This is a genomic window from Alteromonas sp. (assembly GCF_984505615.1).
This window is the reverse complement of the sequence record NZ_CFHOXV010000006.1, coordinates 1-57,671: the sequence shown is the minus strand read 5'-3', so window position 1 is coordinate 57,671 and position 57,671 is coordinate 1. Positions and strand designations below refer to the sequence as shown.

General features: G+C 49.4%; 44 protein-coding genes (1 of these 44 running past the window's edge). 10 read left to right on the top strand and 34 right to left on the bottom strand.

Annotation, left to right across the window (positions count from 1 at the left end; all coding sequences use genetic code 11):
• A protein-coding gene (locus tag AC4PME_RS06010) for a carbon-nitrogen hydrolase family protein (RefSeq protein WP_491046423.1) crosses the window boundary here: on the top strand, positions 1-575 show its 3' portion. It extends 352 nt beyond the left edge of the window; the window shows 575 of its 927 coding nt (coding positions 353-927); the start codon falls outside the window, past its left edge; it ends in the stop codon at positions 573-575.
• A gap of 95 nt (positions 576-670) precedes the next feature.
• On the opposite strand, the gene AC4PME_RS06005 is transcribed toward AC4PME_RS06010, so the two are convergent.
• The 11 genes from AC4PME_RS06005 to AC4PME_RS05955 all read right to left on the bottom strand — a co-directional run bounded on the left by AC4PME_RS06005 (position 671) and on the right by AC4PME_RS05955 (position 13,925).
• Positions 671-1,630, bottom strand: coding sequence for a sugar-binding transcriptional regulator (locus tag AC4PME_RS06005; RefSeq protein ID WP_491046452.1), 960 nt, complete (start codon positions 1,628-1,630; stop codon positions 671-673).
• Complete coding sequence (locus AC4PME_RS06000; RefSeq protein WP_491046424.1) at positions 1,630-2,349, bottom strand: HAD family hydrolase; 720 nt, start codon at positions 2,347-2,349, stop codon at positions 1,630-1,632. Before AC4PME_RS06000 ends, AC4PME_RS06005 begins: the two co-directional genes overlap by 1 nt.
• Positions 2,350-2,446: 97 nt before the next feature.
• Complete coding sequence (locus AC4PME_RS05995; protein WP_491046425.1) at positions 2,447-3,925, bottom strand: mannitol dehydrogenase family protein; 1,479 nt, start codon at positions 3,923-3,925, stop codon at positions 2,447-2,449.
• A 46-nt stretch (positions 3,926-3,971) separates the two neighbouring features.
• Positions 3,972-5,024, bottom strand: coding sequence for an ABC transporter ATP-binding protein (locus AC4PME_RS05990; RefSeq protein WP_491046426.1), 1,053 nt, complete (start codon positions 5,022-5,024; stop codon positions 3,972-3,974).
• A gap of 11 nt (positions 5,025-5,035) precedes the next feature.
• Positions 5,036-5,866, bottom strand: a complete 831-nt coding sequence (locus tag AC4PME_RS05985; RefSeq protein ID WP_491046427.1) for a carbohydrate ABC transporter permease — start codon at positions 5,864-5,866, stop codon at positions 5,036-5,038.
• 3 nt (positions 5,867-5,869) lie between these two features.
• Positions 5,870-6,742, bottom strand: coding sequence for a carbohydrate ABC transporter permease (locus AC4PME_RS05980; protein ID WP_491046428.1), 873 nt, complete (start codon positions 6,740-6,742; stop codon positions 5,870-5,872).
• A 71-nt stretch (positions 6,743-6,813) separates the two neighbouring features.
• Complete coding sequence (locus tag AC4PME_RS05975) at positions 6,814-8,124, bottom strand: ABC transporter substrate-binding protein (RefSeq protein WP_491046429.1); 1,311 nt, start codon at positions 8,122-8,124, stop codon at positions 6,814-6,816.
• A gap of 82 nt (positions 8,125-8,206) precedes the next feature.
• Positions 8,207-9,559: a carbohydrate porin gene (locus tag AC4PME_RS05970; protein ID WP_491046430.1), complete on the bottom strand. Its 1,353-nt coding sequence runs from the start codon at positions 9,557-9,559 to the stop codon at positions 8,207-8,209.
• 633 nt (positions 9,560-10,192) lie between these two features.
• Entirely contained in the window at positions 10,193-12,025 is a 1,833-nt protein-coding gene (gene glmS, locus AC4PME_RS05965) for a glutamine--fructose-6-phosphate transaminase (isomerizing) (RefSeq protein ID WP_491046431.1), read from the bottom strand.
• A gap of 2 nt (positions 12,026-12,027) precedes the next feature.
• Complete coding sequence (locus AC4PME_RS05960; protein WP_491046432.1) at positions 12,028-12,813, bottom strand: DeoR/GlpR family DNA-binding transcription regulator; 786 nt, start codon at positions 12,811-12,813, stop codon at positions 12,028-12,030.
• A gap of 65 nt (positions 12,814-12,878) precedes the next feature.
• Positions 12,879-13,925 carry a Gfo/Idh/MocA family oxidoreductase gene (locus tag AC4PME_RS05955; protein ID WP_491046433.1) on the bottom strand — a complete coding sequence of 349 codons (1,047 nt, stop codon included), beginning with the start codon at positions 13,923-13,925 and terminating at the stop codon, positions 12,879-12,881.
• A gap of 223 nt (positions 13,926-14,148) precedes the next feature.
• Between AC4PME_RS05955 and AC4PME_RS05950 the strand changes: the two genes are divergently transcribed.
• Positions 14,149-14,631 (top strand): acyl-CoA thioesterase, encoded by a 483-nt coding sequence (locus tag AC4PME_RS05950; RefSeq protein ID WP_119503009.1) that lies wholly within the window; start codon positions 14,149-14,151, stop codon positions 14,629-14,631.
• A 68-nt stretch (positions 14,632-14,699) separates the two neighbouring features.
• On the opposite strand, the gene glmU is transcribed toward AC4PME_RS05950, so the two are convergent.
• Positions 14,700-16,058, bottom strand: coding sequence for a bifunctional UDP-N-acetylglucosamine diphosphorylase/glucosamine-1-phosphate N-acetyltransferase GlmU (glmU, locus tag AC4PME_RS05945; RefSeq protein WP_491046434.1), 1,359 nt, complete (start codon positions 16,056-16,058; stop codon positions 14,700-14,702).
• A 235-nt stretch (positions 16,059-16,293) separates the two neighbouring features.
• Between glmU and AC4PME_RS05940 the strand changes: the two genes are divergently transcribed.
• Positions 16,294-17,715, top strand: coding sequence for a sensor domain-containing diguanylate cyclase (locus tag AC4PME_RS05940; RefSeq protein ID WP_119503011.1), 1,422 nt, complete (start codon positions 16,294-16,296; stop codon positions 17,713-17,715).
• 16 nt (positions 17,716-17,731) lie between these two features.
• On the opposite strand, the gene AC4PME_RS05935 is transcribed toward AC4PME_RS05940, so the two are convergent.
• The 7 genes from AC4PME_RS05935 to AC4PME_RS05905 all read right to left on the bottom strand — a co-directional run bounded on the left by AC4PME_RS05935 (position 17,732) and on the right by AC4PME_RS05905 (position 24,855).
• Positions 17,732-18,634 (bottom strand): DMT family transporter, encoded by a 903-nt coding sequence (locus AC4PME_RS05935; protein WP_491046435.1) that lies wholly within the window; start codon positions 18,632-18,634, stop codon positions 17,732-17,734.
• Between the two features lie 3 nt (positions 18,635-18,637).
• Entirely contained in the window at positions 18,638-19,108 is a 471-nt protein-coding gene (locus AC4PME_RS05930; protein WP_491046436.1) for a methylated-DNA--[protein]-cysteine S-methyltransferase, read from the bottom strand.
• On the bottom strand, positions 19,101-20,528 hold the full coding sequence (locus tag AC4PME_RS05925) for an Ada metal-binding domain-containing protein (protein ID WP_491046437.1): 1,428 nt from the start codon (positions 20,526-20,528) through the stop codon (positions 19,101-19,103). Before AC4PME_RS05925 ends, AC4PME_RS05930 begins: the two co-directional genes overlap by 8 nt.
• A 112-nt stretch (positions 20,529-20,640) precedes the next feature.
• Positions 20,641-21,057: a group I truncated hemoglobin gene (locus tag AC4PME_RS05920; protein ID WP_491046438.1), complete on the bottom strand. Its 417-nt coding sequence runs from the start codon at positions 21,055-21,057 to the stop codon at positions 20,641-20,643.
• Positions 21,051-21,887, bottom strand: coding sequence for a DUF3034 family protein (locus AC4PME_RS05915; RefSeq protein ID WP_491046439.1), 837 nt, complete (start codon positions 21,885-21,887; stop codon positions 21,051-21,053). The genes AC4PME_RS05920 and AC4PME_RS05915 overlap by 7 nt, the downstream gene beginning before the upstream one ends.
• Positions 21,884-24,217, bottom strand: coding sequence for a putative bifunctional diguanylate cyclase/phosphodiesterase (locus AC4PME_RS05910; RefSeq protein ID WP_491046440.1), 2,334 nt, complete (start codon positions 24,215-24,217; stop codon positions 21,884-21,886). Before AC4PME_RS05910 ends, AC4PME_RS05915 begins: the two co-directional genes overlap by 4 nt.
• Positions 24,217-24,855 (bottom strand): methylamine utilization protein, encoded by a 639-nt coding sequence (locus AC4PME_RS05905; protein ID WP_491046441.1) that lies wholly within the window; start codon positions 24,853-24,855, stop codon positions 24,217-24,219. Before AC4PME_RS05905 ends, AC4PME_RS05910 begins: the two co-directional genes overlap by 1 nt.
• A gap of 224 nt (positions 24,856-25,079) precedes the next feature.
• On the opposite strand from AC4PME_RS05905, the gene AC4PME_RS05900 reads away from it, so the two are divergent.
• Complete coding sequence (locus tag AC4PME_RS05900; RefSeq protein WP_303572587.1) at positions 25,080-26,228, top strand: serine hydrolase domain-containing protein; 1,149 nt, start codon at positions 25,080-25,082, stop codon at positions 26,226-26,228.
• 81 nt (positions 26,229-26,309) lie between these two features.
• Here AC4PME_RS05900 and speA read toward each other — a convergent pair whose 3' ends face one another.
• Positions 26,310-28,226: a biosynthetic arginine decarboxylase gene (gene speA, locus AC4PME_RS05895; RefSeq protein WP_119503043.1), complete on the bottom strand. Its 1,917-nt coding sequence runs from the start codon at positions 28,224-28,226 to the stop codon at positions 26,310-26,312.
• A gap of 342 nt (positions 28,227-28,568) precedes the next feature.
• Here speA and glpK point away from each other — a divergent pair, with 342 nt between their 5' ends.
• The 3 genes from glpK (at position 28,569) to AC4PME_RS05880 (ending at position 34,581) form a co-directional block, all read left to right on the top strand.
• Positions 28,569-30,095 (top strand): glycerol kinase GlpK, encoded by a 1,527-nt coding sequence (gene glpK, locus AC4PME_RS05890; RefSeq protein WP_491046442.1) that lies wholly within the window; start codon positions 28,569-28,571, stop codon positions 30,093-30,095.
• A gap of 108 nt (positions 30,096-30,203) precedes the next feature.
• Positions 30,204-31,802: a M28 family metallopeptidase gene (locus tag AC4PME_RS05885; RefSeq protein WP_491046443.1), complete on the top strand. Its 1,599-nt coding sequence runs from the start codon at positions 30,204-30,206 to the stop codon at positions 31,800-31,802.
• Between the two features lie 379 nt (positions 31,803-32,181).
• Positions 32,182-34,581 carry a TonB-dependent receptor domain-containing protein gene (locus AC4PME_RS05880; RefSeq protein WP_491046444.1) on the top strand — a complete coding sequence of 800 codons (2,400 nt, stop codon included), beginning with the start codon at positions 32,182-32,184 and terminating at the stop codon, positions 34,579-34,581.
• A 61-nt stretch (positions 34,582-34,642) separates the two neighbouring features.
• Here AC4PME_RS05880 and AC4PME_RS05875 read toward each other — a convergent pair whose 3' ends face one another.
• From AC4PME_RS05875 to ppiC, 7 genes are all read right to left on the bottom strand, one after another.
• Complete coding sequence (locus AC4PME_RS05875; RefSeq protein WP_161599193.1) at positions 34,643-35,275, bottom strand: nitroreductase family protein; 633 nt, start codon at positions 35,273-35,275, stop codon at positions 34,643-34,645.
• Between the two features lie 169 nt (positions 35,276-35,444).
• Positions 35,445-36,563, bottom strand: coding sequence for an FAD-dependent oxidoreductase (locus AC4PME_RS05870; protein WP_491226068.1), 1,119 nt, complete (start codon positions 36,561-36,563; stop codon positions 35,445-35,447).
• 298 nt (positions 36,564-36,861) lie between these two features.
• On the bottom strand, positions 36,862-37,548 hold the full coding sequence (locus AC4PME_RS05865) for a hypothetical protein (RefSeq protein ID WP_491046446.1): 687 nt from the start codon (positions 37,546-37,548) through the stop codon (positions 36,862-36,864).
• 502 nt (positions 37,549-38,050) lie between these two features.
• Entirely contained in the window at positions 38,051-39,439 is a 1,389-nt protein-coding gene (locus AC4PME_RS05860) for an NAD(P)(+) transhydrogenase (Re/Si-specific) subunit beta (protein WP_119503052.1), read from the bottom strand.
• Positions 39,440-39,451: 12 nt separating this feature from the next.
• Positions 39,452-39,736 (bottom strand): NAD(P) transhydrogenase subunit alpha part 2, encoded by a 285-nt coding sequence (locus AC4PME_RS05855; protein WP_119503053.1) that lies wholly within the window; start codon positions 39,734-39,736, stop codon positions 39,452-39,454.
• 2 nt (positions 39,737-39,738) lie between these two features.
• Entirely contained in the window at positions 39,739-40,890 is a 1,152-nt protein-coding gene (locus AC4PME_RS05850; RefSeq protein ID WP_491046447.1) for an NAD(P) transhydrogenase subunit alpha, read from the bottom strand.
• 579 nt (positions 40,891-41,469) lie between these two features.
• Positions 41,470-41,748, bottom strand: coding sequence for a peptidylprolyl isomerase PpiC (gene ppiC / locus AC4PME_RS05845; protein WP_070123477.1), 279 nt, complete (start codon positions 41,746-41,748; stop codon positions 41,470-41,472).
• A 164-nt stretch (positions 41,749-41,912) separates the two neighbouring features.
• On the opposite strand from ppiC, the gene AC4PME_RS05840 reads away from it, so the two are divergent.
• Positions 41,913-42,737 (top strand): phosphate/phosphite/phosphonate ABC transporter substrate-binding protein, encoded by an 825-nt coding sequence (locus tag AC4PME_RS05840; protein ID WP_491046448.1) that lies wholly within the window; start codon positions 41,913-41,915, stop codon positions 42,735-42,737.
• A 5-nt stretch (positions 42,738-42,742) separates the two neighbouring features.
• The gene (locus AC4PME_RS05835) at positions 42,743-44,389 is read left to right on the top strand and encodes a sensor histidine kinase (RefSeq protein WP_491046449.1); all 1,647 of its coding nucleotides are present in this window, start codon (positions 42,743-42,745) and stop codon (positions 44,387-44,389) included.
• 117 nt (positions 44,390-44,506) lie between these two features.
• On the opposite strand, the gene AC4PME_RS05830 is transcribed toward AC4PME_RS05835, so the two are convergent.
• The 5 genes from AC4PME_RS05830 to AC4PME_RS05810 form a co-directional block, all read right to left on the bottom strand.
• A complete protein-coding gene (locus AC4PME_RS05830) occupies positions 44,507-48,079 on the bottom strand; it encodes an FG-GAP-like repeat-containing protein (protein ID WP_491046450.1) in 3,573 nt (1,190 codons plus the stop codon).
• A 184-nt stretch (positions 48,080-48,263) separates the two neighbouring features.
• Complete coding sequence (locus AC4PME_RS05825; protein WP_119503057.1) at positions 48,264-48,851, bottom strand: Uma2 family endonuclease; 588 nt, start codon at positions 48,849-48,851, stop codon at positions 48,264-48,266.
• Between the two features lie 285 nt (positions 48,852-49,136).
• Entirely contained in the window at positions 49,137-50,780 is a 1,644-nt protein-coding gene (gene groL, locus AC4PME_RS05820; RefSeq protein WP_491223617.1) for a chaperonin GroEL, read from the bottom strand.
• Between the two features lie 41 nt (positions 50,781-50,821).
• Positions 50,822-51,112, bottom strand: coding sequence for a co-chaperone GroES (locus AC4PME_RS05815; protein ID WP_349590566.1), 291 nt, complete (start codon positions 51,110-51,112; stop codon positions 50,822-50,824).
• A gap of 262 nt (positions 51,113-51,374) precedes the next feature.
• Positions 51,375-51,890 (bottom strand): FxsA family protein, encoded by a 516-nt coding sequence (locus AC4PME_RS05810; protein ID WP_491046899.1) that lies wholly within the window; start codon positions 51,888-51,890, stop codon positions 51,375-51,377.
• A gap of 296 nt (positions 51,891-52,186) precedes the next feature.
• Here AC4PME_RS05810 and AC4PME_RS05805 point away from each other — a divergent pair, with 296 nt between their 5' ends.
• Positions 52,187-54,004: a protein-disulfide reductase DsbD gene (locus AC4PME_RS05805; RefSeq protein WP_491046900.1), complete on the top strand. Its 1,818-nt coding sequence runs from the start codon at positions 52,187-52,189 to the stop codon at positions 54,002-54,004.
• A 76-nt stretch (positions 54,005-54,080) separates the two neighbouring features.
• Here AC4PME_RS05805 and AC4PME_RS05800 read toward each other — a convergent pair whose 3' ends face one another.
• Both AC4PME_RS05800 and AC4PME_RS05795 read right to left on the bottom strand, forming a co-directional pair.
• Positions 54,081-57,098 carry a TonB-dependent receptor gene (locus AC4PME_RS05800; protein ID WP_119503062.1) on the bottom strand — a complete coding sequence of 1,006 codons (3,018 nt, stop codon included), beginning with the start codon at positions 57,096-57,098 and terminating at the stop codon, positions 54,081-54,083.
• 282 nt (positions 57,099-57,380) lie between these two features.
• Positions 57,381-57,641, bottom strand: a complete 261-nt coding sequence (locus tag AC4PME_RS05795; RefSeq protein WP_491226069.1) for a hypothetical protein — start codon at positions 57,639-57,641, stop codon at positions 57,381-57,383.
• Positions 57,642-57,671: the final 30 nt, after the last annotated feature.

Genomic DNA, 57,671 nt, shown 5'->3' with positions numbered 1-57,671 from the left:
TCACGCCGGAAGATGGCCTGGCGGCAAAGCACCGCAAACTCATGCCCACCGGTACTGAACGCCTGATTTGGGGCCAGGGAGACGGCTCCACCCTGCCCGCCATCAATACCTCAGCCGGGCGGATATCCGGCGCTATCTGCTGGGAAAATCACATGCCCCTGCTTCGTATGGCACTTTATGGCAAAGGTGTCGATATCTGGTGTGCGCCCACCGTGGACGAGCGGGAGATCTGGCAATGTTCCATGCGCCATATCGCTCACGAAGGCAGAATGTTTCTGGTCAGTGCCTGTCAGGTGCAACCGTCTCCGGACGCCTTGGGTATTGAAGTAGAAAACTGGGAGTCACAACGCCCGTTAATTGCCGGCGGCAGTGTTATTGTCAGCCCCATGGGCGATATTCTTGCAGGGCCACTTAAAAACGAAGAAGGCCTTATCACCGCAGACATTGACCTTGAAGATTTAAAACGCGCCCGCTACGACTTCGACGTAAACGGCCATTACGCCAGACCGGATGTCTTCAGCCTGCAGGTTGATGAGTCTGAAAAGAGGTCGGTGGTATATTCAAAGATAAGGTAGTCAGGGAGCCGGCTAATACTCCGGCCCCGGCTTATACTCCTTACAAAATTTCGATGAGTGCGCAACGAAGGAGCCATAGCACCGGAATAACGAAATTAATCACTACTAAGGATTAATTCCGCTGTGTATTCGTTCGTAATGAGCTTATTTATCAGTCCGCTACGCATCGCGCCCATGATGGCGTCTACTTTGATAGCACCCGCGGCAATAGCAACTACCGGGTTAGCAGGATTTTTCACGAGTTTCATGCTGGATACACGCCGGTTCAGCTCGCAGTCGATGATTTCACCTTGCCGGTTAAACACCCAACTTAGCATCTCGCCTACACCACCCATAGTGAAGAGTGACTCCACTTCTTTTTCGCTTACGAAGCCATCTAAAAAGAGTGGAGAGGCTGTACCTAAGTTGCCAATGCCCACAAATGTTGCATCAGCTTTACTGCCTTTTTCAAATATTGGCTTAATATGCGGCTGCTCAAGCAGAAGTGTTTTGTTCTCTGCAGATGGACAGAAAACTGGCAGAGGCATGGGGTAATACTTCGCTTTTACCCTATCAGCCACCCGTACCACCACGTCGTAGGCTGAAGCCGCACCATCATCCATGATATTACCAATCAACGACACAATACTGTGCTGCTGGCAGTTCATAGGCGGCAATTCATCAGCACAAGCGCGTAAAGCACGCCCTGTTCCCATCGCAATAGTTTGCGGTTCCGGAAGTTTGAGATAACGTTCAAGCTCTGCCGCGCCGGCTTGCGCTAAACCGATAATAGCAGAAGGATCCGCGGGATCACTGGGCACAACTTCACAGTTATGAAGCTCAAAGCGATCTTTAATGCGGTGACTAAGCTCCATACAACGGGCAATGGGATGGTCTAGACGCACTTTTATAAGGCCGGCACTAACCGCGAGGGCAACCAGCCGCTGTACCGACTGGCGCGATACTCCGAGCTTGCGTGCAATTTCATCCTGCGTATTGCCGGCGACATGATATAACCAACCCGCCCGGGCCGCATCATCGAGTCTTCTGGCATCGTTTATTGGAGGCGTATTCATCATGACGGGGATTTAATCCTTAATTCAGGGTGCGCGGTAAAAAACTGCGACCAGTGACTTATTACGCGGCTAATGCCGGCAGGTATTGAAATACTGCCAATGGATGCGGGCATATGCGAGCCTCCCTGGAAGTGCCACACTTGCATTCCTGCGGCCACGCCAGCTTGCAATCCCGATAAACTATCTTCAATCACCAGGCAGTTTTTGGGTTCTACCTTTTGCTGCTCTGCAGCGAATAAAAACAGGTCGGGCGCAGGTTTACCATTTTGTACTTGCGAGGCAGTATAAATAGCGTCATCAAAGTAAGACAACAGGCCAGTCGCAGACAGCGCTCTGTTGGTTCTTCCGCGATGGCTTGAAGTCGCCACACAAAAAGGAATATTCAGTTGCGCAACCAGCGACTCAATGCCGTCAACCGGCTGAAGGTGACTGTCAAACCGTTCGAGTAATGCAGATAAATATTGTTGCTCAAACTCTTCACGCAGCAACACGCCAAAATCGCGTTTTACTGTTTCTTTAACACATAGAAAGCTACGTCCGAGAAACTCACGGGTAAAGTACGTCTCGTCAATCACAACACCATAAGTTTCAAGCAATTCCCGAATAACCATGAGACTTATCACTTCACTGTCGATCAACACGCCGTCACAGTCGAAAATGACCAGTTCTACTGGCTCGCCGCCGGGGCCAGAATCGTACATGCTATCGCGATTGTACACAGTCGAAACCTCCCATTCTTATATGCGCAATACAGTTTCCCGCCGCAGCGTCCGGACTCCGGCGGGATGGTACTTTAACGCATTCTTTCAGAGCGGACTACTCAGACTTTCCGGCAATGTAAGCCTCGAGGCACGCCTTCGTGCCTTCCGTCCAGAGCTTGTTCAGCCAGTGACTGAATGCTGCTACAAAGCGTGGATGCTTACCCAGTGGTCCAAACACATCGTCCATACCTAAAAAGGCTTCAGGCATGTTTTTCGCTTCCAGGGCGAGTTTTTGCAGACGCGAAGCCTGCTCGTCGTTCAGCACTGTGTTATTGGCTGCATCCGCTGTATATGCGCAGTAACGACACCATAAAGCAATAACTAGTGACGTCCCTGTTATTGAGCCCTCGCTGTCAACATTCGCCTGGGTGATGGGCAGAATAAACTTAGGTAAACGATTTGAAGGATCTGTACATAAACGCGCAACAGTGTCACCAATTTCCGGATTTGCAAAGCGAGATTCAATGAGGTCCAGATAGTCATTAAAATCAGTCCCCGGCACCGGATTCAAAGTGGGAATGGCTTCATCAATAACCATTTTGCGAACATAATCACGCACTAAAGGATGTAGCATACCTTCATGTACGAATTCCAGACCAAGTAACGCCGAAGGAAATGCCAGTGCGGCATGGCCGCCGTTCAGGATCCGCAGTTTCATGAATTCATGGGCAGTCACATCGTCAACAAATTCAACACCCACCTCTTCTAACGCGGGACGACCTTGCGGGAAATTGTCTTCGATGACCCACTGGCGGAACGGTTCGCAGAACACCGGCGAGGCATCTTCAACACCAAACTCTTTTACCAGGCGCTCAATTTCACGTGCCGTTGTTGCCGGGGTGATACAATCCACCATAGAGTTAGGAAAAGCCACTGACGAACTAATCCATGCTGCAATGTCCTCATCTATGAGCTTTGCCAGGCCCGTTAGCGTTTGACGGGTAACATCGCCATTGTGAGGTACATTATCGCATGTCATGATGGTAAACGGCTCAAGACCCGCAGCACGACGCTGCTTTAAGCCTTCCAGTAATATACCGAATACTGTCTTTGGTGACTGAGGGTTTGCGATATCTGCCTGAATGTCAGGGTGTTCGTGGTGGAAACCTCCGGTTTTCGCATCAATAAAGTAACCACCTTCGGTAATTGTCAGCGATACAATTCGGATTTCAGGTCGACACAAAGCTGCGATAACCTCATTAGCGTCGATATTTAAAAAATCAATCATCGAGCCACACACACGGGCGCTCAATGCATCTTCATCCAGTTCTACAACGGTAGTCAGCCAATCTTGCTTCGCCAGTTTATCGCGCATTGCGGCATCGAAGGACTTCACACCACAACCGACTAATGCCCAATCGTGATCTTTTCCCTGCTCAAATAACTTGTCTAAATAGATTGCCTGGTGTGACCTGTGAAAATTGCCAATGCCGATGTGTAAAATACCAGCTGACAGCTTAGCTCTGTCATATCCCGGCACACTGACATTATCTGGCATTGACGCCAAATTAGATTGATTAAGTTGTATTGTCACAATATTGCTCCTGAAAAAACGAAAACCTTTATTTCGCCCGCAAAACTCATTGAGAAATGGCAGTCACTGTTGCTGACGGGTTGCCGGCAGACTCCTTGCGTATCGCTTTGCCTGAGGCATCGAAATAGTGCTCCTGCCCGGAAACGGGAGAAACAAACACATCATCACCATAGTTGTAAGGGCAGTTACCGTCGGCTCGTACAGTAAGATTCGCCACACCCGGCACATTCACATGCAAGAAAGTGTCAGAGCCGAGATGCTCTGCAACACCAACTTTTCCTTTCCAGGTGCCACTTGTTGATGAGAGCACCAGATGCTCCGGCCGCACGCCCAGGCAGGTCACGGGTTGGCCATTGACTGTGTCATCTACATCAATGAAGTTCATTTTGGGAGATCCGATGAAACCAGCCACAAATTTGTTTACCGGATGACGATACAGTGCCATCGGAGAGCCAACTTGCTCGATATTGCCTGCGTTAAATACCACGATTTTGTCAGCCATCGTCATAGCCTCCACCTGATCGTGGGTAACGTAAATCATGGTGGTTTGAAGATCTTTATGTAGTTGCGAGATTTCCAGACGCATATTCACCCGAAGCGCCGCATCAAGATTCGATAATGGTTCATCAAACAAAAATGCAGCCGGCTCGCGAACGATGGCGCGTCCGATAGCCACACGCTGACGCTGCCCGCCAGATAGCTGACCGGGTCGACGCTCTAAATACGGGGTCAGATTAAGTGTTTGCGCCACCTTCTCTACTTTTTCTTTAATTAAGGCGTCGTCCATTTTGGCGCGCTTTAAGGGAAACGCGATATTGCTGCGCACGCTCATGTGCGGATACAGCGCGTAAGACTGAAACACCATTGCCAACCCTCGCCTGGCGGGCGGGGTTTCGGTGGCGTCCTGACCATCAATTTCGATGGTGCCGCTACTGACATCTTCAAGCCCGGCAATCATGCGCAGCATAGTGGATTTGCCACAACCCGACGGGCCGACGAACACCACGAACTCACCGCTATCGATGGAGAGATCCAGCGGCTTGATAACTTCATGGCCATCAAAATTTTTAGTCACTTGTTTTAAAGTAATATTTCCCATAACGAAATTCCTTATTTCACCGCACCAAACGTTAAGCCACGCACTAATTGCTTCTGACTAAACCAACCGATGATTAAAATTGGGGCAATTGCCAACGTGGACGCGGCAGAAAGTTTTGCGTAGAACAGCCCTTCGGGACTTGAGTAACTGGCAATAAAAGCGGTTAACGGCGCCGCTTTGGCTGCCGTCAGGATCAATGTCCAGAATGCCTCGTTCCACGCCAGAATAATGTTGAGTAGTAAGGTTGAAGCAATGCCGGGCAATGCAATTGGTAAGAGCACGTGCACAATTTCTGAACCAATTGTGGCGCCGTCCATACGGGCTGCTTCCAGGACTTCTGACGGTATCTCGCGGAAGTAGGTATACAACATCCAAATCATGATAGGCAGGTTGATGAGCGTCATCACGATAACCAGGCCTAGTTTGGTATCCAGTAAGTCAAAATCACGGAACAACAGGTAAATGGGCACTAACACACCCACCGGTGGCAACATCTTGGTTGAGAGCATCCACATCAGTACATCTTTAGTACGTTTGTTTGGCACGAAGGCCATTGCCCAGGCTGCAGGAATGGCAATTAACAGTCCAACCAAACTCGACCCTAACGAGATAACCACTGAATTCCAGAAGTGCGCAAAGTAACGGCTTTCTTCTAAAATGGTGGCGTAGTTTTCCAGCGTCCAGTCGAAGAGCAAGAACGACGGCTCAGCGGCCACTGCCTCAATTTCGGTTTTAAAACTGGTTAATACCGTCCATAAAATAGGAAAAAAAATCGCAATACCCACAACCCAGGCGAGAATGGAATACACAATTTTTTGTCTGACTAGTTGTGAATGTCTCATGGGTTACTTCTCCAGGTTTTTGCCAATCATGCGCATCAGGAAAATTGCAACGATGTTTGCAAGGATCACCGCCACAATACCGCCTGCGGATCCTGCGCCCACATCAAAGTCGAGCAACGACTGCGAATAAATCAAATAAGTGATATTGGTCGACGCATAACCCGGTCCGCCGTTGGTTGTGACGAGGATTTCGGCAAACACTGATAACAGGAAAATAGTCTCAATCAGCACAACGGCCGTTATAGCGCGGGAAAGGTGTGGCACCACAATGTAATAAAAGCGAGCAACAGGACCGGCACCATCAAGCTCTGCCGCTTCGAGTTGCTCCTGGTCTAACGATTGAATCGCCGTTAGCAAAATGAGCGCCGCAAAGGGTAACCACTGCCATGACACGATTAAGATGATAGAGGCCATCGGGGCCTGAGAAAGAAAATCATAAGGTTCGAAACCCAGAGACGTGAACAAATGTGCAAAAATGCCGTTCACCGGGTTCATGAACATATTCTTCCACACCAGCGCAGATACGGTAGGCATGACAAAGAACGGGGCTAACACCAATATACGCACAATGTTACGACCCACAATGGCCTGATCAAGTAACACGGCGATGGCGGTACCACCCACGATAGTGATAAACAATACACCGCAAACAAGCTGCAATGTATTAAAAAACGATTCCATGAATGCAGGATCAGTAAGGAAAAACTCGTAGTTCATCCAACCGATAAATTCCTGCATGCCGGGCATGAGTAAATTGTAGTTTTGAAATGAAAAGTAGATGGTCATCGCTAGCGGCACGATCATCCAGATAAACAGCAGTGCCACTGCCGGACTGATCATGACGCGGCTGAGGAACCGGGAACTGGTTGTTGCCATAGAAATGCTCCTGTCAATACCTGTTACAAAAGTACTGCCAGCCGCTAAGGGAAGGCGGCCGGCAGCCTTTATTAATCTTTCGGGTAGCCCGCTTTGCGCATGCTTCTTTCTGCCAGGCGCTGGGCGGTTTTCAGTGCCTGCTCTGGCGTGATATTACCCGCGACTGCGGCAGAGAATTGCTGACCTACAGCGGTTCCCAGGCCCTGAAACTCAGGAATTGCCACAAACTGAACACCCACATAAGGGACAGGCTTCACTGTCGGATTATTCGGGTCTGCCAAATTGATAGATTCCAGGGTCATTTGGGCAAACGGCGCAGCGTTGAGGTAATCCTGATTGGCATAAAGTGATGCGCGCGTTCCCGGTGGCACGTTCGCAATCCCTTTCTCTTCCGCCACCAGGTTTAAGTAACCTTTAGATGTCGCCCACGCGACGAATTTTTCAGCTGCTTTTTTACTGTCTGAGCTACTTGGAATGGCGAGGTTCCACGCCCACAACCAGTTAGCACGCTTGCCCATACCAGCGTCAGGTGCCAACGCAAAACCAACATGATCTGAAACTGAAGACTCAGCCTCATTGGTAACGAAAGAGCCCGCTACAGTAGCGTCAATCCACATACCGCACTTGCCTGTTTGAAACAGCGCCAGGTTTTCATTAAAACCATTAGAAGATGCGCCCGGAGGGCCGTAGTTATGCATCAACTCAGTGTATACATCGAGGGTTTTCTTCCACTCCGGCGTGTTAAACTGTGGCTTCCAGTTTTCGTCGAACCAACGTGCACCAAACGAATTGGCCATTGCAGTCAGCAGTGCAATGTTTTCGCCCCAGCCCGCTTTGCCACGCAGGCAGATACCGTAAACACCGCCGTCTTTATCTGTCATTGCTTCTGCAGCTTTTTGCACGAAATCCCAGGTTGGCTTTTCTGGCATCGTCAGACCGGCTTTTTCCATCAGATCAGTGCGATACATGATCATAGAGCTCTCGGCATAAAACGGCACAGCATACAACGCATCTTCGTACGACAAACCACCACGGATAGAAGGCAGGATATCGTCCACGTCGTAGTCTGCGCCTAAGTTGTTCAGCGGCTCTAACCACCCTTGCTTCGCCCAGATAGGTACCTCATAAGTACCAATGGTGACGACATCGTACTGACCACTACCGGTAGCAATATCAGTAGTAACGCGTTGACGCAGAATGTTTTCTTCTAATGTCACCCACTCCAGTTGAATATCCGGATTTTCGTCGGTGAATGCTTTACTTAAACTTTTCATTGTCACCATATCGCCATTGTTTACTGTGGCGATAGTGACGGTTTCTGCTGCCGCAGGCATGCTTAAAAGCAGGGCAGAACAGATGCTCGTTGCAAGTCGTTTCATCATTTTTCTTTTCCTTCTTTTTTATCTGGCTTCTAATGTTGTCTGGCTGTTTAAAGAGCGGTGCATTGTCTTCACTGCGTCGCGTTTAGAAATTCAAGTCCACCTGGAGGCCCCAAATAACTGCGTTTTCGGCGTCTTCATCACCGTTTGGATTAATGACGTACTGAACACTCGGCATAACAGCAATCGCTGGTGTAATCACATAGTTGTAATTCAACTCAATCGGATACTCATGCTCACGCACTGCCATACTATCGCCAACCATTTCCGCGTTGTATAGACGTTGTGCATTGGTTAATTCACTGCTCACGCTGTTCCGGCCAATAGCCAGACCAACGCGGTCACCGGGGCGCCCGGGAAATGGTGCGTTGATAAATCCACCAAATGCCAACACTTCACCAACACTGGCAATGTCGTTATCCGACCGAATCATGCTGGCGAATAAACGCAAACCGCCACCTGCTGCGTTACGGGTAATTTGCTGTTCAAGGTTGATATAAAAAGCATTGTCTGTGTCCTGTATAACCACTGCATCACCGGTGCTGCCAGCAGGGTAACCTGCTTCATTCACCAGTTTTGTGCGATCCAGACTGCTTCGGACTATTCCCACACGATAATCGCCATCGAGACCGTTTCCATAATCCACTTTGTATTCAATCTCGCCCACCGCGGTAGTACCACTTACGTTTCCTGATGTACCCAATTTCAGTCCCTGGTTCAGGGACATGGTCTCTGGATTTGCGTCGTATGAGCCTGCTTTGATTAACAAGTTATCTGTTAGCTTGTAGGTTACCTGTACACCAAGTGCGCTTAACGGGTCGCCGTACCATGCGCTGCTGATATAGTTTGATGACCCGCCACTACAGAACGTTAAATGCTGAAAAGCACAACTCATGGCAAAAAAATCAGCGCTTGGATAAATACGACCCGCTTTGATGCTTAACTGGCCGTCGAAGAGATGCTGAGTTAACGAGAATTGAGTAAGACGAGTGACGTTCCCGCGTCCAAAAATTTGTTGAGATTGAAGCAGAAAAGGCATGTTCGCCTTGTTGTTAATTAAATCACCATTCCGGTTGGTGACTTCTACTTTAAACTCTGCGCCTGACCAACCCAGTAAAGTGTCTAAATCAAAGTAGCCACCCAGGAAAAACTGATCAGCGTAGGCAACTTCTGAGCTTTCTCCACCTTCCATATTGTATGCCGTTTGGCTGAAGTGACCGAGACGAACATTTACGCCCTTATCAGCTAAATCAGCACGCGCACCACCCCAGTCACCCGTGATGTAACGGTCGGCATTAAAGTCGCCAAAGGCCTGACTACTGAACGAGGGGATAAGCATTAGTGCTGCGGCAGACCCCAGGAAGCGTCGCTTCACAGACTGCTTAGACTGGCACTCAAATGTTGTGTTATTTCCTGCATGTTGTTGGGGGTTTAGCATTAAATGTGTCCTTTGCGTTTAGGCGTAATTTTTATTAACGCGTTGTCGAAGCGTATTTGCTCTTACCACACATCAAATCAGAGCTTTTCACTTCCATTTATTAAATTTGCCACCAAGTGGGCATATGACCAACACGTGAGCATATTCCCTCATTCGTTAAATATTTGTCAACAGGGATAATTGTCATTTTGTTAAAAATTACGGCAAAAAAACTTCACAAAATCAGAAAAAGACATTTAGAATCAACAAGTAAAATAAGATAAAATTTGTTTTAAATTCGTTACAATTTGCGCTAAGTGGCAAATTTACATGTTGAATAGATGTGAGAAATACGGGGCAAAGTAGATATCAGAATGCACACCGCCCCCAAAAGGGAGCAGTGAAGGCCTCTGAATTGTGATGGGTTGATTGCCGGGGTAATAACTAATTGAAAAGCCCGGGCGGCTTTGCGGCTCCGACACTTACCGAATAACGGTGTTTTGGCCTGATGGGACAGTGTACCAGGGCGGAACTCAGCCGGGCTTGCAGGTATAGAGTCGACTTGGCAAACAATTCGGAATTACTCAGAAGAAGTACATTTGATAGCCAAAGTAGAGCTTTAGCTATCAAAGTTATAACTCAATTTCCTGTCACTTACTCCACCGTCACCGACTTCGCCAGGTTACGGGGCTGATCCACATCAGTGCCTTTGATCAGCGCTACGTAGTATGACAGCAACTGCAGCGGCAGAGTGTAAACGATGGGTGCAATGGGGGCTTCGCAGTGCGGCACGTTGATTACCCGCATGGTTTCGTCGCTGGCAAAGTGTGCATCTTTATCTGCGAATACATACATGATACCGCCGCGCGCACGTACTTCTTCTACGTTGGATTTCAGTTTTTCCAGCAGCTCGTTGTTGGGTGCTACCACGATGACAGGCATTTCCTCGTCAATCAGTGCCAGCGGGCCGTGTTTCAGTTCACCTGAGGCGTAAGCTTCTGCGTGAATATAGGAAATCTCTTTCAGCTTCAACGCGCCTTCCATTGCGATAGGATACTGATCGCCACGGCCCAGGAATAATGAATGGTTCTTGTCGGCAAACTCTTCTGCTAAGTCTTCAATACCTTTGGTGATCGCCAGGGTTTCTTCCAGCTTGGCTGGCAAACTGTGAAGAGCACTGACGATGCTGCCATGATCTTTGTCTGACATGCCGTTGTGCTTACCCAGTGCCAGCGTGAGCATGAGGAAAGCGGTTAGCTGAGTCGTGAAAGCCTTAGTCGAGGCAACGCCAATTTCTGCACCGGCGCGGGTCATAAAGGCAAGATCGGATTCCCGTACCAACGATGAGCCGGGTACGTTACAAATGGTCAGGCTGGCCATATAGCCCAGATCTTTCGCCAGACGCAGAGCGGCCAGCGTGTCGGCTGTTTCACCGGACTGGGAAATAGTCACCAGCAGGCTGTTTTCATGTACTACCGATTTGCGGTAACGGAATTCAGAAGCGATTTCGATACCACAGGATACATTCGCGTACTGTTCCAGCCAGTAGCGGGCCGTCATACCGGCATGATAACTGGTACCACAGGCGATGATCTGAACGTGTTTAACCTTTGAGAAAATCTCATCGGCACCGTTGCCGAAAATGTCCGGTAACAGTCCTTTTTCGTCCACCCGCTGTTGCAGCGTGTTACGCACAACCGTTGGCTGCTCATGGATCTCTTTGAGCATGTAATGACGGTAACCCGCTTTATCACCTGCATCGTGTTCGATATTAGATTCAATGACTTCACGCTCAACCGGGTTTCCATTAACGTCAAAAATGCTGACTTCCCGACGGGTAATTTCAGCGACATCACCTTCCTCAAGGAAGATAAAGCGACGCGTCACCGGCAGTAGCGCCATCTGGTCTGAAGCAATGAAATTTTCCCCCAGGCCAAGACCAATTACCAGGGGGCTACCCGAGCGTGCCACGACTACCCGTGACGGGTCTTCACTGTCCATGATGACCGTACCGTAAGCACCGTGGAACTGCTTCACACTGTTTTGTACTGCTTCAAGCAGGCTCACGCCTTTTTGCATTTCAGCATGTACCGTGTGTGCAATGGTTTCCGTGTCGGTGTCACTGGTGAAGGTATAACCTTGAACTTTCAGTGATTCACGCAAGGCTTCGTAGTTTTCAATGATGCCGTTGTGTACAACGGAGATACGCTCACCGGAGCAATGGGGGTGCGCGTTACGTTCAGTTACGCCGCCATGGGTTGCCCAGCGGGTATGCGCGATACCGGTAGAACCCAGCGCTTCACCGTTCGCCACAGCATCTGCCAGTTCCTGTACCTTGCCGGTACGACGGATGCGGGTAAGTTCACCGCCTGATTGTAATAACGCCACACCGGCGGAATCATAACCACGGTACTCAAGGCGCTTTAAGCCTTCCAGTAAGATTTCGACTACATTACGCTCTGCTACAGCGCCGACTATTCCACACATGGTTATTCTCCGTTTGCCGGGGCAATCATTACGGTGACGCCCTGCTGTTCAATTTGTTGTTTAATTGGTTCGCTGATGTGCTCATCGGTTATGAGTACATCAATGTCTTCCCACGCCAGTTCAAGGTTAGGCATGCGGAAGGTAAATTTCTCTGACTCAGCCAGTACCACGACTTTTGCCGCAACACCGGCCATGGCTTTGGAAAGCCCGGTCAGTTCGTTAAACGTGGTACTGCCTCTTTCGACATCCAGCCCGGACGCACCGATGAAGGCCAAATCAAAGCTGTAGGCACTGATCATTTTCTCCGCCATGTTGCCCTGAAACGCCTGCGAATGTGCATCCCACGTTCCGCCGGTCATGAGTACGGTGGGTTCGTTATCTGCGATCGTTAATGCGTTGGCAGCACGCAAAGAATTGGTCATGACAACCAGCTTTTTGTGATTAAGAAAAGGCATGACAGAAGCGGTCGTGTTACCGCTGTCGAGGATCACTTTCGCGCCGTCTGTCACCAGCGAAGCAGCTTTAAGACCAATGGCTGTTTTCGCTGAAGCCGGCGTGGCTGAGGTTTCGCTGTCAGATCCTGTATCCGCCCCGGAAGACGGAAAAGGCGCAGCACCGCCAAATTCACGCAGCACTCGCTTCCCGCCGGCAAGCACGGCAAGATCTTTACGGATAGTCACCTGTGAGGTATTGAACCTGGCGGCCATCTCATCCACATGAACATGGCCGGCCTGATTCACCCATTCAACGATTTCATCACGTCGTTGGCGGGTTTTTCGCTTTTGCATTTCGAAACTTATAAATTACGACATGAAACCAATAAAGCACCTAAAGTTTCGATTTGCAAGATATTTCAGTTATTTTCTTTCATATTTACGTATACAGGCATGACTTTGCCCGTTTCCGCACTTTCGATGGCCAGTTCGATAAGTTTGATCACCGGTATCACCGTCTCCCCGTCTGCGGGCAATTTGGCACCGTTTCTGACAGCTTCACCCAGCTGGCGGTAGAAGGTGACATATTCACCGGCAAGTGTAGGAACAATATTCGCACCCTGCGCCGTAGCCAGTTCACCGAATGCCTCTTCCGGCTCACGGGCCCATTGCGCGTTGTCGAAAGTGAGCCCTTGCTTTAACTGATCTTCCTGAGGATCCAACCCGAATTTCCGGAAACTTCCTTCCGTACCCTGTAATTCAAAACGTAAGGTACGGTTGGCCTGAAATGGCGAACTGCCCAGTTGTACTGTCACGTTGCTGTAAAACAGAGTGAGGTCGAAACTGTCGTCACTTTGTCCGCCTTCACGGGCAATCTGAACAACACCGTGGATCTGTTCCGGTACACCGAACAGTTGCAGCGCCTGGTCGATAAGATGCGGACCTAAGTCCCAGAAGATGCCTGCACCCGGGCCGGCGTTTTCCCGCCAGCGGTCCCGTGGTTGCGGGCGGAACCGGTCAAACCGGGAAACCAGACGCTTAACGTCGCCCACACTGCCGTCGCTGATCAGTTTTTTCAGCGTAAGAAAGTCACCGTCAAAACGACGGTTATGAAATACGCAGAGTTTTTTCTGTTTCTGCGCTGCCAGTGCAACCAGTGCTTCTGCCTCATCACCGGACAAGGTAAAGGGCTTTTCCACCAGCACATGGCAGTCGTTCATCAGCGCCTGCCGGCTCTGCACTTCGTGATAGTTATTCGGAGTAGTGATAACAGCCAGGTCAAAGCGCTGATCAGCGAACGCCTTTCCCATTGAGGCATACACCGGCACGCCCGGTAACACGGCAGCAACGTCGTCCGGACGGGATGACACTACGCCGCTTAAGGTAAATTCAGATAACTGATTTAAAAAAGGGAGATGAAATGTAGTGGCGGAAAAACCGAAGCCCACCAGAAGAGTGCGGATCATGAAAAGTCCTGTGAATCTGTCAGTGGAAGCACCTTACCTTAATCAGCCCGAAGCCACAAAGCACAATGCCCGCTGGCGGTAACAGTAAACAGCGTTTCATCGATAAACACCGTAGTTACGTAACAAAAAATGATGACAAGCGTTGTAAAACAAGGCAATAGTAAAAAGCTAATAAATAGAAGAGAACAGGCAGACGGATTGATACCGTCCTGAGGAGAAGTAGATGGCAAGCAGCAGAGAAGTAACTTTGCGTTTTCTGGCAGAACCGGGTGATCAGAATTTTGGCGGAAAAGTACACGGTGGCGCAGTTATGCGCTGGATTGACCTTGCGGCCTACGCCTGCGCAGCAGGCTGGAGTGGAAAATACTGTATTACTGCTTATGTCGGCGGGATCCGGTTTGTAAAACCTATCCTTGTAGGCAGCCTGGTAGAAGTCACAGCGAAGATTATCTATACCGGTACCACATCAATGCATCTTTCAATTGATGTCAGTGCCAGAGATCCCAAAGAACAGGATAATGCGAAGACGACACACTGTATTGTAATTATGGTGGCCGTTGATGAAAACGGAAAGCCGGCTCCGGTCCCGGAATGGAAACCGGAAACGGAACGGGATATTTATCTGCGGGATTACGCTATCCGTCTTGCCAAAATGCGTACTGACATTCACGAGGAAATGTCGAATACGCTGGCTACATTGGAATGATTACGGCGATGTAATGACCTGGCAGGCGTGAGATACTATAAATATCAGCCTGCCAGTTCAGTAAGCACTTACTTTTTGACCGGTCTCGGCCAGTTAGCAATCACCCGTTGTTTACTGCGTGCAATTGCCAGCGCCTTATCTTCTACGTTTGACGTGATGGTTGAACCGGCACCTACCGTCGCTCCCTCGCCAATCGTAACCGGCGCCACCAGCGCTGAATTAGAGCCGATAAAAGCATTTTCACCGATGATCGTTTTGGATTTATTAACCCCGTCGTAGTTGCAGGTAATCGTACCTGCACCGATATTCGCACCGGCTCCCACTTCAGCATCGCCAAGGTAAGTCAGGTGATTAGCTTTCGCACCTTCTCCTAACACGGCTTTCTTCATTTCCACAAAGTTACCTACTTTGGCGTTAGCTTTCATCACTGCGCCCGGGCGTAAACGGCCGTAAGGCCCTACAGTACAATGCTCACCTACTTCCGCTTCTTCAATGATTGAATTAGCTTCAATTACCGCACCGTCAGCGACCGAACAATTCCGTAAAATACAATTTGCACCGATTTTTACGTTGCTGCCAAGCGTTACCTTGCCTTCAAAAATTACGTTAACATCTACCGCCACATCATTGCCGGTAATCACTTCGCCGCGAATATCGACACGTGCAGGATCCGCCAGCGTTACACCATCCATCATCAGCGCATGTGCCTGACGGGCCTGTAAGGCTCTTTCAAGTGCTGCCAGTTGTGCACGGTTATTTACGCCTTCCACTTCCTCAACAGCATCCGGTTGGGCAGACTGAATTTGTTTGCCTTCCGCTGCTGCCATGGCAATAACGTCTGTAAGATAATATTCGCCCTGAGCATTATTGTTGCTCAGATTGCCCAGCCAGCGTTTTAAATCACTGCCAGCCATCATCATCATGCCGGTATTGATTTCTTTAATTTCACGCTGAGCATCAGTGGCATCTTTGTGCTCAACAATCGCAGTGATATTGTTGTTCTCGCGAACAATACGCCCCATACCAGTAGGATCGTCGAGTTCAACGGTCAGCAAGGCAAGATCGCATTCTGCTTTCACCGCAGCCAGCCGCTCCAGCGTCGCTTTCTGAATTAATGGCGCATCACCTACCAGCACCAGCACATCTTCGTCGTCTTTGATATAAGGCACAGCCTGCTGAACCGCATGACCTGTACCCAGTTGATCTGCCTGCAGACACCAGTTCAGATTGTTACCCGTTACCGCTGCCTGAAGCTGATCGCCGCCATGTCCGTAAACCAGATGCACAGCACTGGCATTAAGCGCCTCAACCGTATTAATTATACGCTGAACCATCGGGATCCCACCCACAGGATGGAGGACTTTAGGTAATGAGGACTTCATACGGGTGCCTTTACCGGCGGCGAGGACGACTACAGAAAAAGCCATGGATTATCCTTAAAACAATGCTGCACATAAAAATTGACGGCCTAGTGTAACCACATGCAGGTGACAAGTCAGCGACATCGTCAGTTATTTTCGCAGGGGAAGCGTTATTCTTTAGTATCGGGCGGCCCGGAATCGACGAATCCGGGTAGTAGTTTCATTGGTGAAAAGGTATACTGCGCGCTCATATCTTAGTCATCTATCTATACAGAAACAGGCCAGGGAGAGCAGGTAGTCTGTGAAAACGTTCAGGACACTTCACCGCAGTATTTTACTGTTATTTGCAGTGGTGGTGATAGCCATCGTGACGCTCGTTCACTTCAGTGTAAATAAAATTGTGGCGGAACAAAGCCGTGCGCAACAGCAATCGTTGTCGCCCGCAATTTCTCTTATCGTTAATCAGTTACTTAAACCCCTTCATGTGTCTGAGGCTCTGGGCCATTCACGTGAACTGGTAGAACTGATGGATAAAGATCAGGTGAACGAAGAAGACATTTTCACAGCGCTCTCCCGCCTGGAGGAAGAGTTCGGCCTGTACTTCTTTATCGCCAGCGAAAAAGCCCGCATGCAGTACAACTCAGACGGCTCCACCATTCCTCTGGTGAAAGGTGAAGTAAGCTGGTATTTCAAATATAAAGAACGTCCGGAAGACCGTGTGGCGGATATCGGTAAGTGGGAAGACACCCATTTTTATATCGATATTAAAATTTACAACGAGAAGAAAGAGTTCCTCGGCTTCTTCGGTGTAGGGAAAAGCCTGAAAAGCTTCATCAGCATCTTCGATTCCTACAAACAGCAGTATGGCTACGACTTTCTGTTTGTGGATGAAAAAGGCGATATTATGTTGTCGTCAGATGCCAACCTGATGGCTGAATATTCCGATTTTACCAACCTGAATGAACTGACCTGGTACGCCAGTCTGCCTGTTGATGTAAAAGATCAGCGTGCATTGAATAACCGGCTGGTGACAATCAATCAGCAGGAGTATCTGATTGCAGAGGTTAAACTCAACCAGTTCAACTGGACCGTGTTCCTGCTGAGCCCGCTGAATAAACGCCAGGCAGATATTTCACAAGCATTTGTCATCAGCGTAGTGACCCTGCTGGTTGTGGTGTTCTCACTGTTTTTAATGATTTATCACCTGCTGTATTATTTCCGAAAAGACATGCAGCCGGATATGGTCATTCGTAATACTCAGCGCCTGCCGGATCGTCAGAAAATGGAGGCGGAGTACCGTACCCTCCTCGACAATCACTCATCTGTCAGCGTCATCATAGTGGGCGTGGATAACTTCCCGACAATCAACGATACCTACGGCCGCAATACCGGAGATGAGGTGCTGGACAAAGTGTCAGGCCATCTGCTGACCAGTATCCGCACAAAAGATATTCTGGGCCGCTGGAGCAGCGAAGAGTTTATTATACTGCTACCGGAAACTGGCCCCCACGAAGCCATGGATATTGCTGAATCCTTACGTTCGGGCATTGCCAGTATGGACACCAGCGACATGCAACCGCAAATCCAGCTGACCGGTTCATTTGGCGTGTCCTTCTCGGCATCCAGTAAGCCGCTGAACGAATTAACGGCCAACGCAGAGGATGCCTTATATCAGGCCCGGCGCGACGGCAGTAACCGCGTGTGTAAGCAGTTAATCAGTTAAAAAAGAAACGCCCCGCTCAGGGGCGTTCTGCCGCAGACTGTTTTTTCCCGTTCCGGACCAGCCGTCCTGCCACCCCGGTAGTCAACGCAACCCCGAAGAGTATAAGCACACCACCCGTCATGGTTTGCAGGGACAGGGTTTCGTTGAGGAATAATATCCCCCAGATGATGCCGAATAAAGGGACCAGGTAGCCGACGGATATGGCTTTAGCCGGACCGGCACTGGCGATGAGATGGAAATACAGCAGGTACGCAATGCCGGTACCGCCTGCTGCCAGTGCCAGCGCATTCACCCAGGCAATGGCAGATGGCATGGCTTCGGGCAGAGTTGCCAGGGAAAACGGTAGCAGGAAGAGGGATGCCCATATCTGACTGCCGGTGGCAACGACCAGGGGACGCACACCGCTTAACCATTTTTTCATGGCGCAGGCTGCCACACCGTAGCAGGCAGTAGCGGAACAGGCAGCCAGAATTGGCACAATACTTACGTCACCGCTGCCGGTTTTATGTGCGCTTAATACCACCACGCCGATAAATCCGGTGAGCAGTCCGGCCAGAGAAGACAGGCGCAATTTATCTCCCAGCCACAACAGTGCCACCAGAGCACCGAACATAGGCGCTGTGGCATTCAAAATGGCATTGATTCCGGCTTCCAGGTACAGGCTGCTATAGTTGAACAGCACGAAAGGTATTGCCGTATTGGTCAAGCCGATAAAAGCAATTTTCCAGCCGTGAGCCCGGATATCCCGCCATCCTCCTGCGGCCAGCAAAAACGGTAACATGATCAGCGTTGCCATTACGGTTCTGACTTCCACCAGCGCAAATACACCGAACTCAGGTGCAGCCACCCGCATAAAGATAAATGAACCACCCCAAATCGCCCCCAGTATTACCAGGGCGAACGTATCTCTGGCTGACATGCGTTACAGCGCTCCTTCTAAAGCTAATAGTTGTTGTTTTCTGTTCAGTCCGCCGGCATAGCCGGTAAGTTTACCGTTGGCACCTATCACACGATGGCAGGGCACAACGATGGCCAGCGGGTTTTTGCCATTCGCCAGCCCCACAGCTCTCACACCTTTGGGATTTCCGATTGCTCTGGCAATATCACCGTAGCTGCAGGTTTTGCCATAGGGGATGTTGAGTAATGCTTGCCAGACCTGTTGCTGAAAGGCGGTACCGGCTGCGGCAAGGGGTAAATCAAAGGTTGTCCGTTTGCCGGCAAAGTATTCCTGTAACTGGGCACAAGCCTGCGATGTCATTGCAGACGGTGTTTCTGCAATGTCGTCAGACTCTGTGAAGCGGATAGCGGTTATCCCCTTTTCGCTGGCTATAACCTCTACCACTCCGCAAGGGCTGTGTACTGATTCAATATACATCCGGGTTTCATTATACATCCGGTTTTTCCTGTTTTAGCTGATCGGCCATGTGCCAAAGTTGTAACGTCAGGTAGCTGCGCCAGGGCGCTGCTTTTTGCGGTTCGGGATTGAGCTTGTCTGCCACCTTACGGACAATCAGATCACCACTCAGATAGCGGTCGGGATCACTCACGCCCCGCATCATCAAATAGTCAATGGTCCAGGGACCAATCCCTTTCAATGCCAGTAAGGTACTTTCCTTATCACCCTGAGCGCCGGTTAAGCGGTCCTCCCGAGCATAAAAGCCGGCCAGATTACGCAGCGCCTGCTTTCGGCCACCGGGCATCCGCAAAAAAGCAAGCTCGCTACTGGCTACCGCTTGCGGTAAAGGAAATGCTCTGCCTTCTCCGGCAGTCTCTCCAAGCTCGTTCACCAGTAGTGCCACGTTGTTGACTGCTGCTTTAACTGATACCTGCTGCCCCAGAACTGCCCGGCAACCGGCTTCGAACTCACTCCACACGCCTGGCAGCCGTAATCCCTGAACAATATCGCCTGGCGGGATCCCGGCCGCTGTCAGCGCCTGATTAATCAGGTGAGGATCGGCATGTAAATCCAGTACACGGCTGAGGTTATCCAGAACGGCTCTGGCTCCCTGCAGAAAATCAGTGACCAGCGTAACAGCAAAGGCAGAGTGCTGCGGCTGATGCTCTGCCACCACGGTTCCTTTGCCATCAGGGCCGCTGAATACCCGCCGGTAAGTGTTATCAGTCACCGATTCCGTACCGGCTATGGCACGGCCGGAAAGAAAATGCTGAACATGCTCCCAGTTGTAAGGCGGACGATAATACAACATAACCTTGATTACCGGCGTGACATCCCGGCCTGACACTTTGCTTCCCCGTATCTGGCCGGGTGACAAAGACCAGGTTTGTTTCATAGCAGCCTGCAAGCGTCTGGCAGAACCAAAACCGGCGGCAGCGGCAACAGACTCCACAGACATATCAGACTGCTGTAACAGCCGTTTAGCGAACAGTAGTTGCTGATATTTTTGCCACTGTGCCGGTGGCATGCCAAGCCGTGAACTGATGAGTTTGCGCAGGTAACGTTCTGAAATACCCAGCCGTTCAGCAATTGTCGTTACCGGTTGCGGGGGAATGGCACTCAGCAGGGTTTCTGCACGTTTTACGGTCGTATTCACACCATTCCATGCACCCGATAAAGGCGCACTGTCGGGGCGACAGCGTAAACAGGGGCGGAATCCGGCGTGCATTGCCTGTGCGGCGTGGTAATAGTAATCAACATTTTCTTCTTTAGGCAGCCGCGCAGGACATACCGGGCGGCAGAAAATACCGGTGGATTTCACCGCCACAAAAAACTGGCCGTCAAAGCGGCTGTCCCGTGACAGGCGGGCCTGACGGAAACGTTCAGTATCTTCGGATTGTATCGGTGAGGCGGTCAAAGCCGGTGCTCCTGCCATTATCTTCAATAGCAGGCAGTGTATAGTATTTTCATCAATCGGGTGCGACGAAACCGGCACTCACTGATAAACAGTGTGGCGCCGGGTTTACAACTCAGCGGTATAGCATCTGACCACGCATCTTTGCCAGTTCAGCCAGCAGACGGTTTTGCAGGGGGTGAGGGACGCCGGATTTGTCCATAGCGTTAATCAGCAAATCAACGGTGTGATTGAAATGGGTTTCGGTAATGTTCATACCGGCATGAACCTGTTCCATGGTGTCACCGGTGTAACTGCAACCACCGCCGCTGACCATACAAATCTGCTCTTCCAGCTTGGCACGGAAGCGGTCTATATCACTGCCTTCGAAATAAGGAAGAATAACGGGGTCATACTCAATCTCAGTCACGAAGTTATTTACGATCTCCTCGACTTTCTGTTTCCCGCCAAGCTCTGAATACAGTGTCTGATTGTGACTGGCGCATCCGTTTAAAAGGAGCAGGAAAAAAATACCGGTTAGCAACTTCACCATAACTGGCCTCCGAGAGATAAGTAAATGCCATTCTGATCCGGTGCGCCGGCGATACTGCCAAGTTCAGCCCATGCCAGGGTGAGATTGAAAGATTTAGAAGGAATATAGGTAACGAATACGTCCCACCAGTCTTCTTCTCCCAATCCCAGGTTATCCGGTTTCTGCCGGTATTCGGCCCCCACAGCAACATGGCGGTTAAGCAGCACCCCTACCGAACCTTCCATCATCACTTCATAGTCGTCATCCGCTGTGTGACCGAAGCCCAGCAACCCCATCTGGTTCGCATTTGTCATTCTGGCGGTGAGATTCCACACCAGGTTATAACCCGCCACAGCACCAAGGTGCACTTTCGTTGCCGACACATAGAAGTCGGTACCACTGTTGTCAGCACTGCCGAGGGCGTAGGCAATAGCATCATCCTGCAATTCTTTGAACTGCACACCGGCACTGATTTGCGGTAAATCAGAATACACCACGTCTCCCCACAGCCTGACTTTTGCGCCGTAGATGTTCTGCGAAATATCTCCGCCGATGGTGGTCAGGTCGAAGGTTTGCCTGGCAACAGATAACTCAACGCGGTCATACAGTGACACACTGGCACCGGCAACCTGCAAACGGTAATCGTCCAGATTCACGCGGGTGAGAAAGGCATTGACTGACACTTCGCTGTCGGTGTCGTAGCCGGACAAGGTGGCCCAGGGCACAATACCGCCCCCGCCGCTGCCCTCAACCTGATTCAGACCGGCAGTACCGGTGAGTTTGCCGGAACCGGCCAGCGCCGGCAGTGACACACTCAATAACAAAACACAAACCCGTTGCAGCAATGTCATGTTGTCTCCGTTCGTTGCATACCATAGTGCGTGGAACCCAGCCATTCGTACATGGCGGGTACAGTCAGTGGCCGGCTGATGAAGTAGCCCTGTGCAATGTCACAGCCACCATCTTTTAAAATTTGCAGTGAACGTTCATCCTCTACCCCTTCTGCCACCACACAAAGATGAAACACCGCTGCCAGATTCAGCACGGTACGCACAATTTGCTGATCGCTGTCGTCGCTGGCCAGTTTGAGCACGAAGCTTTTATCAATTTTGATAGTCTGCACCGGTAAGGTTTTTAAATAAGCCAATGATGAATATCCTGTGCCGAAATCATCAATAGCAAAATGAAAACCCATGGCTTTAAGTGTATTCAGATTCCTGATTGCCAGTGCTGCATCTTCCACCAGATCACTTTCTGTAATTTCCAGTTCCACATCAGAAGGAGTAAGCCCTTTGGCGGCAATCTTTTCAGCCAGACTACGCATCAACTCAGGGCGCTGAATATCCTGAGTAGATAAATTAATCGCCACAGAAAAAACATAGCCCTGCTGCCGGAATCCCGCAAGGTCGTCTAAAGTGCGGTCCAGTACCCAGGTGGTCACCTGCTCAATCAGACCGGCCTGTTCGGCGATGCCGATAAATTCATCCGGGGGCACAAATCCCAAACTTGCACTGTTCCAGCGGATGAGTGCTTCCACGCTGCACACCCGGTTAGTTTGTAAATGGACTTTGGGTTGATAAACCATGGACAGCTCTGTCTGGTCGCCGGTAAGCACCTTTTTCAGTTCGGTGATGATAGTGAGCCGGCGCAGATACTTGGTTTGCATTTCTTCTTTAAATGCAATGAGCCAGTGATCATGTTGCTTGCTTTCATCCGACAGGATATTAATTTTCCTGAAGACCTCTTCGGTGGTATCTCCGTCTGACGGGCAACTTAAATGAGCAAAAAAGACTTTCATGGGGATCACCAGACCGTCGAACTCCACCGGCGCTTCCAGTTGCTGACGAAAGGCATCGATAGCAGTTTCATCCAGCGGCACGTCGGGGACGAAGAGAAAATCACCGCCGGCGAGTCTGGCCGCCATGCCGGGCCATGACAGAGTTCTCTGCGCCATGGTTTTTATGCAGAAGTCTCCGGTGGTATAACCATACAAATCGTTGATGGTACGGATCCCCATAATATTGATACCAAGGATTTGCAGTGTCTCGCCGGCATCCAGGCGCTGGTTGAGCTTTTCTTCAACAAAATGCCGGTTATAGAGCCCGGACAACATGTCGTGCTGAGCCTGGAACAGAATGTGATCTTCCCGTGAACGGATACGGGCTTGCATGGTGTTAAATGCACGGGCAAGTTCGCCGATTTCTGACACTCTGTCGTCCGACTTTACCGGCTCCTGATAATGGCCCTCTGCTATCTCATTAACAGCAGTCACCAGCTGGTTTACCGGCGTGCTGACCCGCTTGGCTAAAACCATCGAAATAGCCAGCGACAACACAATAATGCCCAGAGCAATAATAATCACCACCGTTTGCAGATCCAGCACACTCAGGTACTGCTCACTGACATCCAGCGCGATACGTATTTTGACAGGGATATGGTCGATCCCCGGCAATTCCAGTTCTCTGACTTCATACAGGCTTTCATCCTGCGCCATGATCCGGAACCAGTTAATTTCCCGGTCGCTGCGCACGATAAGCCTTGCCGCAAAATCATGGGGAAGGCTGCTGTTCAGCACACGGGCACTGTTGTCATCGGAAGTAATGATCACTTCGGCCTGCACCACCTCGCTTAACAGGGCGAGAAAATTGTCGTCCAGTGCAAACGCCGCCCCCAGATATCCGATAACTCTGGGTGCCGCCACCGGCGCTACCACGGCGTGGTACAAGGTGTCATTCATAAACACGTAATCACGGGTTATTTCACCCGGGTCTATATTGCGGTAACGTTCGCCAAAGGAGCGGTCACCTGACACCAGAATATCGTCCGGAAAGGAAGTAATCGTTTCATCCTGAAGATTCAGCATCACCAGAAAATCAAAATCCTGTCTGGCATCCATAGTCTGCAGGGCGCTGTTGATGGTGGGCGGATCGTAACTGGCAAATGCGGCTCTGAATTCATAGGCCGTGGATAACGCTTTGGTTGATGCGTAAAGGGCTTTGGTGCGTTCCTCAACAATGTGCTGCAAAATGTTAGTGTCGATGGCGAGTTCTTTTTCCAGATTCTGCTGAACCAGGTCGTCAGTGGCATTCCAGACGGATAGCAGAATTAGCCCTGCGGTCAGCACGGTGCTGCCAAGCAGAATGCGAAACAGGCTGTGCCGCAGAGACAACGATCTCATCATCAGTTTCCGAACTTCTTACTACCGAAAGTGCGTGACTTTTTCACAGGCTCAGCCGGAATGGCAGCTTTAAGTGTCAGAGTAATGCTTTCACTTCCGGCAGACTCATCCAGACTGACCGTTTCCTGCCGGCTTTGCACAATATCCAGTTCCGGGTGCCATAGCGTGACGGACTGAACGCCGTCGGGGATCACAACACTGCCATCGTTTCCAGTGATAAATACCCGGGCATTTTCATAAACATAGACGTACCCAATCATCTGGTCATGAATATTGCATCCCAGCGCGACGATACCGGGTTTATCAAATTCCACAGGATCCGCTGACAACCCGCTATACAGCTTAATTTCGAAAGGTTTCGCCTGTGAAAAGCTGTATACATGGTGGCGGATATTGTCGCTGTTTGGAAACGTAACAGACGTACCAGCAGCTACGGCCAGCACGTGAGGGACAAACTGTTTGTCGACCTGATCCATGACCGCTGTGCCGGCTGAAGGAGTGCTGTCAGAAGTCACACTGACCACGGCATTGACCACCGGCTTGCCAGCCGGGTCGACGATGGTCAGGTTTTTCGCCTGCACGCCGCAGGTAATCAATGACAGATAAGCGGCTAAGGTAAGCGCGAAGGTTTTAAACTGCATAAACACGGCACCGGGCATCAGGGCATGGGTTATCTTTTAAACATAATCCATGGGGTCAAAGCGCGCAAACTGTGGCAGGGTATTTTGTCAAAGTTGATAAAATCTTTGCCCGTACGCATAATACTGCGCAAATAATAGCACAGTTTCACGGAACGAAATTGTCATATAAAACGACGGAGTTTTACTTGTCTACAGGCCTGTCAAAATTGTTTATCCGCGCATGCATGGCATTGATGCTGGCGTGTTCATGTGTTGTCGCCGTGGCTGCAAATGAAGCCTGGCTGGACGACTACGCCCGCTATGTGAAGCGGGAAGCAATTAAATACAACGTGCCGGGCTATGCCTTTGTGTATTATCAGCAAGGGGAAACGCCCAAAGTATACGTGTTCGGCCGCACAAAGAAAAACGGTGAGATGATTGACGGCGATACGGTATTCCGGCTCGCATCAGTATCCAAGTCTTTTACCGCCCTGCTCACTGCAAAGCTGGTACAGCAGGGGAAAATGCGCTGGGACATGCCGGTAAGCGAACTGGTACCGGATATTCCGTTCACCGGTCAGGGCATGGATACGCTGCAACTACAGCACATTGTCAGTCAGTCCAGCGGCTTTATGCCCAATGCCTATGATAATTTAATAGAGGCCGACTATTCACTGGAGCGGGTACTGCAACAGCTCGCCATTCTCGACCCGTTGTGTGCTCCGGGTGCCTGCTATACCTATCAGAACGCCATGTTCGGAGCGATTGCCTATTATCTCGGAATGCAAAATACGTCTTATCACCGCCAGTTGGATGAACAGGTGTTTATTCCCCTTGGAATGAAAACGGCCAGTGCCGGCAAAGCTGCACTCATGGCATCAGAAAGCTGGGCCAGACCGCACATTGCCATTGCCCGCGATAAGTGGCGTGAGGGCATGGTTGAAAGCAATTACTACCGGTTCGCACCGGCAGCAGGTGTTAACGCCAGCATTAAAGACATGACCATCTATCTGCAGGCTATGCTGGGGGAATTTCCCACTGTTGTGCCGCCGGAGCTGATTGAAGAAATTACCACGCCGGTGGTGAAAACCACACGTGAAGTTTACCGTCGCGGCTGGCGGGAGCACCTTAACAGCGCATGGTACGGAAAAGGCTGGCGAATTTACGATTTTGACGGCAAACGCCTGAACTACCACAGTGGCTGGGTAAAAGGTTACCGCGCTGATGTGGCGTTCTCACCGGAATACAAAGCCGGCTATGTGATGCTGATGAACGCCGAGTCCAACATGATTAATTCCACCACGGCGGAATTCTGGGACCGGTATTTTGAACAGGCTGATGAGAAGAGAGCGCTCGCACAGGCAGAAGAAACCAGACCGGCAGCCGGCCAGTAACCCGGAAAAACAACACTCACAAAAAAGGCAATGTTCACCGGAACATTGCCTTTTCTTTATCTACTTAAAATGCCCTGCTGTTTACGAGCGGGTTTTCATGTACGTATAACCACTTAAACAATTTTCGTAGAAGTCAGTCCATTTCACCGCTTCACGGGGGTTTAAGTTGCCGCTTGAAATCTGACGGTCAATCATACGTTTCACATCAGACGCCATGGCGCGGGGGTTGTACTGCATGATTTCCAGAACATCCTGCACCGACGATCCTTTCACCACTTCCTCAATGTAGAAGTCTTGCGGATCATCGTCGTAGCTGAAGATGTGCACTTCGTTCAGACGACCGAACAGATTGTGCATGTCACCCATTACGTCCTGGTACGCTCCGGTCAGGAACAGACCAACGTAATAAGGCTCGTCTTTCTTCAGCTTATGCATAGGCAGAATATCGGTGATTTCACGGCCTGCCGTGAACTGATCAATCTTACCGTCACTGTCACAGGTAATATCCACCAGCGAACAGTTAACCTCCGGCTTCTCGTCCATACGTGTTACCGGCACGACAGGCAACAGCTGGTCGATAGCCCACGTATCCGCTGCTGACTGGAATACTGAGAAGTTAGCCAGATACTGGGAAGACAAGCTGTAATCCAGACCCTGAATTTCCTCCGGCACGTACTCCGCAGTGGAATAGTGAGCCTTCAGGCGCGTCATAATGCGCCAGTACAGGGTTTCGATTTTACCCAGTTCGTCCAGAGTCAGTACGCGCAATTTAAACGCATCCATTGCCTGCTCTTTCCACTGGGAAGCATCGTTAAACACTTCCTGCATGTTCTTCTGTTCATCGAAGGTTTCTGACAGCTCACGGATATTGCTGACAAATACATGCTCACCTTCTACCGGAGTCACATCCACTTCTGCCATATCTGAACGGATTTCACCCACGATTTCAGTAATTACGCAGCTGTGGTGTGCGGTAATCGCCCGGCCACTTTCGCTTACCAGGTTCGGATGCGGCACGCCTTCCAGGTCGCACACTTCTTTCATGCCGTATACAACATCAGAAACATATTCCTGCATGTTGTAGTTACGGGATGATTCATTGGTTGATGCACTGCCATCGTAATCGATACCCAGGCCACCACCCACATCAACATAATCCAGCGGGAATCCTAACTTGTGCAGTTCAGCGTATATCCGTGCGCCTTCGGTCATGGCTTCTTTTACAGAACGGATGTCTGTTAACTGGCTGCCGATATGGAAATGCAGCAGCTTGAAGCAATGCTCCATACCTTCATCCCGCAGGAAGCGGGCTGCTTTTAAGATTTCAGCGATGGTCAGGCCGAATTTGGCTCTTTCACCACCGGAGCTTTCCCACTTGCCCCGGCCTTTAACGGTCATTTTTGAGCGCATACCGATTATCGGGTCGATATTCAGCTCTTTAGCCGTTTTAACCAGCAACGTGAGTTCTGAATACTTCTCAATCACCACAACAATGCGGCGACCCAGCTTACGGCCAAGCAGAGCAAGCTTCATGAACTCTTCGTCTTTATAGCCGTTCAGTACGGTCAGTGAATCTTCGTTAGTATTCAGCGCCAGTACGGTGATCAACTCAGCTTTTGAGCCGGCTTCCAGGCCGTAATTGAAAGGTTCGCCGGCATCAACGATTTCTTCTACCACTTCGCGCATCTGGTTTACTTTGACCGGATAAACGCCCTGGTATTCACCGTTATATTCAGCCTCAGCAATGGTGTTGCGGAAGATAGTGTTTAAATTCGCAACCTGCGAACGCAGCACATCGTGGAATCGTACAACCACAGGAAACTGCACGCCTTCTTCGCGGATTTCGTCAATTACCGCTTTAAAATCAATTCGAATACTGGGATCAGAGGGGACAGGAGTAACATGCACGTTACCGTTGTCACCAATGGTAAAGTAACCGCCGCCCCAACGTGAGACGCCGTACAATTTTTCCGCTTCTTCGATGCTCCACTCAGCCAATTGTTTTCACCTTAAAAAATCAAACGCCCTGTCTCAGATACTGGACAAGGCGAGTTGTGGATTATTCGTCATATTTTGGAGCGCCATTATAATCGTCTCGTAAGTCAGTGCTATGAAAATCGTCATAATTTTATGTCACAAAAAACGAATATCTATTCACTGGCATTATGAGGCGATGCACGCTGGCTGCAGACCAAAAAACAAACTGCCGGTCTCTCACCATACCGACATTTCTCTGAAGCGCAAATGTTAAGAAAAATCGCTTTCCCGTTCTCATCCGTAAGCTATTGTTATAGAAAAGGCTCAGCGTAAGCCTGTCAGACATAACAAGAGGAAAGTAGCATGAGTGCCCCTGCAGATAATCCGCAACGCCCCGCCATTTTAACCATTGATCAGGGCACCACATCCACCCGCACAATCGTGTTTGACGGGCAATTTTCACCGGTCTTCACGGCGCAGGAAGAATACCCCCAGCATTATCCGAAACCGGGCTGGGTCGAGCACAATCCGGAAGATATCTGGCAAACCACGCTGAATACTGTGAAAGAAGCCCTGACGTTCAGTGACAAGGAAAGCTATCACGTTGCCGGTATTGGCCTGGTAAATCAGCGGGAAACTACCGTGGTATGGGACAGACAAACCGGAGAAGCGATATATCCGGCCATTGTATGGCAGGACCGGCGCACAGCATCCCAATGCAATAAAATGAAGGACAAAGAAGAATGGCTGCATAAGCGCACGGGCCTTCGCTGTGACCCTTATTTTTCTGCCACCAAAATCCGCTGGATTCTGGATAACGTGGAGGGTGCACAGCAAAAAGCAGATAAAGGCGAACTGGCTTTTGGCACCATAGACAGCTTCCTTATCTGGCGTTTAACCGGCGGAAAACACCACCTTACCGATACCACCAACGCCAGTCGCACAAACCTTTTTGATATCAATACTCTGACCTGGGATGACGAATTACTGGATTTATTCGGTGTGCCCGCTTCTATGCTACCCGAAGTAAAAGATTGCGCCGGTGATTTTGGCTGTCTTGATGAAAGCAAGTTCGGCTGTGCGGTGCCGGTTTACGGCGTGGCAGGCGATCAGCAGGCTGCGTTGATTGGTCAGGGGTGTTTTCAGGCCGGAGAAGCAAAAACAACCTTCGGCACCGGATGTTTCGCGCTGGTGAATTCAGGCGACTCACCGGTATTTTCCGGCCAGAATTTACTGACTACCGTAGCCTACACCATTAACGGTAAAGCCTGTTATGCCATGGAAGGGTCAATCTTTGTGGCTGGCGCGGCGGTGCAATGGCTTCGGGACAGTCTCTGTATTCTTAAGCATGCGGCAGACTCAGAAGCACTGGCCAGTCAGGTAGAAGATGACCATGAGGTTGTTGTGGTACCGGCGTTTACCGGCCTGGGCGCACCTTACTGGGAGCCGATGGCGCGGGGCGCGATTTACGGTTTAACCCGTGGTTCCACCGATGCCCATATTGTTCGCGCTACGCTGGAATCCGTGGCTTACCAGACACAGGATCTGGTTGACGCGATACACAGTGACGGCATATGCACGACGGCAATAAACGTGGATGGTGGCATGGTACAAAACAGCTGGTTCTGTCAGTTTCTTGCCGACACGCTGGACATTCCGGTGAACCGGCCTGAAATCATGGAGACCACCGCACTGGGTGCAGCATTTCTGGCCGCCCTGCAAGCCGGGTGGCAATCAGATTTACAGGCATTTGCAGGTATGAATCCCTGCGATTCTGCATTTACGCCTGCGGCGGACAATGCCTTAAGAGTAAAACGTAAAGCCCGCTGGCAGGCAGCGGTGAAAGCCACATTGATGATGGCGGAAGCAGAGAGTCTGCTGACGGAATAAATAAGCATTTGTCTATACCATTGCTCCGTTAGCCTGTTCCTGCTTGTACAAAACAGGGGATTTGCGTAGTGTTGGTCTCCTCTTATAAAGACAATATTTCCGGGAATCATGTTAAAACAGCTCTTTTTCGGCAGTGCACTTCTTACTGCCACCGGCGCTTTTGCCGCAACACCGGTTTCACCTGTGGGTGAAGCGGTGAATCTGAATAAATATCGTGAAGATGTAAAAATTCTGGCCAGCGATGCCTTTGAAGGCCGCGCACCGCTTTCTGCCGGTGAGCAGAAAACCATCGACTATCTGGTCACACAGTTTAAGAATATCGGGCTGGCTCCGGCATTCGGCGACAGTTACATTCAGAAGGTTCCGCTGGCGAAAATCAGTGCAGACCAGGAAATGACACTGACCATCGGCGATCAGGCTTTCGAAAACGGGACTGAGTTTGTGGCCCGTACCGAGCGGATATCTGCAGATATCACACTGAATGACGACGTTGTATTTGTGGGATACGGTATTAACGCACCGGAATACCACTGGAATGACTACGCAGACGTTGATGTAAAAGGCAAAACCGTTATCGTGCTGGTCAATGACCCCGGTTTCGCCTCACAACGCAAAGACTTCTTCAACGGTAATGCCATGACCTACTATGGCCGCTGGACATACAAATACGAAGAGGCTGCCCGTCAGGGTGCTGAAGCCGTATTTATTGTTCATGAAACCATGCCGGCAGGTTATGGCTGGGGAGTTGTGCAGGCTGGCGGCACCACCACCAAATACTCATTAATTGATGACAACAATAACCAGTCAAAAGTGGGTGTGATGGGCTGGATGCATCTGCGCGCTGCACAAAAAGTATTTGAAGCAGCGGGACTTAACTACCGGGAAATGAAAGAAAAAGCCTCTGCACCGGGTTTCAAAGCCGTAGATTTAAATGCTAAAGCCACGCTTAAACTGCACAGCACATTCGAAATGGCGGAATCGCAGAATGTTGCCGGTATCCTGCCAGGGCACAATGCACCGGATGAGTGGGTTGCTCTGCACGCACATTGGGATGGTTTAGGAAAAGGCACTGAAAATGGCAAGGAAGTGATCTTAAACGGTGCCGTAGACAATGCTTCAGGTGTTGCCGGCGTATTGAGCCTGGCCCGCGTAATGAAAGGAATGAGCGAGAAGCGTCCCAATGCCAGAACCATGATGTTCGGCGCGTTTACTGCCGAAGAAACCGGCCTGATTGGGGCTGAGCACTTTTCACTGAATCCGCCGGTGCCTGCTGAAAATATTGTGGCCTTTCTGAACATTGACGGCATGAACGTGAATAAAGCCACCGACTATATTCTTCAGTACGGCGAAGGGTTGTCTGAACTGGAAGATTATGTGGCGAAAGTAGCCAAATCACAGGGCCGTTTCGTGAAACCGGATCCCCGTCCGCAAAATGGTTTGTTCTTCCGTTCAGATCACTTTGCAGCGGCAAAACAGGGCATTCCGTCTTACCTGTTTATGAGTCTGGGAGACACTGACCCGTCGTTTATTGCACAGCGCTATCACAAAGCTGCTGACGACTACCTGCCCGAATGGGATTTAGGTGGCGTAGAGCAGGATTTGGATCTGATTGGTCAAATTATGGCGCAACTGGCGAATAACGGCGACTGGCCGGAATGGACCGGTGAGTCCGACTTTAAAGCGGCCCGGGAAGCATCTAAGCAATAACCCGGCCTTATCACAGGCGCTTGCGGTGATACCCTGAGCGCCTGTTTATCTTCCTCAATCTACGCTTATCTGCCTCCTGACGGTAATTTTTGCCGGATAAAGTCTTTCACTAAAAGCCTTTCACTGCAAAGCGTTCACATCCACTACCTTTCAATTCATTAGACTATTTTAATGAAATCCCCATTCAGCATGAGAGCAACAAAATTGCGCTTTTTTCATTCAATACACAACATTGAAAGCAAAGAAACGCAAAGATACGTAAAAATACTAGACTAAAGGCGAATAATAATGTTTCGCATTTAGATAATCACTTTGGTAGACTCCGTCCCGATTTTTATATTACGGATTATTTATTTACCGCCAATCGGGATATGACTCAATGAAACCTGGAACTGTGAAAACACGTTACACCATGCTCGCCTCTGCCATCATTGCCTCTTTTTTTCATACCGCTTCTTTTGCACAGGATGAAGCGCCGGCAACACCGGACGGCAGCGATATCGAACACATTGTTATTTCAGCGACCGGCTTTGAACAAAAACTGACAGAAGCACCTGCCAGTATTTCCGTTATTTCTCAGGAAGACTTGCAGTCCCGTCAGTTCATTACGCTGCTGGATGCCGTGCAATTTCAGGAAGGTATCGATATCGGAACTACCCGCGACAAAACTGGCCAGGGTACGGTCAGTATGCGTGGTCTTACCGGCGAATATACGCTGCTGTTGATTGACGGCGTTCGTATGAACAACCACGGTGATATCTACCCGAATAACTTTGGCGGTAACGCGTTCGGACACGTACCGCCAATGGAAGCAATTGAGCGGATCGAAGTGATCCGTGGTCCGGCTTCTACTCTTTACGGTGCCGACGCACTGGGCGGCGTAATTAACGTCATCACCAAAAAACGCTTTGAAGACTGGACAGGTTCTATCAACTTTGGCCGCAGCATTCAGACTGATGACCAGTTCGGTGACGACATCACCACTGACTTTTTTGCACAAGGCCCGCTGATCAAAGATTTGCTGACACTGGGTGTACGGGGCAGCATGTATGAGCGTCAGGCATCCAACCCTGAATTCGCACCTGACGTGGACCCCAACGGCGATATCCATATCCGTGAACTGGGCTTCGGCAGCGGCGGTAAAACCGTAGACAGCGACAGCGAGCAGTTTGGCTTTACGCTTTTCTTCACGCCGTTTGAAAACCAAAGCTTCAAGTTTGATTACGACAACTCGAATCAAACCTACGACAACACCCCTACTTACAACATCGATACCGGTGAAATTTCTTACCCGCTGGGTACCAAAGATAACATTGAGTCTATCTGGGCAGACCGCCGTGGTGTGGTTAATCCCCGCGCCGGTTACGCGGCGGATCAGGAGTTCAACCGTGAGTGGTGGTCGGTTACTCACCAGGGCCAGTTTGACGGCTTCTCATCAATGGTGGCCTTGTCTCACGTAGACACGACAAACGATGGCCGTACGTTACCGTTGAGCGTGGCAGAACGTTTATTACTGCAGGAAATGTATGACGGTACAGGTGCTTACGAAGGCATGACAGAAGAAGAGCGTAAAGCTCTGGCGGAAGATACTTTCCTGCCGCGTCCGAAGCGTCCGCTGGAAAGCAGCCAGTATACGCTTGATGTGCGCGTCGATATTCCTGTGACAGGTGTTATGGGCGACCACAACATTGTGCTTGGTGGTCAGGCGATCGACGGTGAACTGCTGGACGGCGTATTCGGCCTGGAAGACAGCAATGCCGGTGGTGTTCAGGAACAGAAAATGTGGTCGTTGTTTGCTGAAGACAACTGGAGCCCGAATGACTATCTGACACTGACAGCCGGTGCCCGATATGACGAGCATGACGTCTTTGGCAGCCAGGTTTCTCCGCGTATTTATGCGGTTTACACCTTCAATGATAACTGGACAGTTAAAGGTGGTGTGAGCACTGGTTATAAAACGCCGAATACCACTGACCTGTACGACGGTATCACCGGTTTCGGTGGCCAGGGTACGTCTCCGTTCGCAGGTAACCCTGACTTACAACCTGAAACCAGTGTAAACAGTGAAATTGCCGTTTACTGGAACAGCGATGCTGGCCACAACTTCAACCTGACTTACTTCAACACGAAGTTTGAAGACAAGATCGCCCGTGGTGATACGGTTTACAGCTGTGAAGTCACCGGCGGCGTGCGCCCTTGTGTTAACTTAGGTGATTACGACCAGCTGGGTTATCAGACTTACAGCCAGAAAATCAACATTGATAAAGTTGATTTGCAAGGTATAGAAATGGCCGGCCGCGTTCAAATCAGCCCGGAGTGGTTCGTTACCGCCAACTATACCTGGACTGACAGCGAACAGAAAAGTGGCCCTGAAGCCGGTCAGCCTCTGACCAACACTGCAGAGCACATGGCGAATATTACCGTAAACTGGGATATGACCGAAGATTTCAGTGTTTATCTGCAGTCGCAAATCCGTTCAGACCGCTACCGTGGCTGGGACAGTACGCTGGATAAGCCGCTGTACTACAAAAACTATCAGCTGATGACGCTGGGTGCCCGTTACCGTATTACTGAATACGTGTCGGTTAATGCCCGTATCAACAACCTGCTGGACGAAGATTTCACGTCTTACACCACCGAATACAACGATTTGAATGGTGACGGCAGTTACGAGTATCTCACCGGTCGTGGTGTGGTAAGTGAAGTCGTATTCCTCGATGACTACAACATCAAAGACCGCGCGCGTAACCTGTGGGTAGGCGTTAACGTGAAGTTCTGATGTAAAACATCACTAACGTAAAACAACATGGCCGGTATCCTGCGATACCGGCCATTCTTTTTTAAACGGCTTCTAAACCGCGCAGCGTAAATTCATCTGCCGGCACCCTGACTTTCTCAGGCACCACCGCATCTTCAAGGCGGTAACCGGCCGCGCAAATGACACAGGCATTCAGTCCGCGCTCAGTGAGCCCCAGTGCCTTGTTAATTCCGGCAGGACTAAATCCTGTCATCGGGCAGGTGTCCACACCACGAAGCGCCCCTTCAGCAATCAGCGAACCCAGTGCGATGAAAGCTTGCTGCTGCGCTACCTGTACCTTTTGCTCAGGTGTCTGACCCGCATAATAAGACTTAATGTAATCGGCATAGCCTGCCTGACTACCTGCTTCCGCGCTGGTCTGAGAATAGATGCGGTCAAAGTATGCATCCACCGTTTTGTCAGTAATCTCAGTTTCGTTGGCAAAAATAAACAAATGAGAACAGCTTGGCAGCTGAGTCTGACCAAAAGTGTGCGCCGCCAGTGCATTCAGCGTGTCTCTGTCGTCAATTACGATAAGGCGATAAGGCTGCAGGCCAAAGGCAGACACCGACAGACGGGCCGCTTCAGTCATACCATTGATGTCCTCATCACTGACTTTTTGTGACGAAAATTGTTTTAACGAAAAGCGTTGGGAAAGTGCAGGAATTAAGCTCAAAGATATGTCTCCGAAAAGTAGAAGATGGGGCTACTTTAACCGGTTAGCGACAAGATGAAATTAACATTAGTTAAAAACACAGAAATTTGTTTTGAATGGCAGCCGTGTTTATTTCGTTACACTTAACACCGGTTAATTTCATCATCTGAACGATACAAAAGCGTGCTGGTCACCCCGCTTTCATGGCGGCGATGAAGTCTGCAAGGCGCGCCACTGCGCTCAGCGACTCTTCAGGATCAATATTAGCTGCCGGATTACCAAAGTCGTGATCACCACCCGCCTGCACCAGTAAGCCGTCGCGCCGAGGATAAACAGACACATGCTTGTTGAAATACTGAATACCGTACTTCACTTCCGGCTGCGGGATCAGCTTACAGGTTTGTCCCCGGACCGGCGTGATACTGTCATCACCCAACAGGGCCCTTGCACCGTAACCAGTGCAATTTACCAGTGTATTCTCATCGAAGTTGGCAAAGTCAGACGGGCTGGTCAGTTCCCGCGTCAAAATTTCACCGCCATTTTGAATAAATTCGCTCATTAGTACCCGTGAATACTCGCTGATATTAAACATCAGTAACGGGTAACGGCGTACGTAAGGTACCGGGAACGGATTCATATGAGCCGGGATATCCCACGAGCGGGGCGTAATATCATCAATGAGATCCCGTTCAAAAGTGGGATACGCAGGCTCACCTTTCGCCTCGTAGTGCCCCGTTTCTGAAAATGGCGTATCTGAGGCACGGAATATAGTCGTCCATTCCACCGGCGTACCTGTGAGCCCTAACAGAGTCTGGTACCGGCGAAAGGAAATTCTTGCCATCATTTCCCATTTTTGTGCAAACGAATCCGCATGGGCTAAATCAACAATGCGGGAGTCCGGCGACCAGATCCCCGTTGCAAATGACGAGCGCACATAAGGCGGACGTTCTTTGGCGTAGATTTTAACCTTGTAGCCCGCACGCTGACATTGGATCGCGGTGGTTAAGCCAATCGCACCGCAGCCGATAACCGCAATTTCTTTGTTCATTGCCTCAGCGACCAGCGATTCCGCCAGTACAGCGGTACCCCAGGACAACGACCAGCCACTGCCGCCGTGCCCGTAGTTATGAACAATCGACTTTGCCCCCGCCTTTTCAAGCTCGATTCTCGGTCCCTGAGCGCGAAATGGCCGTGTGCACACATTCATAGTGATAATGCGGTCAGGACGGGCTTCAATGCGCTTAAGTGGTGGCATTTGTACCGGTAAGCCGGTGTGTAATTTACCTGATGAAGATTGGGAGGATGACACACATGCGCCAAGCGCAACACTTGATGCTAAACCCGCAGATCCCTGTAGAAAACGTCTTCTTTGCATAGCTGCTCCAAATTAACGTGTCCCGGGGATAGATTGATAATGAATTGAAATATATCTGAATTTCAGAGCATGCTGTTCTTTGCCAGCTTAAATGCCAGCATATCTCTTTGATTAAATAACATGCAATACTTTTGCCCTGAATGTCCGGTAAATGACGATAATCAGAGCATTAAGCCGCGTCTCCGCCAGACGCAATGACTGAGCACGTTAATCTTATCGCCGGCAATGCAAATCAAAACCGGTAACCGTTCAATACGATTTCCCGCGAAAATACACGCTCAATTAAGGCCTTCTGTTTGTCCGTATATACCTCCCGGTAATCCGGTTTGCTCTGCCGGACTATCCTGCCGGCGTTAGTAATCACGCCCCTTCGGAAAGGCACACCCAGAGCGGCAAACAGATCCGCCAGTTCATCTTCCAGGTTTTCATAATGCAACACCCTGTCGACCAGCACATTCCCGGAACGGTCACAGTAACTCGGGTAATTAAAACAATATTTTTCCCGTGACAGGTAATCTTCAAAATCGCCAGGCGGATTGCGGTAATGCCTGCAAGTATTGTAGTGCGATACCGTTTTCTCCCAGGGATTTCTGTCTACACAGAACGTCGTGTATTCCCGCCAGATTTCCGGATTGACCCTGGCTTTAATCTCCGCTGCCGTAGAGTGATTCCGGAAAGGACGCTTCCCAAGCCAGTCCAGCACAGCCTGCACTTTACCGGCGTATCCGGCTGCACCCAGCTCAGACCGGATATCCCAGCGACGTTTATAATTTCGCGGCCGGTGGCCCGGTTCAGGCGGAAAGACCGGTGTAAACACATCACGGCAATCACACAAAGAGGATAAATAAGTTTCAATACTTCTCCCCGCCGTCTTACGGGTTTTGATAAAGATAAAGCGGTACTTGTGAGAAATGACCATCTCGCCCCCTGCCAGTTCTGAACAATGTCACGGTGTTAATTCATTGACCGCCATCCAGCGCAGGAATCTCAGGACTTACGCGTTTCTTACAATATTCACGTGAAGTTTATGGGAAAAGTGAGCGCGGGGATGGGCTTGAAGTGTGTTCTGGTGGCTGCAAGACGAAAGTGTGCCCCGACAGCGGTTCAGTCTCTTCCATTTCCAAACTGTCTGCCGCAGGGTATTGAGAGTTGAGAGTCAGGAAGCGTGAGCCCGCGATGGGAAAAGGAGCTGTGTTTTCAAACCGTCAGCCGCAGGGACGCGGCTGTGCTATTTATAACTGCTTTGCCCAGGGATGGGTTTACAGCGTGTTTCTGATGGCTGCAAGACATAGTGTGCCCCGACAACGGTTAAGTCTCTTCCGTTTCCAAACCGTCTGCCGCAGGGATGCGGCAGCCGAGCCCACATGGATGTGTTTACGGCGTGTTTGGGAACGGAAGAGACGACCGCACCGGGGCTCACTTTAGTCGTCGCCGAATTCGCGGATGATGGTGTTGATGGTGTCTTTGGCGTCACCCAGTACCATTCTTGTGTTGTCTTTGAAGAACAGCGGGTTGTCGACGCCGGCAAAGCCTGCGTTTGCTGAGCGCTTCAGTACAAACACAGTTTTTGCACGATAAGCTTCGATTACCGGCATGCCGTAAATCGGGCTGCCTTTCATCTCTTTCGCAGCAGGGTTTACTACGTCATTAGCACCAATAACAATCGCTACATCGTAGTTTTCCATACGCGGATTCACATCATCCATTTCGTACAGCTGATCGTAAGGCACATCCGCTTCTGCCAGCAGTACGTTCATGTGACCCGGCATCCGGCCCGCTACAGGGTGAATAGCGTATTCTACCGTACAGCCGTTTTCTTCCAGCAAGGTTTGCAGTTCACGCACCGCGTGTTGTGCCTGTGCAACCGCCATACCGTAGCCCGGAATCACCAGCACAGCCTGAGCCGCTTCCAGTACATAGAATGCATCCTGCGCCGCCATGATTTTCACTTCGCCTTCGATTTTCTCTGCCGCTTCCACAGGCTTTGAGAAGCCCGACAGCAGAACATTCATCAGCGAGCGGTTCATTGCCTTACACATGATATTAGTGAGGATCAGACCCGATGCACCAACCAGCAGACCGGTAACAATCAGAATCGTGTTGCCCACCGCCAGGCCCGCCGCAGATGCTGCCACACCCGAGTAGCTGTTTAACAGTGCAATCACCACCGGCATGTCGGCACCACCAATTGAAATGGTCGCCAGTACACCGAAGCTGAGCGCCAGTGCGATAGTCACGTACAACCACATCAGGTTTGTCGGATCAGTAACGAACAAATAGCCTACCACCACAAAACCAATCAGATGAGCAATACTGAGTTCACGCAAACCGGTGAAAATAACCGCTTTGGCACCCATACGGCCAGACAGCTTGCCCCAGGCAATCACCGAACCGGAGAACGTAACACCACCGATCAGAATCGTGAGGATCACCGTGATCAGCACAAAGTGCGTGGCCCCCATGAAGCCAAACGTGGCCAGCTGGCTGATGGTCGCCCAGCCCAGCAACAGCGATGCCAGACCACCGAAGCCGTTGAATAACGACACCATTTCCGGCATTTGTGTCATTTCCACCGACTTTGCTTTCCAGGCACCGTAAGCGCCGCCAATCACAAAGCCCAGTAAAATCCAGTGGTAGGAAATGATTTGGTGATCAAGCAGTGTCACCACCACCGCCACCAGCATACCCACCGCAGACACCAGGTTACCTTTTCTGGCAGTAGAAGGATGACTCAGTAATTTAAGTCCGGTAATAAACAGTCCGGCAGCCAGTACGTAAGCCAGATTGATAATCAATGCTACAGATTCCATCTTCCTGACCCCTTACTTCTTGTCTTTCTTTTTAAACATGCCAAGCATGCGGTCGGTTACCAGGTAACCCCCCACCACGTTAATGCTTGCCAGTGCCACCGCGGCTGTACCCAGTACGGTGGTAAGCACATCGTTATCAGCACCGGATGCCACCAGCGCGCCAACAAGGGTAATGCCAGAAATCGCGTTAGAGCCCGACATCAGCGGCGTGTGCAATGTGGCAGGGACTTTACGGATAAGCTCGAAGCCTAAAAATGCCGCCAGCAGCACAATAAAAATCAAATAGATATTTTCCATGATCAGGCTCCCTGATAAGCGTTTTTAAGCATGTCGTTGGTGATTTGCCCGTCGTGGGTGATCACGCAGCCTGCCAGGATCTCATCCTCAAGATTAAGGTTGAATTGCTTCGATTCATCATCAAAAAATTCATCCAGCAGGTTGTACACGTTGTTGGCATACATGTCGGTGGCGTCTTTCGCCACAGCCTGACTCCAGTTGCCGGTACCAATAACAGTGACGCCGTTCACGGTGACCACTTTACCGGCTTCAGAGCCTTCCACGTTGCCACCGGATGTGGCAGCCATATCAACAACCACACTACCCGGACGCATCAGCGCAAGGGTATCTTTGCTGATCAACTGCGGCGGACGGCGTCCGAACAACTGTGCTGTTGTAATCACAATGTCAGAATCAGCAATAGCATCGCGCTGGGCATCCTGCTGCTTCTGCTTTTGTTCTTCAGTGAGCTCTTTGGCATAGCCGTCTTTCGTCTGGCCGGTTTCACCCAAATCAATTTTCAGGAACTTACCGCCCAGCGACTCAACCTGCTCGGCTACCACCGGGCGCGTATCGTATGCCAGTACGTTGGCACCTAAGCGCTTTGCAGTTGCAATGGCCTGCAGACCGGCAACGCCGGCACCGATAATGTAAACTTTCGCCGGCTTGATGGTGCCCGAAGGTGTCATCATCATTGGCAGAATGCCCGGCAGATGCGTAGCTGCCTGCATCACCATGACATAGCCAGCCAGGCTCGCCTGCGAACTCAGCGCATCCATTTTCTGGGCGCGGGAAGAGCGCGGGATCATTTCTACCGACAATGTGGTCAGTTTCTTCGCAGCCAGTGATTCCACTAATTCCTGCTGGAAAAAGGGGTCAATGTGACCAATCACCAGGGCGGCCGGTTTCAGGCGGGCGTACACCGCTTCGACAGGACGATTCACGCACAATAACGCATCCGTTTCCTCAAGCGCAGCGCCGGCATCTTCAACCACTATGGCATCAGCTTCAGTAAACTCTGTGTCCGCATAACCTGACAGAACACCAGCGCCCTGCTGCATGACCACGGTCATACCTCGCTTCACCATTCGCTTCACACTGGATGGCGAAACCGCACATCGCTTCTCTGTGTGACCTTGTTGTTCGAGTCCTTCATTTAATATCAGTACTTTCAATGTGTTCTCCTCAGGCACGGGATACTGAGACTCATGATCCGAACACATGCGTGCTCGCATTGTTAATTTATAATTTTTATTGTTAACCAAATCTAATATCTATTGCCACCGGTGGCAATAAGCATATTTATATTAAAAAGGAATATGCAAGGGGTCAGTTAGCGCTGAATGTTTAGCCAAACTTCCCTGTATATTTAGAAATTTTAAACACACTAACGAATGAAAAATTTGAGCTTAAAGAACGGAAAATTATTAAATACAACAAGTTATGCTATATAAAAATTTGACTATATCTAAGTCTATGATGTGAACAGACTATTTATGATCCTGCCAATAAGTGAAATGATTGACGAGATAATGCTCATTCACAGAATCAATAAAAGCATTCAATTGTGGAACTTTTAGACAGGGAAAATGACACGAAACAGATCAGAGGAGAACAAAAAACAACCAACTGTCAAACAAAATGCACACCTGTGGTTCAGCATTTTGCTCATGAATGGTGCGTCTGCACTTATTATGTGATAGCCGCCTGAGAGAATAGATAGCCTTCCCGTTCGGGAAGACCCTGAATTGTAATCAGCTTCGGTATAAGGTTTTGATCAGGTGATAGCCAAACTTTGTTTTTACCGGTCCGTGCACTTTAAGCACTTCTTTTTTAAATACTACGTCATCAAATTGTTTCACCATCTGTCCGCGGCGAAATTCACCTAAATCTCCGCCCCGCTTTCCCGACGGACACGTTGAGTGTTTCTTTGCCAGCGTGGCGAAATCTTTGCCTTTCTTCAGTTGTTCAAGAATGGAAAGGGCTTCTTTTTCGGTCTTAACCAGAATATGAAGAGCAGATGCGGTAGCCATAACAGATGTTCTTATAAAAAGTGATGCAGAGAATTATAACGAAAGCGGCGCGAAAAAGGCATTTCTGCACACAATGCCCTATCATCATATTTTGTTATAGAATTACAGAAAGACGATGGTGATGACGGCACGAGTGGACGTTACGGGGCGGGAGAAGAAAAAACATGTCTGAATTGTTGAGCAGGCGGGTCGTTGCATTGTTATTAATGCTCATATCACATTCCGCTGCTGCTGAGTCCTTTTCTGTTGGTATTGTTCCGCAGCACTCGCCGAAAAAGCTCGCAGAGGCGTGGCAACCTTTGCTCAGCTATATCGGGTCTGAGACCGGACACACTTTTCACTTTGAAACCGCGAAAGATATTCCGACATTTGAAAAAGCACTGTCAGAAGGCAAATACGACATTGCTTACATGAACCCTTATCACTTTGTCGTTTTTCACAAAAATCCCGGTTACCGCGCGCTGGTCCGCCAGAAAGATCAAACCATTCAGGGCATCATCGTTGTAACCCGTGACAGTCCTTTTACAGAATTGTCTGATCTTAATGGCACTAAAATCGCCTTTCCGGCCCCTGCCGCTTTTGCCGCCAGTATTATCCCCCGTGCAACCATGCAAAAAGAAGGCATTAACTTTACACCCGTTTATGTGCATTCCCACGATTCCGTATATCTGAATGTAAAGAGGGGATTCTTTAAGGCCGGAGGCGGGATTTACCGGTCTCTGCAAGCCACAGACGACGACGTTAAAGAGAACCTGAAAGTGCTCTGGTCAAGCCCTGCTTATACGCCACATGCCATAGCGACGCATCCCCGGTTGTCAGAGGAAGTTCGCGGACAACTCCTGAATGCTCTCACAACCATGACCCCCGGCGGAAAAGGCAGTGACGCATTAAACAGTCTCAAAATGAAAGGATTCTCGGAAGCATTTTCTGCAGACTGGGATGACATCCGTGCGCTCAACATAGACTTACTGCAGCAAGAGAACCCGTAGTTCCTATGCGAATATCATTAAAATTAAAAACAATACTGGGTGTGGCCTTCATAGAGGCAACATTGCTCGCACTGCTGCTGACAACAACATTTAACCTGCTGACCAACCTGGTAAACGATGCGGTTGTAAAGCGCGCGAATACAACGGCTAACCTGTTTTATTCAACGACTAAAAACGCTTTTTTGTCCTTCGATCTGGCCGGCATTGAGGCTGATGTCAAAGAACTGCTTACCGACTCAGACATTCATTACGTCAAAATAACAGATACCTCCGGCAGAGTCTTCGCATCAGGTGGCAACGAACAATCACTGAACTCAGACTTTCAGGCCGATACGTCTGTCAGCCGGGCCAGTGACGGGATTTACGATATCCGCCGCCCCATCATGGTTGATGACACATTGTACGGTTATATTGACCTTGGAATTGATATTGCAGCGGTGAAAGCGTCGCTGAGCGACATACAGCAATGGGCTTATACCATCGCAGTCATTGAAATGGTCCTCGTTGCGCTGTTTTCCTATTTTCTCGGAAGTTATCTGACTAAGCAGATCAATATTCTTCAACAGGGTGCCCGCAGGCTCATTCAGGCTTCAAAAGAAAACAAATATGAAGATATTAAGGTAAATGTGCGTACCAACGACGAGCTCGAAGAGTTAGCGACGGTGTTCAATCATTTAATCTCGCATCTTGAAGAAGAACATATCCGCAGAGCCGAAGCGGAAAGTGCTATACATAATCTGAATCAGTCTCTGGAATACAGAGTCAGCGAACGCACCACAGAATTAAACAGAAAAAATGAAGAGCTGTCACAGTCAAACAAATCGCTGAAAGAAACCCAGCAGCAATTACTTCAGGCAGAAAAGATGTCGTCAGTGGGTCAGCTTGCTGCCGGCGTCGCTCACGAAATCAATAACCCTGTGGGCTTTGTCAGTAGTAATCTCGACACGCTGAAAGAGTATTTAGCCAGCTTTGAAATACTCTACAGAGATCTGATGGAAGTCACACAAGCACCTACCAATGAAGTTGCGCTGGAAAAGTTAGCTTCATTGAAGAATTCTCAGGCTTACCAGTCACTGGACTTTATAAGTAACGACGTTTCTCATCTCATCAAAGAATCTGAAAATGGTTTACAGAGAGTGGAAGAAATTGTCAGCAGCCTTAAACAATTTTCCAGAATCGACACAGATCAAAAGCAACTTTTTGATTTGAATAACTGTGTGAAAACCACATTAGCGCTGGTGAACAACAAGCTCAAATATGCCTGCGATGTAGACATTAACTACGACGAATTGCCCCGCGTTATGATGAACGTTGGCAAAATTTCTCAGGTTATTACTAACCTGCTGATTAACGCCGCGCAGGCAATTGAAGAAACCGGACGGCGGGGTAAGCTGGAAGTACGCACCAGAGCAAACAGCAACGGAACTGTAGAACTTATCGTCCGTGACAATGGCTGCGGGATTTCAGACGAAAACTTGCAGAAGATATTCAATCCTTTCTTCACCACCAAAGACGAAGATACGGGTACTGGCCTGGGCCTTTCCATTTCGTACGAAATAGCGAGAGAGCACGAAGGGATGCTCAGCGTTGAAAGTGAGCTCTATACCGGTACTGAATTTACGCTGACCTTACCTGTTTACGGCGCAGCATAGAGCAGGAGCGCTCCGGCAGCGTTAACCCCGGAATAACCGTGGCAACTTCCTCACTGCCGGGATGATCTGAACTCAGGTGAAAACAGGTAACTGAATTCACCTGAGCGCCCTTATCAATCAGTGGATCAAATACATCCCTGCTGACGTACCAAGCATAACTTCTAAATCGCCGGATTCGGAGCGACGGGCACGCAACGCACCTTTGCCTGCTCTGCCGTTCAATTTCGGACCGGACCAGACAATATTGCCATTAGTTGCAATGCTGCGCAGAACAGAATGAGAGCTGTACCAACTGCTGTCATCACCGGTTACTACCAGAATATTAGACGGGGTAACAGGGTCCACAATCATACCAGTGATCTCGAACGGGAAGTTGTATTCCCCCACCAGTTCCACACCACTGTCTGAAAATGCCAGCATGTTCATTTCCCGGTCACTACCACCGGAACAAACAAACTGACGGCTGTTTTCACCGCCGGTAAACAGTACCTGCGGACATTCAATGTCATACGAGCTGCCGGTGATAAATGCATTACTTCCCAGCGTCAGTAACTGTACCTTTTGGTAACCGCTGGTCACGACCAGATTCAGTACATCATCAATAAATACCGCATCAAAATCACTGACTCCCTGAGGGCTCGTATACGATGCCACCAGCAGCTGATTCTGAATGTCGACAACCTTAATCGCCGAGCCGTCCTGATAGACCGCATCCTCATAGCCGTCGCCGTTGACGTCTATGGCCATTATCTTGCCGATAGTGCTGTCATAGTCACCGTCAACGGAATACTGAACAGACATATCGCTTAACTGCACTGCACCGAAGGCGCCGTCATACAAGGAAGTCAGTGGCAGGAAAATATCCCCTGCGCCATCGTTATTAAAGTCAGTCGTTACCGCCTGAGTACTGTGGTCCCAGTTAGTAGACAGCTCTTCACCCACTGTTATAGTGCCATCGCCGGTAAGCGTAACGATAACGGAGCCGTCATAACCGCTTTCTGTGCTGGGCACAAAGAACACGGCGCGCTCATCACCGGAAGTGATTTCAGACCAGCCCGCAGCATAGAACTGGTCAAGCTGAACACCGGTGGTATTTTCTTTTACCGTTGCACCACCGGCAGTGTAGTCCGCAGTGATCAGGCGGTCTGCACCGGAACTGCTGGTGCCTGACCCCCATAAAATTTCCGCACTGCCGTCGTTGTCGATATCACCCATAGTCAGCGATGAGGAACCGTGATCCTGCAGCCCGACCTGCCATACTGTATCCAGTTGATTACTGCCGTTCAGAGAATACGCAGTTACATTGCCCCACTGACAATCACTCACCACGATCTCATCTGTCGCATCATCGTAGAGATTGTATGCATGCATATCGCAGGTATCGTCAAGCGACAATGACGCCAGCTGAGACTTATCAACAGCGGAATACACGTAAAGCGCATCCCAGGCACCGGCACCAATGATCTCATCGATACCATTCCCGTTGAGGTCGCCAACTGTAACAAACGAACTACCAAATCCGGAGCCGAAAAACCATTCATTCGCACCAGTGGTCAGGTCGTACACCAGACCGGTGTTCATAATCAGCTCCATACTACTATCGGCATCTACATTACCGGCAGCAATTGTCTGAAAATTGTTCGTACTGAAACTGAGCGTTGTGACCAGCTCACTTCCCAATTCACTCACAAAAATGGTTGTTTCACTGGCGTCGTAATCAGCATTCTTAACAGAATAAATCAGTTCATTGACGCCGTCGTTGTCAGTATCAGCCAGTAACGCTTCACTGAAATAATCGTCGGTTTCCAGTAAAACCCGTGCATCTTTAGTTAAATCATCAATCAGCCAGAAGGTTTTTTCAGTGATAACTAAAATTTCAGGTGTACCGTCCTGGTCCATATCTGCGGGCAATACCTGCTGAATATTCTGTTCATCCGACAGCGCATAGGGATATGCCCATTTCTGTTGATATTTACCATCAACCAGCGTCAGTAAAAATACCCGTGAGCCATTATCTGTACCCAACAATTCATTGCTACCGTCGCCATCAAAATCGGCCACCCACTGGGAATTATTCCGGTGAGGCACTTCCATGCCGGAACGGAACAACGGCTGCGCTTCATCAGCGCTCACCGTCACATCAAAGTATTCCTCGATAGTATTGTTCGGGTTCTGACTGTTGCTCACACCGAAGGTGTACACCATCTGACTGAAAAGTTGATTGTCCGGTACAACCCAGGTCACAGTACCATCCGAAGCTAACGTTGCTCCCTCCGGTGCGCTCGCCAGTGCCGCCAGGTTTTCATTGCCCGGTACATCTGCATCTGTCAGTGATAATGAAAAAGTAATGGTATCGCCGGCACGGACATTTTCCGGCACATTGCTTACCGTAACAACGGCAGGTGTATCTTCCACAAAGATGCTGATGGGATAGGATTCCACCGTGTTGATTGAGTCAGACACCACCATGGACACCTCTATCCACTGATCAACAGTCACTGAGTATGCAGGCAGCGTGTTGCCGTGAACGCCTTCAAGCAACCTGCCGTTCAGATACCAGTTGTAACTGACCATAAGATCTTCATCCGGCGTATCGAGGTCGTAATAATTACCGGGCAGCACAACAATGTCCTGTGCCACAGACAGCCCTTCAGAATTTTGCAGATAAGGCGACTCAACATAAGGTGTCAGAGAGATTTCAGCGAGATTATATAAATCAGTATCACTCACCGGTGTTGTGACGAAGCCGTATAAACTTTCAAAGTACTTACCGGCATCCGCCTCGCCGTCATTGTCGAGATCCTGCGTGTACATCACCATACCCTGCAAGAACTTCAGCTGTGCTTCACCGTCGTTATACACAACGGTACTGCCGTAAAAATACGGCATATCCAGCTCGTCAGTATCCAGCGACACATCTACATAGCCTTCAGACCCCACACTGACACGGCCTTCAATCCGCAGTTCTGGCGACTCCCAGTCATCACTGGTGGTCATGCTGGCGTCAATCAGATAGCTTTCATCACCAACCGTAGCACTTACATATTGCTCACTGACCGAAGTCGTCACGCCGGTTTGCGTAGAAAATGAATCACTGAAGGTGATCAGGCCTGACATAGACACCGGGACATCGTCTTCCCAGTTAAGATTGGAGAAATACAGTGTGTATTCCATTTTGCTGTCGGTGACGACATCAATAGAAACCGCCGCTACACCGGACAACGCAAAGCTGTTGTAGTAAGACTGGCAATCACTGAAATCCATGGACAACTTACCGGTACCGTTATCATTAAACTTCCCGGTGTATTTTACTGTACCGCTTTCATCACACTGAAGAGTGCTGTTAATTGAACCGTCGCTACCGAGTTCATTTTCAATATCGTGTTCACCGATATCAGGCACAGTTAGAATATTGTCGTCAAACAATACACTGTACACATGCTGGGCCAGGGCAATATCTATCTCTGCCTTGCCGGACTCACCACTATAAAGTGTATTAGCCTGCATTTTCGCAGCTGTGGTTAACTGTGCTTTGGAATGAGATTGCGCGTCAGAAATGATCTGTACAGGTGTTTTTGAAGGCGTTTGTGTGCCGCCGCCGGAAGAACTGTCAGAGCCACCGCCGCCACCACATGCAGACACAGCGAGGGCCAACGCAGAAAGAGAAAAGACACGTACAACGTTATTCATGTTTTCATCCTTGAACTTTAGATACCACAACTACAAAGTTCGGCTAATTTAGCGACTTTTTTATTTCCGGTCGAGTTAAATGTAAAGATTTTGTCAAGGAGGATTTATTAGGGGGATTGCATGATTCAGCGGACAATCCCGGGGATAAATAAGGTGATCTTGAGCCCGCCTGAAAAGCTAAGTTTTAAGATTCGGATTGTTGTTCGAGGAATGCCGCGACATCTTCATTTTTTACGCGAAGATAAATGTCTTCTACCCGGATAGTAAAATCTATCGATTCGAAGTGGATTTCTTCACCTAAAAAATAGTGGGTGGAGCGCCAGTCATCGCTTCTTCTGTAAACGGTAACGTCTGCTACATCCTGTTCAATCAGCACGTACTCTTTAAGTGTAGGAATATTGATGTACTCGAGTAACTTTTGCTTCTCATCCATTTTACGAGTAGAGCGTGAAATCACTTCCACAATGATCACCGGCGTTGATGTAAAATATGGCTCTGACTCATCAAAACCACAATCGACCAACACATCTGGATAATAAAAATTATCACGAACGCGCACTTTCATATCTGAGCTGAATGGCTCACAGGGAGTCGCTTTTAAGTGATTTCTCAATTCACTATAAATATTCCCCGCTATTCTCTCATGGTTAGCGCTTGCTCCGGCCATCGCATAAATCTGACCATCAATGAGCTCACGCTTAACAGGTGCTTCAAGCTCTTCCTGCAAGTATTCGTCGGGTGTCAACACATTGTGTTTTTGGGCAACTGGCATTGCGCACTCCTGAATAGCAACCAAATATGAATCCATGATTCTGACATTGCTAATATATCAATCATGGCGTTTACCTTTGCATAGTAACCAAAAATGTTTTGGATGTACTAACCTTCTTTAACTTAGCTAAGGCCTTCAGCTCTTTTTTAAACCTGAACTTAATGTGTGCTTATAAGAAGCAGGAATGTACTGGCAGAGAGAAATGAGATGGCATTGCTGGGAGCATGGAAACAAAAAAGGCGCTCCGGAGAGCGCCTTTCTTAAAGCGTTAAGCTTATGGGTGGATTACATCATTCCACCCATGCCGCCCATTCCGCCCATGCCACCCATATCAGGTGCACCAGCTTCTTCTTTAGGCAGTTCAGCAACCATCGCTTCTGTGGTGATCATCAGAGAGGCGATAGAAGATGCGAATTGCAGCGCAGAACGGGTCACTTTAGTTGGGTCAAGGATACCCATTTCCAGCATGTCGCCGTAAGTGTCGTTACCTGCGTTGTAACCGTAGTTACCTTCGCCGTTCTTGATTGCATTAACAACAACCGATGCTTCTGCACCAGAGTTGATAGAGATCTGACGCAGAGGCGCTTCCATCGCACGCAGGGCCAGCTTGATACCGTGAGTCTGGTCTTCGTTTTCACCAGTCAGGTCAGCCAGTTTAGCCGCTGCACGAACCAGAGCAACACCACCACCAGGTACTACGCCTTCCTGTACCGCAGCGCGGGTAGCGTGCAGTGCATCTTCAACGCGGTCTTTCTTCTCTTTCATTTCAACTTCAGTAGCAGCACCAACTTTGATTACTGCAACACCGCCAGACAGTTTAGCCAGACGTTCCTGCAGCTTCTCTTTGTCATACTCAGAAGTAGAATCTTCGATTTGACCACGGATTTGTGCGCAACGACCTTCGATAGCCGCTTCGTCACCTGCACCGTCAACAACAGTCGTGTTGTCTTTGTTGATAACAACGCGCTTCGCAGTACCTAAGTCTTCCAGCTGAACTTTTTCCAGCTCCAGACCAATCTCTTCAGAGATAACAGTACCGCCAGTCAGGATAGCGATATCCTGCAGCATAGCTTTACGACGGTCACCGAAACCAGGTGCTTTAACAGCAGCTACTTTCACGATACCGCGCATGTTGTTAACAACCAGAGTTGCCAGTGCTTCGCCTTCAACATCTTCAGCGATGATCAGCAGAGGCTTGCCTGCTTTCGCCACGCCTTCCAGCGTAGACAGCAGTTCACGGATGTTAGAAACTTTTTTGTCAACCAGCAGGATAAACGGGTTGTCTAATTCAACAGTGCCGTTTTCCTGGTTGTTGATGAAGTAAGGAGACAGGTAACCGCGGTCGAACTGCATACCTTCAACCACGTCCAGCTCGTTCTGCAGAGCCTGACCTTCTTCAACAGTGATAACGCCTTCTTTGCCCACTTTTTCCATTGCTTCAGCAATGATTTGACCCACTTCTGAGTCAGAGTTTGCAGAGATAGTACCTACCTGTGCGATAGACTTGCTGTCGGCACAATCAGTAGACAGGGCTTTCAGCTCTTCAACGGCTGCAGCAACGGCTTTGTCGATACCGCGCTTCAGGTCCATCGGGTTCATACCCGCTGCAACTGATTTCAGACCTTCAGTTACGATAGCCTGTGCCAGAACGGTTGCAGTAGTAGTACCGTCACCCGCTTCGTCGTTTGCTTTAGACGCTACTTCTTTAACCATCTGCGCGCCCATGTTCTCGAACTTGTCTTCCAGCTCGATTTCTTTGGCTACAGATACACCATCTTTAGTAATGGTAGGGGCACCGAATGACTTATCCAGTACGACGTTACGGCCTTTAGGACCTAATGTTACTTTTACTGCGTTTGCAAGGATGTTAACGCCTTTCAGCATCTTCGTGCGGGCGTCATCACCAAAACGTACTTCTTTAGCTGCCATGTTTAAATTCCTCTAAATACGGTTAAAACGTTAAACGTCTATTACTCAACGATTGCCAGAATGTCGCTTTCGCTAACGATAAGCACTTCTTCACCTTCCAGCTTCTCGGTTTTTACACCGTAACCGTCGTTGAAAATAACGGTGTCGCCAACTTTTACGTCAAGAGCTTTAACTTCACCGTTCTCAAGGATACGGCCGTTACCCACAGCGATAACTTTCGCACGGGTAGATTTTTCTGCAGCAGAACCGGTAAGCACGATGCCGCCGGCAGATTTAGTTTCTTGCTCAGCGCGCTTAAGGATTACGCGGTCGTGTAAAGGACGAATTGCCATTTTCAAGTCTCCTGAAAATTCCAACTATCTAAATGTTAGTTAACAAGGACGTACGGTCTTGTGTACGCCATTTACTGTATAGAGAAAGCAGTCTCCTGCCTTCAAATCGTGTTCTGCGTGGATAGATGGGGGAGTCACCCTACAACTTCAAGGGGATTTGGTGAAAAAAATGCAAATTTTTTTACTTTTCTTGCGGGAGCGGAATAAATAATTGAAGAATAAAGTGATCAGGCCACACGACGGAGCGTGCGGCCGCAGATGCTTATTTAAGGCGGGGCTTATCTTCGCCGGCTGATTTGTCGGTGTACTGACCTTCAAATACGTCGCCGTCAGCATTGTACTGGCCTCCCTGAGGACGCTGACCAAATGGATCGGCGCCACCGGCGAAAGGTCCCTGTTGCTGGAACGAGCCTGCCGTGACCACACGCATCTTCATATGCTTGCTGACAAATCCGGCGATAAGGTGACGGGTACCGGGCAACACCAGCAAAATACCGAAACTATCCGTGATAAAGCCCGGCGTTACCATTAACACACCTGCCACGGCCAGCATCAGGCCCTCTACCATTTCTTTGCCCGGCATTTCACCGCGCTGCATTTTTTCCTGCGCTATCTGTAAGGTGTGAATACCTTCCCGCTTCACAAAGTAAGCGCCGATAAAGGCGGTTAATAACACAATTCCAATGGTGTTCCATCCGCCGATGATGCCGCCAACTTTTACCAGTAAGGCAATTTCGATGATGGGCATAATGGCGAACAGCAAAAATAAAAGTCGCAAAACTAAACCTCGTTGCTTAAGTTTAATGCCGGCTGCAGCACAAATTTTCGTAGACTGTTACCAGCAAACTGAAAGGGTAAAGTGGGGTTGCTCACTTTAAACACAAGTTATTTCTTATGAGTACGACAGTTTTCACGTTAAGGGATTCGTTCTGAACAGAAAAATCTGAAAGAATACCGCTACTGTCACGGTCAGTTATGGGAAATGTCCGTTGCACCCTGATAATTCAGTATCCGGAGCGGGACGGCTGAGCCACCATCCGCGATATTGCGCTTTTTCTGAAGGATAAGCTTGTTATGAAGTATTTTTCGTCTCTGCTGTTTATTTGCCTGTGTTTATTGCTACCCGCACAGGCTTCAGCACAAATTCCGGATTTCAATCAGGGAGACGCCTTCCCGCAACAGGAAGAGCCTGACTTTCTGCCTGTTGACGACGCATTCGTGTTTGATTTTCAACAAAACGACGATGAACTCACCCTTAACTTTACCATTGCAGATGATTACTACCTTTATAAGCACCAGTTCAAACTGGTGGGGAAAGACGTCGAATTAGGTGAGCCGGTATTTCCTGAAGGCAAAGAAAAAGAAGATGAGTTTTTTGGACTCACCGAAGTGTACTACCACAATGTTTCCTTTACCGTACCGGTAAACCAGGCCAAAGAAGATGGCGTGGTGAAGGTCCGTTTCCAGGGGTGTGCCGACGCAGGCCTGTGTTATCCCCCGACCGTAAAAGTGATTTACCTGTCTGCTGTGGGTGATACGGAACCCGCTGTGCAGGACAGCGCGCCTTCAGAAGCCACCGGCGAAGCGGTAAAATCTGAGCAGTTCGGGCTGGCTGAAAGGCTGGCTGACAAAGACAATCTGCCTGTGACCTTATTGCTGTTTCTGGCGCTGGGCATTGGCCTTGCCTTCACACCATGCGTATTCCCCATGTACCCTATTTTATCCGGCATCGTGCTGGGTCAGGGTAAAGGCATGAGCTTAAGCCGCGCCTTCACCTTAAGCCTTGTGTACGTGCAGGGCATGGCGATCACCTACTCCATTTTAGGTCTTGTGGTTGCTTCGGCGGGCGTACAGTTCCAGGCAGCCCTTCAGCACCCGGCCATTCTTGGCGTGTTTATTGTGCTGTTTATTGCGCTGGCCATGGCCATGTTCGGTGTGTATGAAATTCAATTGCCGTCGTCCTGGCAAAGCAAACTTAACGATGTAAGCAATAATCAGAAACGTGGCAATTTTGCCGGCGTATTTGTGATGGGTGTACTGTCCGGTCTGGTGGCTTCTCCCTGCACCACCGCACCGCTTACCGGTATTTTATTGTTTATCGCACAAACCGGCGACATGACATTAGGCTTCATTTCACTGTACGTACTTAGTCTGGGAATGGGTATTCCTCTTATTCTGTTTGGTATGACTGGCGGAAAACTGCTTCCTAAAGCCGGTAACTGGATGAACGTGGTGAAGGTGAGCTTCGGCTTTATGATGCTGGCCGTTGCGATTCTGTTTATCGAGCGCCTGTGGTCTTCGTCCTGGACTAATCTGCTGTGGGCATTAACGGGTCTTGCTACCTTCTCTTACTACAGCGTAGTCAATCAGCCCACACAGCCCTCTTTCATGAAAGGTGTACGCACCTTGCTAATCTCCCTGGGCTTATTCGCCAGCGCCATGACCGGTTATGTCACACTCTTTGGCGGCACGTCATCGCCGGTTGCGCAGCAAAGTGGTCAACACGGTAGTGATGCGGCCCATCCGGAATTCATGGTTGTTAAAAACCTGGATGACTTTGAGCAGAAATTGGCTGCTGCAAATGCCGAAGGCAAAACGGTGATGGTCGACCTTTACGCCGACTGGTGTGTGGCCTGTAAAGAGTTTGAGAAGTACACCTTTCCCGATGAGGCGGTCATCTCTGCGCTTTCAAACACGGTATGGATGCAAATCGATCTCACAGAGAACACGCCGGTGAATCTGGCTTTCCAGGACGAGTTTGATGTACTGGGATTGCCCACCATTTTGTTTTTCAATACTGCCGGTGAAGAAATCAATCAGTCCAGGGTAACGGGGTTTATGAGAGCAGACGCATTTGCTGACCACGTGAACCGTGCACTGGGCAATCAATAGCAGACTGGCCCGCTAAACCGCAGGCATAAAAAAGCCCCTTGGGAGAAGGGGCTTCGGGTCCAGGTGAGACGTTATTTTAGTAACGCGCCTCGAACGTTAATCTTACTGAGCGCGGAGCCTGCCAGCTGTAAGCTGCGCCGTACCACTGGTTAACTGTACCTTCACTACTTTCGTAATGTTCATTCAGCGCCAGCGCTTCCTGTGTATTTAACACATTGAAGATGTTAATGGACGTACGCATATCGACACCCTCGTAAGAGAATGCGTAAGCTGCTGACAAGTCAACTTTGAAGGTCCACGGTGTACGACCTGCACTGCCACGTGGTGCATAGCGGTACAGCTTGTCTTCCTGTGCACAGGTATCACCCTCTACAGCACAGCCCTGATAGATGTAGAACGTATCGCCGTAGCTGCCGTATACATTCGGATCTGTATCCGGGTAGCCCTGACCAAACGCAGACAGCGGACGACCGCTTGAAAGCGTAGAGTTAAAGCCCACAGTGAAGTCTTCAGTGACGTCATACGAACCATACATCTTGAACACGTGACGACGGTCATTAGGCTGATAGCCACTTGAACCATCCATGACTGCAGGGAAGTCGAAGTCTTGCGTTACACCCGCATCTGCCTGACCGATATCAGATTTAACCGCACCTTCAAAGTTACCCCAGCTACGAGACCAGGTGTAGATGAAGTTCACACGGTAGTCTTCTGCACGGTAGTCAATTTTAGCCTGCCATGACAGATACTTGTTCTCTGCTTCAGGCAGCATCAGCGTTTCTGCAGTGTGTGTTGTCAGAGAGCCGGGATCAGCCACGCCGTCGAAAGTCTCGTGATCAGGCATCAGCTCCTGTGTGCCATCCCAGTAGTAACCATCTTTGTACCAGCTCATGTCTTCGCCCGGATTCACCATAACGCAGAACGGGTAAGCGTAACGGCCACAGTAGTCATCCAGTGCACTGGTCACTTCACGGTACGTACCGATCACTTCCATGGAGAGATCTTCGGAAATCGCACGCTGGTAACCTAAGATGTATTCATCTTTCGCGAACGGGTCAGCTTCCTGAGCCTGGAAAATATCCTTTTCAGGAATAGCCGGTAATGAACTCGCGTACTGAGAATTCTCTACAGTACCATTCACAGGGTTCAGGCCGGTAGGTACGCCGGTTGCAGCGTCGATACCGTCAAAGGTGTAGTAAGTGGTTGTATCACTTACGCCGGCAGCTGCACGGTAAATAGTGTTGTTCGCAATTGGCAGATAGTAACGGCCATAGTTACCGTACAACTTAGACTCGCCATCGCCTTCCACATCCCAGGTAAAGCCTAAGCGCGGAGCAATGTCGGTATCGAAATCAAACAGTTCCTTACCTGTGGTACCTTCACCGGAGAAGATGTCTTTACGGATACCGATAGATAACATCAGAGTGTCTGTTACCTGCCATTTATCTTCAATGTAGTAAGCAGTCAGATCAGACTCGAAGCTGCCACCACCGGAGAAGATACGGTCTGAAACAAGATCCTGTGCAGCACCTGTATTGTTCACGTACAGCGAACCGGAGTCACCCTGAATGTTACCGCCGGCGGCCAGCGTTTCATAAGTCCATGAGTGACCGGCAATCGGCTGAGTGACACGGATGGATTCACGGGTTTGTTTATCCAGACCGGCGTTGATTTTGTGATCGCCCCAGTAGTATTCGATATCGAAACGATACTGGGTATTTTCATCTTCGTTAGCACCGAAAGAGCCGCCCGGACCACATGAAGAAACACGCTCTGCATCTGTAATGCCGTCACGTGCATCAGTAACGCTTGAACAATCCAGGTTACTGGGGTCAGAGCTGTAATCAGTCTGGATGTTACCCCACATTGCGCTGACAGACAGATCGTCATTCAGGTAACCGGTATAGGTCACACTTTTCGCTTCACCGCCGCGCTTACGCAGGAATGAACCGGAGTAGTCACCAATAGTTCCGGTTTCAGCATCGTAATCGTAGACGGTACGGGTTGTTTCGTTCTTGTCTGAATAACCGAAGAAGCTCAGGCGGTGATCTTCGGTGATATCCCAGTCAATTTTAGCGCCCCAGAACAAATTATCTGAACCGGAAGACTCATCAACGTTCATGATGTTTGCACCGGCAAAACGCCCGGTACCGTTGGTGTCACCAAACTGGTTGTGCACATCCCGCGGATTGATCAGCGCATAGAAGAACAGCTTATCTTCAATAATCGGACCTGATGCAGAAACGGTATAATCAAAGGAATTGTCGAAATCGTTTGTGGTATCACGGAAAATAGCGCCGGTGCCCTGACGGCCACGGGATACGCTGCCTTCTTCCTGTAAGCCATTCGGCGTCCAATTGGCAGTGAAGTCAAATTCCCATTCGTTAGTACCGCTTTTGGTTACCGAGTTAATTACACCGCCGGTTGTACGGCCGAACTCTGCAGAATAACCACCGGTTTTAACCTGAAACTCTTTGTAGAATTCAAAAGGTACGGAACCGCAACCCAGACCCTGACGGGTATTCGTTACTTCCAGACCGTTGATGTAGCAAGAGTTTTCAGCAACCGATGCACCACCGAACGAGGCGGTATTACCGAATGCCGAATCACCGGCTACTGCGCCAGGTGCCAGCAACGCAACCGATGTAAGGTCACGGGCAATAGGCATACGGTCAATTTCGGTTTCGCCCATTACAAGGCCGGAATCCATAGAGGTTAAATCGATGGCTGAAACGCGGGCGCCGGTGACTTCAATACGCTCTGCGGTTAATTCATCGAGGTTGAAGTCAGCTTCTTTGTTAGAACCAAGGGACACGCGCAGCTCGTCTTCAGCTAACACTTTGCCATTGGCAATGATCTGGATGTTATATGTACCGGTATCCAGTTTTGCGAAGCGGTATGAACCATCTTCACCTACTTCTACCGTTCTGCTGTATCCCGTTTGAGGATTACTGATAACGATGGCTACTTGCTGGCCTGACATGGCCTCAACAGTACCATAAACACTTGATGTACTACCTGCAGCGGCGCTTGCATTAAAACTCACGCCCATAGCAGTACCTATCGCCAGCGCGATAAGACTCTGTCTAATCATTTTTTACTCCCTGGAATTATTATATTTATATTTTCCTGTTTGAACGACTCAAACGAAAAACAGCGGGATATAATTACCTGAGAGAAAATAATTCAAGCAAAGGACGTTGAAATGATAATTTTAAAAGACAAGATAATTTAAAATTATTTACATGGTGAATTATTAAACTAAAACAAATAAATTTAAAACACAATTAAGCTATTCACCAATAAGCTTTAAAATCAAACGCTTAGTTCAAATATGAAATAGCTAATATTGAAATAAATCAAAATTCATTTATATCTACAAATATTCATTTATTGCTTTTAATATTTCTGAATAATCATTTAAATTATCATTATTCATTTTGTCTATTAAACCAGCAAATACTTCCGGGGAATTTTGCTGCCCCAATCTCAACCGACTGTCTATTTTTTCAACATAAAAAGTAAACCCTTTAATTCCTGTTGCGATTTTATTTATATATTCTTGCGCATTTTCTGATTTCCAGGCATTTCTTGATGCTTCTTTGTTATTACTCCCGAATTCAGATAATAAGTGCACCACTCATGGTTAACGGGTGATAGATGATCA

What these genes read in the sequence shown, in the direction of transcription:
- AC4PME_RS06005 (WP_491046452.1), bottom strand. Translation starts at nt 1,630, where the DNA reads ATGAATACGCCTCCAATAAACGATGCCAGAAGACTCGATGATGCGGCC.
- AC4PME_RS05990 (WP_491046426.1), bottom strand. Translation starts at nt 5,024, where the DNA reads ATGGGAAATATTACTTTAAAACAAGTGACTAAAAATTTTGATGGCCAT.
- AC4PME_RS05985 (WP_491046427.1), bottom strand. Translation starts at nt 5,866, where the DNA reads ATGAGACATTCACAACTAGTCAGACAAAAAATTGTGTATTCCATTCTC.
- AC4PME_RS05980 (WP_491046428.1), bottom strand. Translation starts at nt 6,742, where the DNA reads ATGGCAACAACCAGTTCCCGGTTCCTCAGCCGCGTCATGATCAGTCCG.
- AC4PME_RS05975 (WP_491046429.1), bottom strand. Translation starts at nt 8,124, where the DNA reads ATGATGAAACGACTTGCAACGAGCATCTGTTCTGCCCTGCTTTTAAGC.
- AC4PME_RS05970 (WP_491046430.1), bottom strand. Translation starts at nt 9,559, where the DNA reads ATGCTAAACCCCCAACAACATGCAGGAAATAACACAACATTTGAGTGC.
- glmS (WP_491046431.1), bottom strand. Translation starts at nt 12,025, where the DNA reads ATGTGTGGAATAGTCGGCGCTGTAGCAGAGCGTAATGTAGTCGAAATC.
- AC4PME_RS05960 (WP_491046432.1), bottom strand. Translation starts at nt 12,813, where the DNA reads ATGCAAAAGCGAAAAACCCGCCAACGACGTGATGAAATCGTTGAATGG.
- AC4PME_RS05955 (WP_491046433.1), bottom strand. Translation starts at nt 13,925, where the DNA reads ATGATCCGCACTCTTCTGGTGGGCTTCGGTTTTTCCGCCACTACATTT.
- AC4PME_RS05950 (WP_119503009.1), top strand. Translation starts at nt 14,149, where the DNA reads ATGGCAAGCAGCAGAGAAGTAACTTTGCGTTTTCTGGCAGAACCGGGT.
- glmU (WP_491046434.1), bottom strand. Translation starts at nt 16,058, where the DNA reads ATGGCTTTTTCTGTAGTCGTCCTCGCCGCCGGTAAAGGCACCCGTATG.
- AC4PME_RS05935 (WP_491046435.1), bottom strand. Translation starts at nt 18,634, where the DNA reads ATGTCAGCCAGAGATACGTTCGCCCTGGTAATACTGGGGGCGATTTGG.
- AC4PME_RS05930 (WP_491046436.1), bottom strand. Translation starts at nt 19,108, where the DNA reads ATGTATAATGAAACCCGGATGTATATTGAATCAGTACACAGCCCTTGC.
- AC4PME_RS05920 (WP_491046438.1), bottom strand. Translation starts at nt 21,057, where the DNA reads ATGGTGAAGTTGCTAACCGGTATTTTTTTCCTGCTCCTTTTAAACGGA.
- AC4PME_RS05915 (WP_491046439.1), bottom strand. Translation starts at nt 21,887, where the DNA reads ATGACATTGCTGCAACGGGTTTGTGTTTTGTTATTGAGTGTGTCACTG.
- AC4PME_RS05910 (WP_491046440.1), bottom strand. Translation starts at nt 24,217, where the DNA reads ATGATGAGATCGTTGTCTCTGCGGCACAGCCTGTTTCGCATTCTGCTT.
- AC4PME_RS05905 (WP_491046441.1), bottom strand. Translation starts at nt 24,855, where the DNA reads ATGCAGTTTAAAACCTTCGCGCTTACCTTAGCCGCTTATCTGTCATTG.
- AC4PME_RS05900 (WP_303572587.1), top strand. Translation starts at nt 25,080, where the DNA reads ATGGCATTGATGCTGGCGTGTTCATGTGTTGTCGCCGTGGCTGCAAAT.
- glpK (WP_491046442.1), top strand. Translation starts at nt 28,569, where the DNA reads ATGAGTGCCCCTGCAGATAATCCGCAACGCCCCGCCATTTTAACCATT.
- AC4PME_RS05885 (WP_491046443.1), top strand. Translation starts at nt 30,204, where the DNA reads ATGTTAAAACAGCTCTTTTTCGGCAGTGCACTTCTTACTGCCACCGGC.
- AC4PME_RS05880 (WP_491046444.1), top strand. Translation starts at nt 32,182, where the DNA reads ATGAAACCTGGAACTGTGAAAACACGTTACACCATGCTCGCCTCTGCC.
- AC4PME_RS05865 (WP_491046446.1), bottom strand. Translation starts at nt 37,548, where the DNA reads ATGGTCATTTCTCACAAGTACCGCTTTATCTTTATCAAAACCCGTAAG.
- AC4PME_RS05860 (WP_119503052.1), bottom strand. Translation starts at nt 39,439, where the DNA reads ATGGAATCTGTAGCATTGATTATCAATCTGGCTTACGTACTGGCTGCC.
- AC4PME_RS05855 (WP_119503053.1), bottom strand. Translation starts at nt 39,736, where the DNA reads ATGGAAAATATCTATTTGATTTTTATTGTGCTGCTGGCGGCATTTTTA.
- ppiC (WP_070123477.1), bottom strand. Translation starts at nt 41,748, where the DNA reads ATGGCTACCGCATCTGCTCTTCATATTCTGGTTAAGACCGAAAAAGAA.
- AC4PME_RS05840 (WP_491046448.1), top strand. Translation starts at nt 41,913, where the DNA reads ATGTCTGAATTGTTGAGCAGGCGGGTCGTTGCATTGTTATTAATGCTC.
- AC4PME_RS05835 (WP_491046449.1), top strand. Translation starts at nt 42,743, where the DNA reads ATGCGAATATCATTAAAATTAAAAACAATACTGGGTGTGGCCTTCATA.
- AC4PME_RS05830 (WP_491046450.1), bottom strand. Translation starts at nt 48,079, where the DNA reads ATGAATAACGTTGTACGTGTCTTTTCTCTTTCTGCGTTGGCCCTCGCT.
- AC4PME_RS05825 (WP_119503057.1), bottom strand. Translation starts at nt 48,851, where the DNA reads ATGCCAGTTGCCCAAAAACACAATGTGTTGACACCCGACGAATACTTG.
- groL (WP_491223617.1), bottom strand. Translation starts at nt 50,780, where the DNA reads ATGGCAGCTAAAGAAGTACGTTTTGGTGATGACGCCCGCACGAAGATG.
- AC4PME_RS05815 (WP_349590566.1), bottom strand. Translation starts at nt 51,112, where the DNA reads ATGGCAATTCGTCCTTTACACGACCGCGTAATCCTTAAGCGCGCTGAG.
- AC4PME_RS05805 (WP_491046900.1), top strand. Translation starts at nt 52,187, where the DNA reads ATGAAGTATTTTTCGTCTCTGCTGTTTATTTGCCTGTGTTTATTGCTA.
- AC4PME_RS05800 (WP_119503062.1), bottom strand. Translation starts at nt 57,098, where the DNA reads ATGATTAGACAGAGTCTTATCGCGCTGGCGATAGGTACTGCTATGGGC.